This window comes from Bacillus marasmi (assembly GCF_902168435.1).
Classification (GTDB): domain Bacteria; phylum Bacillota; class Bacilli; order Bacillales; family Cytobacillaceae; genus Bacillus_BU; species Bacillus_BU marasmi.
The window spans coordinates 230,685-288,355 of the sequence record NZ_LR656168.1 but is presented as its reverse complement, the minus strand read 5'-3'; the positions used below and the strand labels follow the sequence as shown (position 1 = coordinate 288,355).

At 40.3% G+C, this 57,671-nt stretch carries 52 protein-coding genes and 1 riboswitch (2 of these 53 cut by a window edge); of the genes, 45 read left to right on the top strand and 7 right to left on the bottom strand.

Going from position 1 to position 57,671, the window contains the following annotated elements; all coding sequences use genetic code 11:
* From cobJ to FXW34_RS08780, 21 genes are all read left to right on the top strand, one after another.
* Positions 1–1,351 carry the 3' portion of a precorrin-3B C(17)-methyltransferase gene (cobJ, locus tag FXW34_RS08880; RefSeq protein WP_147533616.1) on the top strand. Its footprint begins 275 nt before the window's first position, so only the last 1,351 of its 1,626 coding nucleotides appear in the window; the start codon falls outside the window, past its left edge; it ends in the stop codon at positions 1,349–1,351.
* Positions 1,352–1,464: 113 nt separating this feature from the next.
* Positions 1,465–2,394: a sirohydrochlorin chelatase gene (locus FXW34_RS08875; protein WP_147533615.1), complete on the top strand. Its 930-nt coding sequence runs from the start codon at positions 1,465–1,467 to the stop codon at positions 2,392–2,394.
* Positions 2,391–3,179 carry a precorrin-6A reductase gene (cobK, locus tag FXW34_RS08870; RefSeq protein ID WP_147533614.1) on the top strand — a complete coding sequence of 263 codons (789 nt, stop codon included), beginning with the start codon at positions 2,391–2,393 and terminating at the stop codon, positions 3,177–3,179. Before FXW34_RS08875 ends, cobK begins: the two co-directional genes overlap by 4 nt.
* Positions 3,180–3,196: 17 nt before the next feature.
* Positions 3,197–3,844 carry a precorrin-8X methylmutase gene (locus tag FXW34_RS08865; protein WP_147533613.1) on the top strand — a complete coding sequence of 216 codons (648 nt, stop codon included), beginning with the start codon at positions 3,197–3,199 and terminating at the stop codon, positions 3,842–3,844.
* A 46-nt stretch (positions 3,845–3,890) separates the two neighbouring features.
* Complete coding sequence (locus FXW34_RS08860; protein WP_147533612.1) at positions 3,891–4,994, top strand: cobalt-precorrin-5B (C(1))-methyltransferase; 1,104 nt, start codon at positions 3,891–3,893, stop codon at positions 4,992–4,994.
* Positions 4,991–6,199, top strand: a complete 1,209-nt coding sequence (cbiE, locus tag FXW34_RS08855; RefSeq protein WP_147533611.1) for a precorrin-6y C5,15-methyltransferase (decarboxylating) subunit CbiE — start codon at positions 4,991–4,993, stop codon at positions 6,197–6,199. The genes FXW34_RS08860 and cbiE overlap by 4 nt, the downstream gene beginning before the upstream one ends.
* Position 6,200: 1 nt before the next feature.
* Positions 6,201–6,902, top strand: coding sequence for a precorrin-2 C(20)-methyltransferase (gene cobI / locus FXW34_RS08850; RefSeq protein WP_147533610.1), 702 nt, complete (start codon positions 6,201–6,203; stop codon positions 6,900–6,902).
* Positions 6,903–7,676: a precorrin-4 C(11)-methyltransferase gene (gene cobM / locus FXW34_RS08845; RefSeq protein WP_147533609.1), complete on the top strand. Its 774-nt coding sequence runs from the start codon at positions 6,903–6,905 to the stop codon at positions 7,674–7,676. It abuts the gene before it with no gap.
* Complete coding sequence (locus FXW34_RS08840) at positions 7,676–8,803, top strand: cobalt-precorrin 5A hydrolase (RefSeq protein ID WP_187118892.1); 1,128 nt, start codon at positions 7,676–7,678, stop codon at positions 8,801–8,803. The genes cobM and FXW34_RS08840 overlap by 1 nt, the downstream gene beginning before the upstream one ends.
* Positions 8,804–9,649: 846 nt before the next feature.
* Positions 9,650–9,836, top strand: a riboswitch (cobalamin riboswitch).
* A gap of 1,135 nt (positions 9,837–10,971) precedes the next feature.
* The gene (locus tag FXW34_RS08835) at positions 10,972–12,351 is read left to right on the top strand and encodes a cobyrinic acid a,c-diamide synthase CobB (RefSeq protein ID WP_147533608.1); all 1,380 of its coding nucleotides are present in this window, start codon (positions 10,972–10,974) and stop codon (positions 12,349–12,351) included.
* The gene (locus FXW34_RS08830; protein WP_147533607.1) at positions 12,344–13,861 is read left to right on the top strand and encodes a cobyric acid synthase; all 1,518 of its coding nucleotides are present in this window, start codon (positions 12,344–12,346) and stop codon (positions 13,859–13,861) included. The genes FXW34_RS08835 and FXW34_RS08830 overlap by 8 nt, the downstream gene beginning before the upstream one ends.
* Complete coding sequence (gene cobT / locus FXW34_RS08825) at positions 13,858–14,901, top strand: nicotinate-nucleotide--dimethylbenzimidazole phosphoribosyltransferase (RefSeq protein WP_147533606.1); 1,044 nt, start codon at positions 13,858–13,860, stop codon at positions 14,899–14,901. Before FXW34_RS08830 ends, cobT begins: the two co-directional genes overlap by 4 nt.
* Positions 14,902–14,916: 15 nt before the next feature.
* Positions 14,917–15,681: a uroporphyrinogen-III C-methyltransferase gene (gene cobA / locus FXW34_RS08820; RefSeq protein WP_147533645.1), complete on the top strand. Its 765-nt coding sequence runs from the start codon at positions 14,917–14,919 to the stop codon at positions 15,679–15,681.
* 456 nt (positions 15,682–16,137) lie between these two features.
* Positions 16,138–16,680, top strand: a complete 543-nt coding sequence (gene cobO, locus FXW34_RS08815; protein ID WP_147533605.1) for a cob(I)yrinic acid a,c-diamide adenosyltransferase — start codon at positions 16,138–16,140, stop codon at positions 16,678–16,680.
* Positions 16,680–17,792 carry a threonine-phosphate decarboxylase CobD gene (gene cobD / locus FXW34_RS08810; protein ID WP_147533604.1) on the top strand — a complete coding sequence of 371 codons (1,113 nt, stop codon included), beginning with the start codon at positions 16,680–16,682 and terminating at the stop codon, positions 17,790–17,792. The genes cobO and cobD overlap by 1 nt, the downstream gene beginning before the upstream one ends.
* Positions 17,783–18,322 (top strand): bifunctional adenosylcobinamide kinase/adenosylcobinamide-phosphate guanylyltransferase, encoded by a 540-nt coding sequence (cobU, locus tag FXW34_RS08805; protein ID WP_147533603.1) that lies wholly within the window; start codon positions 17,783–17,785, stop codon positions 18,320–18,322. The genes cobD and cobU overlap by 10 nt, the downstream gene beginning before the upstream one ends.
* Positions 18,319–19,059, top strand: a complete 741-nt coding sequence (cobS, locus tag FXW34_RS08800; protein ID WP_147533602.1) for an adenosylcobinamide-GDP ribazoletransferase — start codon at positions 18,319–18,321, stop codon at positions 19,057–19,059. The genes cobU and cobS overlap by 4 nt, the downstream gene beginning before the upstream one ends.
* Positions 19,059–19,670: a histidine phosphatase family protein gene (locus tag FXW34_RS08795; protein ID WP_147533601.1), complete on the top strand. Its 612-nt coding sequence runs from the start codon at positions 19,059–19,061 to the stop codon at positions 19,668–19,670. Before cobS ends, FXW34_RS08795 begins: the two co-directional genes overlap by 1 nt.
* 21 nt (positions 19,671–19,691) lie before the next feature.
* Positions 19,692–20,399 carry an adenosylcobinamide amidohydrolase gene (locus tag FXW34_RS08790; RefSeq protein ID WP_246140939.1) on the top strand — a complete coding sequence of 236 codons (708 nt, stop codon included), beginning with the start codon at positions 19,692–19,694 and terminating at the stop codon, positions 20,397–20,399.
* A 2-nt stretch (positions 20,400–20,401) separates the two neighbouring features.
* Positions 20,402–21,364 carry an adenosylcobinamide-phosphate synthase CbiB gene (gene cbiB, locus FXW34_RS08785; RefSeq protein WP_187118891.1) on the top strand — a complete coding sequence of 321 codons (963 nt, stop codon included), beginning with the start codon at positions 20,402–20,404 and terminating at the stop codon, positions 21,362–21,364.
* A 25-nt stretch (positions 21,365–21,389) separates the two neighbouring features.
* On the top strand, positions 21,390–22,244 hold the full coding sequence (locus tag FXW34_RS08780) for a GHMP family kinase ATP-binding protein (RefSeq protein ID WP_147533599.1): 855 nt from the start codon (positions 21,390–21,392) through the stop codon (positions 22,242–22,244).
* A 519-nt stretch (positions 22,245–22,763) separates the two neighbouring features.
* Here FXW34_RS08780 and FXW34_RS08775 read toward each other — a convergent pair.
* Together FXW34_RS08775 and FXW34_RS08770 are read right to left on the bottom strand one after the other, a co-directional pair.
* On the bottom strand, positions 22,764–22,964 hold the full coding sequence (locus FXW34_RS08775) for a hypothetical protein (protein WP_147533598.1): 201 nt from the start codon (positions 22,962–22,964) through the stop codon (positions 22,764–22,766).
* Complete coding sequence (locus FXW34_RS08770; RefSeq protein WP_187118890.1) at positions 22,957–23,319, bottom strand: cytochrome-c oxidase; 363 nt, start codon at positions 23,317–23,319, stop codon at positions 22,957–22,959. The genes FXW34_RS08775 and FXW34_RS08770 overlap by 8 nt, the downstream gene beginning before the upstream one ends.
* 181 nt (positions 23,320–23,500) lie before the next feature.
* Between FXW34_RS08770 and FXW34_RS22880 the strand changes: the two genes are divergently transcribed.
* The 3 genes from FXW34_RS22880 to FXW34_RS08760 all read left to right on the top strand — a co-directional run bounded on the left by FXW34_RS22880 (position 23,501) and on the right by FXW34_RS08760 (position 27,760).
* Positions 23,501–23,662, top strand: coding sequence for a hypothetical protein (locus FXW34_RS22880; RefSeq protein WP_187118889.1), 162 nt, complete (start codon positions 23,501–23,503; stop codon positions 23,660–23,662).
* 128 nt (positions 23,663–23,790) lie between these two features.
* Positions 23,791–24,723 carry a dipeptidase gene (locus FXW34_RS08765; protein WP_147533596.1) on the top strand — a complete coding sequence of 311 codons (933 nt, stop codon included), beginning with the start codon at positions 23,791–23,793 and terminating at the stop codon, positions 24,721–24,723.
* Positions 24,724–25,060: 337 nt separating this feature from the next.
* Positions 25,061–27,760, top strand: coding sequence for a tetratricopeptide repeat protein (locus FXW34_RS08760; protein WP_147533595.1), 2,700 nt, complete (start codon positions 25,061–25,063; stop codon positions 27,758–27,760).
* Between the two features lie 41 nt (positions 27,761–27,801).
* On the opposite strand, the gene FXW34_RS08755 is transcribed toward FXW34_RS08760, so the two are convergent.
* The gene (locus FXW34_RS08755) at positions 27,802–28,869 is read right to left on the bottom strand and encodes a DUF5667 domain-containing protein (protein ID WP_147533594.1); all 1,068 of its coding nucleotides are present in this window, start codon (positions 28,867–28,869) and stop codon (positions 27,802–27,804) included.
* A 397-nt stretch (positions 28,870–29,266) separates the two neighbouring features.
* Here FXW34_RS08755 and FXW34_RS08750 point away from each other — a divergent pair, with 397 nt between their 5' ends.
* From FXW34_RS08750 to FXW34_RS08720, 7 genes are all read left to right on the top strand, one after another.
* A complete protein-coding gene (locus FXW34_RS08750) occupies positions 29,267–29,923 on the top strand; it encodes an amino acid ABC transporter permease (protein ID WP_147533593.1) in 657 nt (218 codons plus the stop codon).
* Positions 29,920–30,642 (top strand): amino acid ABC transporter ATP-binding protein, encoded by a 723-nt coding sequence (locus FXW34_RS08745; protein WP_147533592.1) that lies wholly within the window; start codon positions 29,920–29,922, stop codon positions 30,640–30,642. The genes FXW34_RS08750 and FXW34_RS08745 overlap by 4 nt, the downstream gene beginning before the upstream one ends.
* Positions 30,643–30,952: 310 nt before the next feature.
* Positions 30,953–32,245, top strand: coding sequence for a hypothetical protein (locus FXW34_RS08740; RefSeq protein ID WP_147533591.1), 1,293 nt, complete (start codon positions 30,953–30,955; stop codon positions 32,243–32,245).
* Positions 32,246–32,517: 272 nt separating this feature from the next.
* Positions 32,518–34,377, top strand: a complete 1,860-nt coding sequence (locus tag FXW34_RS22875; RefSeq protein WP_187118888.1) for a hypothetical protein — start codon at positions 32,518–32,520, stop codon at positions 34,375–34,377.
* Between the two features lie 68 nt (positions 34,378–34,445).
* The gene (locus FXW34_RS08730) at positions 34,446–36,140 is read left to right on the top strand and encodes a hypothetical protein (protein WP_147533590.1); all 1,695 of its coding nucleotides are present in this window, start codon (positions 34,446–34,448) and stop codon (positions 36,138–36,140) included.
* Positions 36,141–36,915: 775 nt separating this feature from the next.
* Positions 36,916–37,836, top strand: coding sequence for a 2-dehydropantoate 2-reductase (panE, locus tag FXW34_RS08725; RefSeq protein ID WP_147533589.1), 921 nt, complete (start codon positions 36,916–36,918; stop codon positions 37,834–37,836).
* Positions 37,837–38,200: 364 nt separating this feature from the next.
* Positions 38,201–39,355, top strand: a complete 1,155-nt coding sequence (locus FXW34_RS08720) for a CaiB/BaiF CoA transferase family protein (RefSeq protein ID WP_147533588.1) — start codon at positions 38,201–38,203, stop codon at positions 39,353–39,355.
* 499 nt (positions 39,356–39,854) lie between these two features.
* Here FXW34_RS08720 and FXW34_RS08715 read toward each other — a convergent pair whose 3' ends face one another.
* Entirely contained in the window at positions 39,855–40,412 is a 558-nt protein-coding gene (locus FXW34_RS08715) for a hypothetical protein (RefSeq protein WP_147533587.1), read from the bottom strand.
* A 455-nt stretch (positions 40,413–40,867) separates the two neighbouring features.
* On the opposite strand from FXW34_RS08715, the gene FXW34_RS08710 reads away from it, so the two are divergent.
* The 6 genes from FXW34_RS08710 (at position 40,868) to FXW34_RS08685 (ending at position 46,171) form a co-directional block, all read left to right on the top strand.
* Complete coding sequence (locus FXW34_RS08710; protein ID WP_425457411.1) at positions 40,868–41,629, top strand: threonine/serine exporter family protein; 762 nt, start codon at positions 40,868–40,870, stop codon at positions 41,627–41,629.
* A 29-nt stretch (positions 41,630–41,658) separates the two neighbouring features.
* The gene (locus FXW34_RS08705) at positions 41,659–42,102 is read left to right on the top strand and encodes a threonine/serine exporter family protein (protein WP_147533586.1); all 444 of its coding nucleotides are present in this window, start codon (positions 41,659–41,661) and stop codon (positions 42,100–42,102) included.
* A 238-nt stretch (positions 42,103–42,340) separates the two neighbouring features.
* Complete coding sequence (locus FXW34_RS08700) at positions 42,341–43,294, top strand: ABC transporter permease (RefSeq protein WP_147533585.1); 954 nt, start codon at positions 42,341–42,343, stop codon at positions 43,292–43,294.
* A complete protein-coding gene (locus FXW34_RS08695; RefSeq protein WP_147533584.1) occupies positions 43,284–44,234 on the top strand; it encodes an iron chelate uptake ABC transporter family permease subunit in 951 nt (316 codons plus the stop codon). Before FXW34_RS08700 ends, FXW34_RS08695 begins: the two co-directional genes overlap by 11 nt.
* Positions 44,228–44,986: an iron ABC transporter ATP-binding protein gene (locus FXW34_RS08690; protein WP_147533583.1), complete on the top strand. Its 759-nt coding sequence runs from the start codon at positions 44,228–44,230 to the stop codon at positions 44,984–44,986. Before FXW34_RS08695 ends, FXW34_RS08690 begins: the two co-directional genes overlap by 7 nt.
* Before the next feature lie 225 nt (positions 44,987–45,211).
* Positions 45,212–46,171, top strand: coding sequence for a siderophore ABC transporter substrate-binding protein (locus FXW34_RS08685; RefSeq protein ID WP_147533582.1), 960 nt, complete (start codon positions 45,212–45,214; stop codon positions 46,169–46,171).
* A gap of 73 nt (positions 46,172–46,244) precedes the next feature.
* Here the strand turns inward: FXW34_RS08685 and FXW34_RS08680 are convergent, their stop codons facing one another.
* From FXW34_RS08680 to pxpB, 3 genes are read right to left on the bottom strand one after another with little or no spacing between them, the layout of a single operon-like run.
* Positions 46,245–47,018 (bottom strand): 5-oxoprolinase subunit PxpA, encoded by a 774-nt coding sequence (locus tag FXW34_RS08680; RefSeq protein ID WP_147533581.1) that lies wholly within the window; start codon positions 47,016–47,018, stop codon positions 46,245–46,247.
* A gap of 14 nt (positions 47,019–47,032) precedes the next feature.
* Positions 47,033–48,034 carry a 5-oxoprolinase subunit C family protein gene (locus FXW34_RS08675; RefSeq protein WP_147533580.1) on the bottom strand — a complete coding sequence of 334 codons (1,002 nt, stop codon included), beginning with the start codon at positions 48,032–48,034 and terminating at the stop codon, positions 47,033–47,035.
* On the bottom strand, positions 48,018–48,743 hold the full coding sequence (pxpB, locus tag FXW34_RS08670; RefSeq protein WP_147533579.1) for a 5-oxoprolinase subunit PxpB: 726 nt from the start codon (positions 48,741–48,743) through the stop codon (positions 48,018–48,020). The genes FXW34_RS08675 and pxpB overlap by 17 nt, the downstream gene beginning before the upstream one ends.
* Before the next feature lie 937 nt (positions 48,744–49,680).
* Here pxpB and FXW34_RS08665 point away from each other — a divergent pair.
* From FXW34_RS08665 to FXW34_RS08630, 8 genes are all read left to right on the top strand, one after another.
* Positions 49,681–50,538, top strand: a complete 858-nt coding sequence (locus FXW34_RS08665; protein WP_147533578.1) for a hypothetical protein — start codon at positions 49,681–49,683, stop codon at positions 50,536–50,538.
* Positions 50,539–51,001: 463 nt separating this feature from the next.
* Positions 51,002–51,721, top strand: a complete 720-nt coding sequence (locus FXW34_RS08660) for an ABC transporter ATP-binding protein (protein ID WP_147533577.1) — start codon at positions 51,002–51,004, stop codon at positions 51,719–51,721.
* Positions 51,702–52,439, top strand: coding sequence for an ABC transporter permease (locus tag FXW34_RS08655; RefSeq protein ID WP_147533576.1), 738 nt, complete (start codon positions 51,702–51,704; stop codon positions 52,437–52,439). Before FXW34_RS08660 ends, FXW34_RS08655 begins: the two co-directional genes overlap by 20 nt.
* A 17-nt stretch (positions 52,440–52,456) precedes the next feature.
* Entirely contained in the window at positions 52,457–53,929 is a 1,473-nt protein-coding gene (locus FXW34_RS08650) for a sensor histidine kinase (RefSeq protein ID WP_147533575.1), read from the top strand.
* Positions 53,926–54,618: a response regulator transcription factor gene (locus tag FXW34_RS08645; RefSeq protein ID WP_147533574.1), complete on the top strand. Its 693-nt coding sequence runs from the start codon at positions 53,926–53,928 to the stop codon at positions 54,616–54,618. Before FXW34_RS08650 ends, FXW34_RS08645 begins: the two co-directional genes overlap by 4 nt.
* Before the next feature lie 21 nt (positions 54,619–54,639).
* Complete coding sequence (locus tag FXW34_RS08640; protein WP_147533573.1) at positions 54,640–54,990, top strand: DUF1516 family protein; 351 nt, start codon at positions 54,640–54,642, stop codon at positions 54,988–54,990.
* A gap of 174 nt (positions 54,991–55,164) precedes the next feature.
* Positions 55,165–56,943 (top strand): ABC transporter ATP-binding protein, encoded by a 1,779-nt coding sequence (locus FXW34_RS08635; protein ID WP_147533572.1) that lies wholly within the window; start codon positions 55,165–55,167, stop codon positions 56,941–56,943.
* A protein-coding gene (locus FXW34_RS08630) for an ABC transporter ATP-binding protein (protein ID WP_425457410.1) crosses the window boundary here: on the top strand, positions 56,933–57,671 show its 5' end (the start). Its footprint extends 1,220 nt past the window's final position; the window shows 739 of its 1,959 coding nt (coding positions 1–739); its start codon is at positions 56,933–56,935; the stop codon falls past the right edge of the window. The genes FXW34_RS08635 and FXW34_RS08630 overlap by 11 nt, the downstream gene beginning before the upstream one ends.

The following is a 57,671-nucleotide window of genomic DNA, read 5'->3' as shown; positions in this document are numbered from 1 at the left end:
CTTAATTTATGAAGTATTAATCGAAAAGGGCTGGAAAAAGGAATCAGGTGTTGAAGTGGAAATCGTACCAGGGATATCCGCGATTAATTCCTGTGCCTCGCTATTAGGTGCACCTGTGATGCACGACGCTTGTACGATCAGCTTGAGCGACCATCTAACACCATGGCAATTAATTGAAAGCCGTATTGATGCAGCGGCTAAAACCGATTTCGTTATTGCTTTTTATAATCCGAAAAGCGGACGACGGACTAAGCAAATTGAAGAAGCTCAAAGAATTCTCTTAAAATATCGGTCTCCGGAAACACCGGTCGGTTTAGTAAAAAGCGCATATCGTGATCGTGAGCAAGTTGTTGTAACGAACTTAAAAGAAATGCTGAATCACGAGATTGGTATGCTTACAACCGTAATTGTAGGTAACTCATCAACGGTATTACATGATGGCTTAATGATTACACCGCGAGGCTATCAGCGGAAGTATACGCTCAATCAAGCTGAACAACCACTAAAGCTCCATCAGCGCTTAACGAAGGAAGCTGAGCCGTGGTCACTAGAAGCGGCTAGCGCTGTAGAAACTCCTTTGCGCCGACCAACTCCCGCAGAAGGAGAGCCTTCGCTAAGAGACTTAGCAGAACAAGCACTGCAAATGGTAAGTGGTGATAATGATCAAACTGTAACTTTAGCGGGCGTTTACCAACCTGCAGAGGCAATTTTTGAACTAGCTGTTAGTCCTGGAGTGGCTAATAAGAAATTTACAGCCCCCCAGCTAATTACTTTAGCTGAGGTGGTTGGAGAAAATGGGGTAATGGAATATACCCAAGATCACCAAATGAAGCTCGGTATACCGACGGAAAATCCTGATGAAATTATCGAAAAATTAACTCAAGCAGGCCTTTTGTTAGCGCCGGTTGGCGATGTTTTAACAATAAAAGCTTGTGATTTCTGTGATGGAGATAAAAAGGATAGCATTCCTTATGCCGAGGAGCTACAACGCAAGCTCGGAGGAATCCAATTGCCGAAGGAGCTCAAGCTAGGCATTAACGGCTGTGGGATGGCATGCTATGGGGCTGTCAAAGAAGATATCGGAATTGTTTATCGCCAAGGTGCTTTTGATTTATTTTTAGGCGGAAAAACAGTCGGTCGCACTGGGCATCCAGGTCAGATTGTTGCAGAAGGAATAGAGCCTGACCAAATTGTTGGGGTAATCGAGAATATTATTCGAGACTATCAGGAGTATGGCTATCCAAATGAAAGATTTTTTAAATTTTTCAAACGCGTTAAGCAAGTACAAGGCTTTACACACGTGGATATTACCCCAAAACTTCAAATAACAGCAGCCCCATGTGGTGACTAATTTTTATAAAGGCTGTGTTAATGCACAATGTAGATTTTTGTCAGGTTGATTGGAGCGTAAATCAACAAAATAGACCAGCTTAGAGGTCAATCAAAATTTGAGGAGTGGACGGTATGCAGGCAGTCTTATTTGTTGGACATGGTAGTAGAGACCCAGAAGGTAATGATCAAGTCCGTCAATTTATAAAAAATATGAAAACTCAGCTCGACGAATCATTGCTCATTGAAACCTGTTTCCTTGAATTTGAAACTCCAACTGTAACTCAAGGAATCGAAGCATGTATTCAAAAGGGTGCAAGTCACATTGCAATCATCCCGATCATGCTTCTGCAGGCAGGACATTCTAAAATTCATATCCCGGCAGCAATTGACGAAGCGCGTGAAAAATATCCACATATTGGATTTACATATGGTAGACCAATTGGTATTCACGAAGAAAATATTTCAATTTTAACAAGCAGATTATTAGAGATAGACGAGGATGTCACAAATCCAAGCGATGGTGCAGCAGTGCTTTTACTAGGAAGGGGAGGCAGTGACCCTGATGCTAATAGTGATTTGTACAAGATGGCTAGACTGCTTTGGGAAAGCACGAATTATTCGATTGTGGAACCTGCGTTTATGGGTGTGACGAATCCGCTTGTCGATGAGGGCGTGGAACGGTGCCTAAAGCTTGGTGCAAAAAAAATCGTCATTTTACCATATTTCCTATTTACGGGTATATTAATCAAACGGCTTGAGAAGCTGCTTATTGATTTTTCGGCAAAATATCCAGAGATTGAATTTAAGCTAGCTAACTATTTTGGATTTCATCCGAAGTTAGAAAGTATTCTGAACGACCGTGTCAACGAAGCTTTGAACGATGAAGTAAAAATGAATTGCGATACCTGTGTTTATCGAATCGGGGCGATGGAGCATATTGAGCACCATCACCATCATGATCACGAGCACGGACATCACCACCATCACCATCACGAGCATGATGCTCACGATGATCATCATCATAACCATGAAACGTCAAAAAAGGCTGGCATTACGTTATGATTTTAGTATTAGCTGGGACGAGTGATGCTCGCGAGCTTGCCATACAAATCAAAGCTGCAGGATATGCCTTATTAACAACTGTGGTTACTGAAAATGCAGCAATCGAGCTACGTAACGCGGGGCTGGATGTCCAGGTTGGCAGATTAACTGCTGAAGAGATGTCAAGATTACTAGAGACCAAAAAGATTCGTGCTGTTGTTGATGCAAGTCATCCCTTTGCCGAAGAAGCTTCTCGTAATGCGATCAAAGCTGCTGAGCAGTCTCGTGTGCCATACATTCGATATGAGCGAGAATCTCAAAGTTATGATTATGAAAAATTAACGATTGTGGAGAGCTATGAAGCAGCAGCAGAGCTAGCTGCCCAGAAACAAGGTGTCGTCATGCTAACAACGGGCAGTAAAACCTTACAAATTTTCACTGAGAAACTACTAGGGCTTGAAGGCGTGCGCTTGCTTGCAAGAATGCTTCCTCGTATAGACAATCTAGAAAAATGTGAAAAGCTAGGTTTTCCGCAAAAAAATATTATCGCGATACAAGGTCCGTTTTCAAAGGAATTCGATAAGGCGTTGTACCGGCAATATGGTGTAACGCTGATGATTACGAAGGAAAGTGGTCAAGTCGGCTCAGTTGATGAAAAAATCGCTGCAGCCAAGGAGCTAGGAATAGAGACCATCATGATTGGAAGACCAGCTATTCAATATGGCAATGTTCAGCGTGATTTTAATAGTGTAATAAAAACATTAACTGGAGCAGTTCCATTGACTGTAACCGACATAGAAAAATAAATAAGGAGTGGTAACAAATGGATTTTCGTACAGAGTTTAAACCGGTAACGGTACAACCACAGCAAATAGAAACAGTAAGTTTTCAAATCATTGATGAAGAAGTCGGAGCACATAACTTTACACCCCAGCAATATAAAGTTGCTCAACGTGTCATTCATGCGTCAGCTGATTTTGAATTAGGTAAAAGCTTACTATTCCATCGCGATGCGATTGAATCTGGAATTAAGGCGATTAAGAGTGGCAAAAAGGTTGTCGCCGACGTGCAAATGATTCAAAGCGGCGTCAATAAAGCTAGAATCGAAAAATACGGTGGTGAAGTGAAGGTTTATATTTCCGATGCTGATGTGGTTGAAGAAGCTAAATGCTTAAACACAACGAGAGCAATTATTTCAATGCGCAAAGCAATTCGTGAAGCAGAGGGTGGAATTTTTGCAATTGGTAATGCACCAACAGCGCTGCTAGAGCTTATTCGTTTAGTTAAAGAAGGAGAGACAAAGCCAGGCTTGGTAATTGGGTTACCTGTTGGTTTCGTATCCGCAGCTGAATCTAAGGAAGAGTTGGCAAAGCTTGATATCCCGTTTATTACAAATATCGGCAGAAAGGGCGGCAGCACCGTGACAGTTGCAGCACTTAATGCTTTAACTCTACTAGCAGAGCAGCAATAAAAACTTGCATACGAGCATGAAAATAAGTGAGGACTGAACGTAAGATATGAGCGAAGTTCAAGAAACACCTCAGCAGGAAAAATTAAGACAAGGCTACACGACTGGAGCCTGTGCGACGGCGGCAACGAAGGCGGCGTTATGTGCATTGCTTACCGGAAAAACGCAAACAGAGGCGACAATATACTTGCCAGTCGGTCGCCTGGTGACGTTTCAAATCGTTGACTGTGAAATTTCAGAATTACAAGCGAGCGCGACCGTAATTAAGGATGGTGGCGATGACCCTGATGCAACTCATGGGGCGGAAATCATTGCGACGGTTTCATGGTCAGAGGGTGAAGGTATTACCCTTGACGGCGGAATTGGCGTCGGCCGGGTTACGAAAGCAGGCTTACCGATTCAAGTAGGAGAAGCAGCTATCAATCCTGTGCCGCGCAAAATGATTACAGAAACGGCTCAAGCAGTGTTGACTGAGTACAGTGTGGAGAAGGGTATTTCCATCGTGATTTCAGCTCCTAGCGGTGAGGAAATTGCTAAAAAGACGTTAAATAGCCGCTTAGGGATAATTGGTGGAATATCAATTTTAGGGACACGTGGAATTGTCGTTCCATTTTCGACGTCAGCCTATAAAGCTAGTATTGTACAAGCAATTAACGTTGCTAGAGCAAGTAACTGTGACCACGTTGTGATAACAACAGGAGGACGTAGTGAAAAATATGCGATGAAGCAATTTCCGCAGCTTCCAGAAGAAGCATTTATTGAAATGGGCGATTTTGTAGGCTTCACATTAAAAACTTGTAAGCGACTTGGAGTCAGGCGTGTCTCGATGGTCGGAATGATGGGGAAGTTTTCGAAGGTTGCGCAAGGTGTAATGATGGTTCACTCCAAAAGTGCGCCAGTTGATTTTTCTTTTTTAGCAAAAATAGCAACTGAAGCTGGAGCACCGCCCGTGCTCGTGGAAGAAATCCATCGTGCTAATACGGCGTCACAGGTCGGCGATATGATGGTTTCTGCTGGAATCCAAGCGTTTTTCAATAAGCTATCAGAGCATTGCTGCACAGCTGCGCTCAACGAGGTTGGCGGTGGCATTGAAGTCAGCACCGCACTTTATACACTAAAAGGAGAATTATTAGGGGAGGTGAGTTTGACATGACCAAAACGATTAAATTAATCGGTATCGGCGATGATGGAAGGGCGAGCTTGCTACCAATCTATGAAAAATGGATAAATGAAAGCGAAGTATTAGTTGGCGGAAAACGTCATTTAAGTTTTTTTCAAGAGTACAAAGGAGAAACGTGGACAATTGAGGGTGGGTTGACGTCCCTCGTTGAGCGTTTGCAATCAGAGACTCGTAAGGTCGTCGTGTTGGCATCAGGTGATCCGTTATTTTACGGGATTGGTAGCTTCTTATCAAGCAAGCTCCAGCTTGAAATATATCCGGCGCTTAGCTCGGTTCAACTGGCATTTGCGCGGATGGGTGAGCGCTGGCACGATGCGTATTTAACAAGTGTACATGGTCGTAGCATGACTGGACTTGCCCAGCGAATTGATGGCAGAGAAAAGATTGCGATTTTAACAGATAGCGAAAACTCACCTAATAAGCTAGCAAGCTATTTATTATCGTTTGGAATGACTGAATATAAGGCGTTTGTTGCTGAAAATTTAGGCGGTGAAACTGAGAATTGCCGCTGGTTCGATTTAGTTGAAATGCAAGATGAAAGCTTCTCTCCGCTTAACGTGGTGATTTTAAAGAAGGTAGATCACAATCCTGTATGGCCAATTGGAATCGAGGATGAGCACTTTATTCAGCGCAAGCCGCTAAAAGGATTAATTACAAAAAAAGAAGTTCGGACTTTAAGCCTTAGTGCTTTACGCTTAAAAGAGAACAGTGTTGTTTGGGATATTGGTACATGTACTGGTTCGGTCGCGATTGAAGCAGGAAAGATTGCCCGCGAAGGTAGTGTGTTTGCAATTGAAAAAAATGAAGCTGATTTGGCGAATTGCCGTGAAAATCTGGCTAAATTTCGGGTGGATGCCACGACTGTTCAAGGGAAAGCACCGGAAGGGTTAGCCAATTTTCCAGACCCGGATGCCGTTTTTATCGGCGGGACCGGTGGTGGAATGGCAGGAATTTTGGATATTTGCTGCAGCCGACTGAAACAAAATGGCCGAATTGTCTTGAATGTAGTGACAATCGAAAATTTAGCCGAAGCACAGACGGCCTTTAAGGAACGGGGCTTTAAAACGGAAATTACATTAGCGCAAATCTCGCGTAGTCAGCCAATCTTAAATTTAACTCGATTCGAAGGGTTAAATCCGGTATATATTATTGCAGCTGAGCGAGTGGAAGGGGAATAGCATGGTAGGAACGTTATATGGCTTAGGAGTAGGACCTGGGGATCCGGAATTAATCACCGTCAAAGCTTTCCGAAAATTAAAGGAATCGGCGGTGATTGCGTATCCGAAAAAACAACGAGGCAGTAAGAGCTATGCCCAAAAAATTATCGATGCTTATTTTAAACCACAGGAAAAAGAACTAATTGGTCTTGTTTTTCCAATGACGAAAAATCAAGAAGTTCTAGACCAGAAGTGGAATGAAACGGTTGAGCATGTATGGGAGAAATTGCGTGAAGGTAAGGATGTTGCGTTTGTTACAGAAGGAGATCCGTTATTATATAGCACCTTCATTCATATGATGCGATTGATGCAGGAGCGCTATCCAGAGGTGCCAATTGAGGTTGTACCAGGGATTTCTTCAATCAATGGGGCAGCTTCACGTTTAGGCTTACCGCTTGCTGATGGCGACGAAAAGGTGGCCATCGTCCCGGCTCGTGATGATTATGAGGCGATGAAAAAAGTGTTGGAAGACAATGACTGCGTTATTTTTATCAAAGTCGCGAAGGTTATTGAATCGATGCTGGCGTTATTGCGCGATATGAATTTACTGGATAAGGCATCTGTTGTCACAAAGGTTACTTCAGATGAAGAAATGATTTGGAAGGCGTCAGAGCTTGAAGGTGTCGAGCTGCAATATTTATCGTTAATGGTGGTGAGAAAATAAATGAAACTTTACATAATTGGTGCTGGCCCGGGAGATCCCGATTTAATTACGGTAAAAGGCTTGAAGTTGTTGCAGGAGGCGGATGTCGTGCTCTATGCAGACTCGCTGGTTAGTGAGGATTTGGTGAATAAATCCAAGCCAGGAGCAGAGGTTTTGAAAACGGCTGGAATGCATTTGGATGAAATGGTCGAAGTCATGGTTGAGCGGTTGCGTGCTGGCAAGAAGGTTGTTCGCGTTCATACCGGCGACCCTGCAATGTATGGAGCGATTATGGAGCAAATTTCCTTGTTGAAAAAAGCTGGCGTTGCTGTGGAAATTATTCCTGGAGTGAGCTCGGTATTTGCGTCTGCGGCAGCAGCACAAGCAGAGTTAACAATTCCTGATTTGACGCAAACGGTCATTTTAACACGTGCAGAGGGGCGCACTCCAGTTCCGGAATTGGAAAAATTACGAGATTTAGCTTCTCATCAATGTACGATTGGTCTATTTTTAAGTGCGACTTTAACGAAAAAGGTTGTTCGTGAGCTGCTTGATGCAGGCTGGAGCAAGGACACGCCTGTTGTTGTTGTATATAAAGCAACATGGCCGGATCAACAAATCATTCGTACCACTGTGGAAAAATTAGATGAAGCAATGCGGACGAATGGTGTCAGGAAACAGGCGATGATTTTAGCCGGCTGGGCGCTTGATGAAAATATTCATAATAAAGAGTATCGTTCAAAGCTGTACGATAAGCATTTTACGCACGGCTTTCGTCGAAAGGTTGATGCGTAGTGATTACGTTAGCTGAGGGACAGATCCCCGAGGTTCGAGTTGACGGTGATTATGCGATAGTGGCCATCACGAAGCATGGAGTTGAAATCGCGCGAACGCTCGGACAATCATTCCAAAATGCTGATGTCTACTACATGTCAAAGCTTGCCAAGGGCGATGAAAAACGACAGGGCATTCAGCTGTTTGAAGGCAGCGTCCGCCTGTTGTTTCCCGCGTTGTTTCCTAAGTATAAAGGATTGATTGTGATTATCTCGCTCGGTGCGGTGGTGAGAATGATTGCTCCACTTCTGAAGGATAAAAAGATTGACCCTGCAGTTGTCGTCATTGATGATAAGGGCGAGCATGTGATTAGCGTGTTATCAGGTCATCTTGGCGGTGCAAATGAATTAACGCATGAAGTTGCCGGGATGTTAGCTGCTCGTCCAATTATTACGACGGCCTCTGATGTGGGGCAAACAATTCCTGTCGATTTGTTCGGAAAGCGATTCGGCTGGGTTTGGGACTCGGCTGAAAAGCTAACTCCGGTTAGTGCAGCGGTAGTGAATGAGGAAGCTGTGGCGATTGTCCAGGAGTCTGGGGAAAAAGGGTGGTGGGAATATAACCGGCCAATTCCTGGGCACTTTAGCGTCTTTGATTCGGTAGATGCGGCGCTCAGAGCAGGCGGTTTTTCGGCTGCGTTAGTCATTACCCATCGTTTGTTGAAAGAAGACGAGTCTGATGTGATTCTCGAGAATGGTGTGTTGTATCGACCAAAGGTTCTGGCGCTCGGAATCGGCTGTAATCGGGGAACATCTGCCGAGGAAGTTGAAGCGGTTATCGATGAAACGTTGCTTGATTTAGGATTTTCAAAGAAAAGCGTGAAGGCTATATGCACGATTGATTTGAAAAAGGATGAAATTGGGCTGCTTGAAGTTGTTGAGAAAAATGGCTGGGAGTTTGTTTATTACTCGCCAGAAGTGTTGAATTCGGTTGATATTCAGGACCCTTCTGAAACGGTGTTTAAGTATACAGGTGCATACGGTGTAAGCGAGCCAGCAGCGATGTTGTATAGTGGTTGTAACGAACTTGCGCTAGTAAAGAAAAAATCAGGCAATGTCACGATTTCGGTGGGGATTATTGATTATTGATTGATGCCCGTAAAGTTTGAAAAATAGCAAGAGCGGTAACCATAGAGCTCGAATGGTGCCCGCAGAGCTTGAAAAATCGCAAGAGCGGTAACCATAGAGCTCGAATGGTGCCCGTGGAGCAAGAAAAATTGCGAGATCGGTAACCATAGAGCCCGAATGGTGCCCGCAGAGCTTGAAAAAGAGGAAGAGCGGTAACCATAGAGCCCGAATGGTGCCCGCAGAGCAAGAAAAATTGCGAGATCGGTAACCATAGAGCTCGAATGGTGCCCGCAGAGCTTGAAAAATCGCAAGAGCGGTAACTATAGAACCCGAATGGTGCCCGCAGAGCAAGAAAAATTGCGAGATCGGTAACCATAGAGCTCGAATGGTGCCCGCAGAGCTAGAAAAAACGCAAGAGCGGTAACTATAGAACCCGAATGGTGCCCGCAGAGCAAGAAAAATTGCGAGATCGGTAACCATAGAGCTCGAATGGTGCCCGTAGAGCAAGAAAAATTGCGAGAGCGGTAACCATAGAGCTCGAATGGTGCCCGTGGAGCAAGAAAAATTGCGAGAGCGGTAACCATAGAGCTCGAATGGTGCCCGTAGAGCAAGAAAAATCGCAAGATCGGTAACCATAGAGCCCGAATGGTGCCCGTAGAGCAAGAAAAATTGCGAGAGCGGTAACCATAGAGCTCGAATGGTACCCGTGGAGCAAGAAAAATTGCGAGATCGGTAACCATAGAGCCCGAATGGCAGTGGGGGACTGTCCCCCACTGCTTTAGTGCGATAAATTTTTAGTTGAAAAATAACAAATATTGAGATAATATGAGTCTGAGTTCGTTTCTAATAATCTATTACTATAATAATTAAATAGTTGTTTAGAAAGGTGCATAACTGTAGTTTAGGTTGTGTGAAAAGGGAAGACGGTGTAAATCCGTCACGGTACCCGCCACTGTAATGGGGAGTTCTATTGAATTTGTCACTGATGAAAATTGGGAAGACACATGGAATGGAGAACCAGAGTCAGGAGACCTGCCTTTATCTAAACACTTCTGTAACCTACGGGCTTATGGGTGGAAGTGTGAAGAAATACATATTTTTGTTTTCCGTTATATGTAAATTCGCACCCCTGCTTTAGTAGGGGTGTTTTTTGTGGTCTTTCGGTTTAAGGTTTTTAGATAGCTTTAAAGTGCTAGAGAGGCTCTATGGAACAAAAGTAGCCCAAGAAACGGAAGAAGTGTCTCATAGAGAGGCTCTATGGAACAAAAGTAGCCCAAGAAACGGAAGAAGTGTCTCATAGAGGGGCTCTATGGAACAAAAGTAACCCAAGAAACGGAAGAAGTGTCTCATAGAGAGGCTCTATGGAACAAAAGTAGCCCAAGAAACGGAAGAAGTGTCTCATAGAGAGGCTCTATGGAACAAAAGTAGCCCAAGAAACGGAAGAAGTGTCTCATAGAGAGGCTCTATGGAACAAAAGTAGCCCAAGAAACGGAAGAAGTGTCTNACAAAAGTAGCCCAAGAAACGGAAGAAGTGTCTCATAGAGAGGCTCTATGGAACAAAAGTAGCCCAAGAAACGGAAGAAGTGTCTCATAGAGAGGCTCTATGGAACAAAAGTAGCCCAAGAAACGGAAGAAGTGTCTCATAGAGGGGCTCTATGGAACAAAAGTAACCCAAGAAACGGAAGAAGTGTCTCATAGAGGGGCTCTATGGAACAAAAGTAGCCCAAGAAACGGAAGAAGTGTCTCATAGAGGGGCTCTATGGAACAAAAGTAGCCCAAGAAACGGAAGAAGTGTCTCATAGAGGGGCTCTATGGAACAAAAGTAGCCCAAGAAACGGAAGAAGTGTCTCATAGAGGGGCTCTATGGAACAAAAGTAGCCCAAGAAACGGAAGAAGTGTCTCATAGAGGGGCTCTATGGAACAAAAGTAGCCCAAGAAACGGAAGAAGTGTCTCATAGAGAGGCTCTATGGAACAAAAGTAGCCCAAGAAACGGAAGAAGTGTCTCATAGAGAGGCTCTATGGAACAAAAGTAGCCCAAGAAACGGAAGAAGTGTCTCATAGAGAGGCTATATGAAAAAAAAAGCACCCAATAAACGCAAGAACTGTCTCATAGAAAGAATGCCAACATCCATCTCTAAAAATCAACCATATTAGGAACCCATTCAACCCAAGAAAGGGGGCAACAAATATGTCAACAACAACATCTCGAAGGCTTGTTATTGCTGGAACTGGTAGTGGTGTCGGCAAAACGACGCTCACCATCGGTCTTATGGCCGCCTTCAAACAAAAAGGTTACACTGTCCAAGGCTTCAAATGCGGTCCAGATTACATTGACCCTACTTATCACACGGCTGTAACCGGAAGACCATCCAGAAACCTTGACAGCTGGATGTTAAACCACGACCTCGTCAAAGAAATCGTCCAAAAAAACAGTCAAAATGCCGACATTTCTATCATTGAAGGCGTTATGGGCTTTTATGACGGTAAGGACCCGCGCACAAATGCCGGTTCTACTGCTGAAATCAGCATCATAACAAAAAGTCCGGTCGTTCTCATTGTGAATTGTGCGAGCATGGCTCGGAGTGCAGCAGCCATCGTTAAAGGCTTTCAGTTGCTTGACCCAGAAACGAATATTGTCGGTGTTATCGCCAACCGTGTCGGCAGTGAGGGGCATTACAAAATTGTCAAAACAGCGATTGAGCAGGAATGTAGCATTCCGGTCGTCGGTTATTTAAAGCGTGATGTAGACCTCACAATTCCCGAGCGCCACCTCGGACTTGTACCATCAATTGAGCGCGGTGAGCTCGACAGCTTTTTTGAAAAATTAACACAAACAATTCTTGAAACCATTGATGTCGATCAGCTTTATGACTTGGCTCAAGCACCAGACCTTGAAATCGCCTCGAGCCAATTTGCGAAGCGCTCTGAAAAACAAAACGTAAGAATCGCGGTGGCAAAGGATGCCGCGTTTAATTTTTATTATCAAGAAAATTTCGAGCTGCTTGAAGCCTATGGCGCTGAGCTCGTGCCATTTTCGCCATTAGCTGGCGAAGCTCTTCCAGAAAATGTTCATGGACTTTATCTTGGCGGTGGATTTCCGGAGGAGTTTGCCCACGAATTAGCAAATCAAACAGACGTTAAGGAATCGATTAAAGCAGCAATTACAAATGGATTGCCAACTTTAGCGGAATGCGGAGGCTTTATGTTTTTAACAGAAGCAATCGAAACCACCGATGGACAACAGTTTGAAATGGTGGGTCTCATCCCTGGTAAAGTTAAAATGCAAACTAAATTAGCAGCCCTGGGATATCGTGAAATAACCGGCACACCTAGAAATTTCCTCCTACCGGAAAATGTACAAGCAAAGGGCCATGAGTTTCACTATTCAACATTTGAACCTTCTGCTGAAATTACACCCGCTTATGTCACGAAAGGAATGCGAGGAAGGAAGCCAGAAGGCTATTTAAAGGGAAGCTTGATTGCTGGATATACCCATTTCCATTTTGGCTCATGTCCAGACATGGTAGAATATTGGGTAAACAAGTGTAAGGAGAACAAACATGACTAAAGCTCTTCCCATTATGTTTCAAGGTACCCATTCGGATGCTGGAAAAAGTGTGATTGTGACGGCATTCTGCCGGATTTTTGCGCAGGATGGCTGGAAAACAGTGCCGTTTAAATCGCAAAATATGGCGCTAAACTCCTATATCACCGTTGATGGAAAGGAAATTGGCCGGGCTCAAGGTGTACAGGCAGAGGCTGCAAAAACGATGGCAACAACGGATATGAACCCGATTTTACTTAAGCCGAATCGCGGCAATCAAGCTCAAGTTGTAGTGCATGGCAAGCCTTATAAAAATATGGAGGCGGGTGCGTACCGTCAGGATTTTTATCAGCAAGGGCTACAAATGATCAATGATGCGCTCGAGCGTCTATCGGAAGATAACGAACGGATTGTGATTGAAGGGGCAGGTAGTCCGGCAGAGATCAATTTGAATGACCGCGAAATGGTCAATATGCGAGTAGCGCGAATGGCAAATGCACCGGTAGTTTTAGTTGGAGATATTGAAAAAGGTGGCGTATTTGCGAGTTTAGTAGGCACCTTGCAGCTACTAGAACCGGAGGATCGTGACCGCGTTATTGGTGTGGTGATTAATAAATTTCGTGGAGACGTGAAGCTTTTGGAATCGGGCTTACAATGGTTTGAAGAGTATACAGGTAAACCAGTGCTTGGGGTGGTTCCTTACTTACAAAACTTAAATATTGATGCTGAAGATTCGGTGATTTTAGACCAGTACACATCACAGCAAAATCACGAAAAAGAAATTGATATCGCTGTGATTCAGTATCCAAGAATCTCAAACTTCACGGACGTTGATCCATTTTTTGTTGAGGAAGATTGCTATGTTCGCTTCATTACGTCAGCGGATCAATTGAAAGAACCAGATTTAATTATTTTACCAGGAAGTAAGAATACAATAGATGATTTCCAATTTTTACAGGAAAGTGGTTTAGCTAGTAAAATAATTGATTTACATAATCAGAAAAACACAAGGATTTTCGGGATTTGCGGCGGCTTTCAAATGCTTGGTGAGTCCATTAGTGATCCATTTGCAATTGAATCGACAAAGGCATTGTCAGACGGTCTGGGGCTTCTGCCGGTGCAAACGACCATCACTAAAGAAAAAACAACAGTGCAATCTCAAGGGCAAATTAACTTTTGTGATAAAATATTCAAAGTAGAAGGTTACGAAATTCACATGGGTAGCTCAATGATCTCCGAGGACGGAGAAGAGCTGATTACGACAGAGACAGGTACAGATGGTTGTAAAAATAAGGATGAAGATGTTGTTGGAACATATTTCCACGGGATTTTCCATAATGATGAGCTGCGGGAAACATTAATCAATGAAGTTCGTAAAAGTAAGGGCTTAGCGCCAATATATGAACGTGTTTCCTTCAATCAATTAAGGGAAGAGGCGTTTGATCGACTGGCAGACCACGTTCGAGCGCATGTTAATATCGGTTTTATTGAAGAAAAAATGATAGAGTTTCAAAAAAGGAGTGTAATAAAATGATTGAGCAATTAACTGCAATTCAACCAGTGAATAAGGAAAAAGGTAAACAGGTAGCTCAGTACATTGATACGTTAACTAAGCCAATCGGCAGTCTTGGCAGATTAGAGGAGCTTGCGATTCAGCTTGGCGAAATTACAGGAGAAGATTTTCCGACTGTAACACCTCCTGCGGTTATCACTTTTGCTGCTGACCATGGAATTGTGAAGGAAGGCGTATCGGCTTATCCACAGGAAGTGACAGCGCAAATGGTGTTGAACTTCCTACATGGTGGCGCGGGAATTAATGTATTTAGCCGTCAAATTGGCGCGAAATTTGAAATCGTTGATGTTGGGGTTGCGTCTGATATGGAGCATCCAGGCCTGACTTCGAAAAAGGTTCGCTACGGAACTGGTAACTTCCTTGTTGAGGATGCAATGACTCGCGATGAAGTAGAACAAGCTTTAGCAGTTGGCTACGAGCGTGCTCAGAAAATGTTTGATGAAGGCGCAAAATGCTTAATCGTCGGTGAGATGGGAATTGGAAACACTACTCCGAGTAGCGCAATCACAGCGGTACTAAGTGGAAAGGATATTACTGAGCTAGTTGGAAGTGGTACGGGAATTGATTCTGAGCAAATTAAACATAAACAAGCGGTGATCAAGCGCTCAATCGAAGCGCGCCAGGCTGACCCAAGCGATCTTATCGATTTGTTAGCAAAACTTGGAGGCTTGGAAATAGCTGCGATGACTGGCGCTATGCTTGCAGCGGCGGCTAATCGGTTACCAATTTTATTAGATGGTTTTATTTGTACCGTTTCAGGGTTATTAGCAGCGGGAATCAATGAGAATGCACGTGATTATATGATTGTAGGGCACCGTTCGGTTGAGATAGGCCACGATGTTGCCATCAGCCTACTTGGAAAAAAACCATTGCTTGATCTTGGCTTCCGTTTAGGTGAGGGTACAGGTGCAGCGGTTGCCTTCCCGATTTTACAATCAGCAACACTCATGTTGAAAGAAATGGCAACATTTGCATCAGCTGGTGTGTCAGGTAAAGAATAGGTGTCAGGGGGAGCAATTGTGGAGGGATTGGTATATTTAGTTGGTGCGGGTCCGGGGGATCCGAAATTAATTACAGTTTATGGAATGGAGTGCATTCAAAAAGCGGATGTTGTCCTTTACGATAGGCTTGTTAATGAGAAATTATTATCTTATGCTAAGCCGGAGGCCGAGCTCATCTTTGTTGGCAAGCTGCCTGGCAAGCATGAGGTCATTCAAGACAGAATCAATGAGCTATTGGTGGAGCATGCAAAGCTAGGCAAGATTGTTACGCGCCTTAAGGGTGGAGATCCATGCGTGTTTGGTCGAGGCGGTGAAGAAGCTGAGATTTTGGCTGAACAAGGTCTTCGTTTTGAAATCGTGCCTGGAATTACGTCAGGGATTGCGGCACCAGCATATGCTGGGATACCGGTCACTCACCGCGATTTTGCATCAAGCTTTGCGATTGTAACGGGTCACGGTCGTGCTGAAAAGAATGCGGACGGCATTAATTGGGGAGCATTGGCAACTGGAATTGATACGATTGCCTTTTATATGGGCGTTGGCAATTTACATTATATTTGCGAGCAGCTGATCGCTCATGGAAAAAGTAAAGAAACTCCAGCAGCACTCATCCAATGGGGCACAACAGAAAAGCAGCGGACCGTTACAGGGACGTTGGAAACAATCGAAGCAGTGGCTACGCAAGCAAACATCACTCATCCAGCGATTGTCTTAGTCGGAGATGTGATTTCAATGCGTGAAAAAATACAATGGTTTGCTGAAGCGGAAGGCAATGCGTAATTACTCAATAGCGTTTGGGGCTTAATTAGTTAGTGTCAGGAAAAATAGTACTTAATAGCGTGCATTGATGCCGTGGTTTTGTGGTGAATGCGGAAAATAAGTAGTCAATAGCGTGTATTGATGCCTTGGATTTGCAATGAAGGCGAAAAATAAGTAGTCAATAGCGTGTATTTATGCCTTGGTTTTGTGGTGAATGCGGAAAATAAGTAGTCAATAGCGTGTATTTATGCCTTGGTTTTGTGGTGAATGCGGAAAATAAGTAGTCAATAGCGTGCATTGATGCCTTGGATTTGCAATGAAGGCGGAAAATAAGTAGTCAATAGCATGCATTGATGCCTTGGATTTGCAATGAATGCGAAAAATAAGTAGTCAAAAGCATGTATTCACGACTTAAATTTGCAATGAACACGAAAAATAGGTACTCAATCAGCAACAGAAGGGAAGGTGGAGCGAACAATGAACGAGAAACAACAAGGTTTAGTATTAGTCTACACTGGAGACGGTAAAGGAAAAACAACTGCAGCACTAGGAATCGCGGTCCGAGCTACAGGTCGCGGCAAAAAGGTATTAATGATTCAATTTATAAAATCGCCAGACCGCAGCACGGGCGAGAAGATTATGTTTGAAAAAATCGGAATCGAGATGCATCAGCTTGGAATTGGCTTCACCTGGACAAAAACACCTGAGGAGCATCGCGAGGCACTGCGCCAAGCATGGGCATTTACAAAGGAAAAAGTAAATTCCGGAGCATACGATGTTGTAATTTTAGACGAGCTTAACAATGCTTTGGCAATCGACAGCTTTCCAATTAATGATGTATTGCCGCTTGAGGAAGTTCTCGAGCTCATTAAAAACCGCAACCGCGATATGCACTTAATCATCACTGGGCGTTCAGCCAAGCCAGAAATTATTGAAGCGGCTGATTTAGTAACAGAAATGAAGGAAGTTAAGCATTATTATCAGGACGGAATTCCTGCCGTGAAAGGGATTGAATACTAATGGCGTGGATTGAAAAATACGGCCATGGTGGAGATTTGTTAACAGCTCAAACGCAATTTGGTTTGGGCTCTACTCCGCTGCTTGATTTTAGCGCGAATATTAATCCGCTCGGACCGCCTCCAAAAGTGATGCAAACGATAAAAGAGCAGCTTGAAACCATCGTCCACTATCCGGATCCTGCTCAAAGAAAGCTAAAAGAGAAGCTAGCCCGTCGCTTAGAGCTTCAAACCGAGCAAATCATCATTGGTAATGGCGCTGCAGAATGTATGGCTCTAATTATTTTAGCGCTCGAGCCGAAGACCGTTGGGGTTGTTTATCCATGCTTCTCAGAATATGAGAAGCTTTCAAATGCTTTTGGGGCAAAAATTAAAGCTTGTTACGGTCGGGCTGAACAGCAGTTCAAACCGAAACTACAAGATTTATTTGCCTTGTTTAATGAGGTTGATTTGGTGTTTATCGGTCATCCGAACAATCCAACAGGAGTCATCTACAGCCTTGCCGAACTTGAGGAAATTGCAGCTCAAGCTGAGTCCACAAACACTTACCTCGTTATCGATGAAGCATTTATTGATTTTATCCCGAAAAATAAACAAGTTACACTGCTACCAAATTTAGAGCAGTACAAGAACATCATCTTCGTTCGTTCGATGACGAAGTTCTATGCAATTCCAGGTTTGCGTCTTGGCTTTGCAGTGGCTCAGCCTGAAATCATTGCAAAATTACAAAACAAACAAGTAACCTGGAGTGTCAATCAGCTCGCGCTCACCGCTGGGGAGATTTGTTTGGACGAGATACAATATGAAGAAGAAACGATTGCTTTAATTGAGGAGCAACGGGAATATTTGAAGCAAGCAATACAAGAACGATTTGGTTGGTTTGTTTTTTCTGGACAAGCCAATTTTCTATTAATAAGACTACCGCAATCAATGAACGTCGCTAAGCTACAATGGGAAATGGGCAAACGAGGAGTTATGATTCGCTCCTGTGCGATGTATCCGGGCTTAACGGACCAGGATTTTCGAATTGCGGTTCGAACAAAGCAGGAAAACGATCAACTCCTATCAGCTTTGCAAAAAGTGGTTGATGAAGGAGGCGCGAATTTATGCCGATAACATATATAACGGGTGGTGTTCGCTCCGGTAAAAGCGAATTTGCTGAAAAGCTAGCGACAGATTTCAAGCAGCCAGTCCTTTACGTCGCATTTGGTGTCAATACAGATAGCGAGATGCAGGAGCGGATTGAAAGGCATCAAGTTCGCCGCCCTCATACTTGGGGGACAGTTGAAAAGCCATACGAGCTCCTCGCACCAACTAATCAATATCAAGGCTACGAGATTGTCTTAGTTGATTGTTTTTCAACTTGGCTGACAAATCGGCTTATTCTAATTCCAGAAGTTGAGCTTCGTAACGAAAAGTATCGAATCGAGATTCTAGAAGAGGTTCAAGCCTGGTTAACAAGAATTGCAGAAATGCCGCAACGCATCATAATTGTATCCAGCGAGGTTGGTTTAGGTGGAGTTGCGATGTCTACACTGGGGCGTCTATTCCATGATTTGCTTGGAGAGTGCAATCAGTTAATCGCTCAAGCTGCGGATGAAGCTTATGCGGTCCTTTCTGGGTTACCATTGAGGTTGAAACCATGAAGGCATTTTTAGCAGCACTCATGTTTATGACGCGAATTCCGTTACCTCAAGTGAATATATCTAAAAACCAATGGCATAAAAGTGCTCGCTACTTTTCTCTTGTTGGCCTTGTTATTGGAGGAGTACTTTATCTTGCTTCATTAACATTGCAGCAGTTTTTCCCAGCCACCATCACCTCATTTTTCGTGGTATTGCTTTGGATTTGGATTACTGGCGGTTTACACATTGATGGTTGGATGGATTTAACTGATGGATTTGGCTCAAATAAGAGTCGCGAGCAAATTCTTGAAATCATGAAGGACAGTCGCGTTGGAGCAATGGGTGTTATTGCCGCGATTTGCTTAATTGGCGGCAAATGGATTGCTGTATACGAACTGCTTCAACATGAAAATGCCATCATTTTGTTATTAAGTCCGATAATTGCTCGGTTTTTATTAATTAATGCGATTCGCTTTTTTCCTTATCGTAATCAAGGGGGAATTGGCGAAGGGCTGCGCGCAAATTTGTCGTGGTTGGCAATTTTTTTGAATTTTTTATTTATTTTAGCGCTGTCTTATTATTTAATAGGAATGAACGGCTTTATATTGTTATTTTTCACAGCCATTTTTAGTGGGCTGCTTGTCGTTACGATTTTTAAAAAATTAGGAATGTTAACGGGAGACTGTTATGGGGCGCTCGTTGAGTGGAGTGAGTCTGTCTCTTTGTTTATCGCCTTAGCAATCTGGGGGCTGATGTAATGCAAATCATCTTTGTCAGACATGGAGAAACAGATGAAAATGTAGCTCGGAAATATCTGGGGCATACCGATGTCACCTTAAATGAAACCGGTAAACAGCAAGTTTCTCGATTTTCACAAGTAATGAAAGAATCATGTAAGATTGACATTAGCGCAATCTACACAAGTGATTTAATCAGATGTCAAGAAACCGCAAATATCATTGCAACAAGCCTTAATCTGGAGCATGCTCCAACTCTTGCTCCGCCGTTGCGGGAACTGAACTTTGGCAATTGGGAATGCTTCACCTACGAGCAGATTATGGCTGATGACCCTATCATGGCAACGAAATGGTATGACAATCCATTTGAAATAGCGCCGACTAATGGAGAAACGCTGATTCAGCTTGGTGCGCGCTTCGATACGTGGTTTGAACAATTGCTTCACCAAACTGATATTGATGAAAAAATAATGATAGTTTGTCATGGCGGACCAATTCGGTGGTTTACTAGTAAATGGCTGCTTGGTGACGAAAAGCAGTATTGGCATGTTGAGGGAATTAAGCACGGATGTGGTCTAATTGTCGGTTATAATAAAAATGAAAAACAGTTTACGGAAGTAAAATACATATAGAATTAATGCGAGGAATGAATTATGCAGCCTTTCAAACAACAAAATGTCTATCAATCTACGGTTTGGCCAGAGCTCATCATTGAAAAAAAGGAAGACCATTTATTACTACAATTGACAGAGAAGCTACAAACGTTAAGTAGTGCTGTATATGGCGGTGGTCTCCACGAAGCCAGCCATTTTGTGAATTGGAAGGTTCCGCTTGATTATTCTTCAATTGATCCGACTTTGTTAATGGAGCAGAAACTTACGGAATGGGGCTATCCGCTTAACGAAAGCCTTGGTCTGCAAACTGCAGCCTATATTCACACAGCGTCAATCCAAGAAATGGTTGGCGATGAGTTTAAAATGGTATGTGTAGCCACTGCGGGAGTTGGAAATAGCGCCCGGGCGGGTCGGGTACGCGAAACCTTCCCTGCTTACCAATGTTCAACGATTAATGTGTTTTTATTTATTGATAGCAGCATGACCCCATCCGCTGTCATCAATTCAATCATCACTGCAACAGAAGCGAAATCTGCTGCACTGCAGGACTTACAGGTTCTTGATGAGAATGGGGAAATTGCGACAGGGACAACAACGGATTCTGTTGTGATCGCGTGCAGTCAAAATGACTCGCAATATCGTACTCATCAATTTGCGGGAGTTGCAACATCAATCGGAAATGCGATTGGATGTCTTGTATATGACGCAGTATATGAAGTGGTAAAAAATCAGGAGGCTCCCTATTAACGATGTTTATTCATGCAATTTATATTTTTATAGCTTATTTAGTAGATTTAGTAGTAGGCGATCCGCGATTTTTACCGCATCCTGTTGTGATAATCGGAAAGTTTATCAGTCGTCTGGAAAAAATAATTCGAAAGATTTTTACGAGAGAGGAGCAGCTTAAAAAAGCTGGACTGCTGTTCCCGCTCGTGATTGTCGGAGGTACATACTTAATCGTATCCCTCCTCATTTACGGTGCAGGCCTTATTCATGAATGGCTAGCGATTGCGCTTGAGATCTGGTTAATTTCTACGACGATTGCCGTTAAGGGTCTTGGTGAAGCTGGGATGGAAGTATACCGTCATTTGAAAAATAATGATCTTGCAGAGGCGCGAAAAAGTCTTGGCATGATTGTAGGTCGCGATACCGATCACCTTGATGAAAGTGAAATTTCACGCGGCACAATTGAAACGGTTGCTGAGAATATTGTTGATGCAATCATTTCGCCGTTGTTTTTTGCGGTTATAGGTGGAGCGCCATTGGCGATGGCTTATCGAGCCGTGAATACATTGGATTCAATGGTCGGCTATAAAAATGAGAAATACATAAATCTTGGCTGGGCTTCAGCTCGATTGGACGATGTAGCAAATTTTATCCCGGCGCGGTTAACGGCGATAGTCCTTTTGTTTGCAGTCTGGATGAAGGCGTTTAATGTAAAAAATACATTCATCATGATTTTGCGTGATGCCCGTAAACATCCAAGTCCCAATTCTGGATTTACCGAAGCAGGCGTTGCAGGGGCTTTGGGAATTCAGCTTGGTGGGTTAAACTATTATGGCGGCATTGCTTCAAACCGAGCTAAAATGGGCGAGGCTACACGTAAAATTAATGCAGATGATATCATTAATACGATACGAATTATGATGCTCACTACATTTTTATTTGGTGCATTTGTACTTACGATCACGTTTGCGATGAATTTTGTATGATTTTTTAAGGAAGACTGGTGGAATTATGATCATTGGAAAGGGTAGCTGCAACGGGACATTTGGAGAATTGGTTCAAGGCGTTCTTGGTGAACGTCCTTTTTTGGTTACCCTGCCAATAAATGACCTTAAAAGCGAGGCAACGTTTGTCCCCAATCCGGATACTTTAGAGATTGTAGGACCTACTGGGAAAATAAAAGCCGTTACTGCCTGTAAAAGGCTGTTAGAGTTTTTGGATATAAATTGTGGCGGCACCCTCTTAATACAATCGAATATTTTAGAGGGAAAAGGCATGGCCAGCAGCTCAGCTGATATTGTGGCGGCGCTTCGAGCTGTTGCTGATAGTTTTGATTTAAAGCTCACCGAAGAAATGATTTCCAAGATTGCAACCGGAATCGAACCGACTGATGGGGTGATGTATCGTGGAGTAGTTTCTTACGACTACATCTCAGGGGAATTGATAGAGAAACTAGGGGAGATGCCCGATTTTTCTCTGATTGGCATGGATTTAGGGGATATTGTTGATACAATCAAATTTAATCAAATCCCAAAGCAGTACTCGAATGAAGATCGAGCTGAATTTCTTGAGGCTTATGAAATTCTTAAGCGTGGAATGTTAAATCAGGATTTATCATTAATTAATAAAGCATGTACCATAAGTGCACGGATTAATCAGAAATTTTTACCTAAACCTTATTTCTCAGAGTATGAAGAACTGGCAAAAGAATACGAGTGTGGAATCGTGACCGGGCACAGTGGCACTGTCTTAGGGTTAATGTCAAAGCTTGATAATCAATATTTGGATGAACTGATGCTTAAAATTTCAAAGTCAATTCCACATCCATGGTTTATATTTAAAAATAAAATGAAAGTGAAAACGTAAAAAGAAGAGGCTGGGACAAAAGTATTTCGTCTAAACTAAAATCGAACGATCATGCTAAATTCTTAATTAGAATTTCACATGATCGTTCGGTTTTTTCCTTTTACGAATGTGTGTATATTCACCCGAATGTTGATTTTCCATAATTGGTCTAATTATAGAAGGATTTTGCGTTGGATTTTAAAATTGGCTAGGTTTTAAATGAAAAATGTGAGATTTTTTTAAAAAACGTGACTGTTTCGGGTTGAATCTACATCTTTTTTGATAAAAATCATCGTTTTTTGTTAATAAATAAGTATTTTTCACGATTTCATTTAATTAGTGGGAGATTATTTGCACAACTTTTCTGTGATATGCACAGGAAATTGTGAATATGCTTCATTTGAAAAAATATATGATACAACTTTTTGGATATATGCACGACTTTTAAAATATATGCACAACTTTTGATAGGCTCCTAAAAAATATGCACAGGAAAATCAGGATATGCACACAAATATACATTTATGAACACATTTAGCCTTATATGCACAACCCGAAATTTAGGTGCCTGTCACCGCCCGAATTTTCTTTACCACAATAAAAAAGAGGCATGGACAAAACCAAGTTTTGATACAAAAAAGCCTGTGGAATTTTTACGATGGGTAAAATTTCACAGGCTTTGCCTTTTTCATGTATAGAAGCTAGTTTTGTCCCAGCCTCTTCTTTTTGTTCTTCATACATTCCTAAATAAATTCACCGCAAACAATATTCCACCTAATACAACCGCAAGTGAAGCGATGATAATCACGATGGTAAGGCTTTCATTTTCTGTTAAAACTGTATAGGCTAGCCCACCTTGCATGAGCGGAACCCCAATGTTGTGCAGCCAAAAGTGAGTTTTAGCAAGTCCCGTTTCGCCAGCCTGCGGATAAAAATGATAAATTGCTCCAAATAGGGCCATGGAAACCCAACCAAGTAAGTTGATGTGCGCGTGGACTGGTGTTAAAGCAAAATCATGAATAATTCCCATTACAATCCCAAGGATAATGCCAATTACAAAATAGACCACCGCAATTTTAAACCATTTTGCTCCCATCATCATTTCCTCCTTTTCAATCTTGTTAAAAGTACCACCAATACATTTTATTAGCAGTTCATAATATGTATTACATTTTCACTGTAAAAATAGTAAAAACTCCATATGTTATTTATGAAATTAATTAGTATGATTTTCCCGTTTCCTCCCAAACTAAAATCGATAAGAAAGGGTGGATGTTATGGGAAAATGGAATGAACAAGCCGCGCCGAACAACAACTTAAAGCCGGCAACTATTAGTACATCAAATTTGGTTGATGCTGAGACAAGTAATTATCAATTTACAAAAGACCCGTTTGCGCCTGGAAAGAAGGATCAAATTATAAAAGACCCGCAAAAATAAAAAACCCTCCTTAAGTTTGTTCTTACTAGAACACTCTTGAGGAAGGGTTTTTTAGCTTAAGTAATAGAAATGGTGCATAACATATATATTAGTGGTTAAAAACGTGAACCAAAGAAAGGAGAGCCCCAATGGAAGTCATTGATTTGCACTGTGATGCGCTCCTTAAACTGTGGGAGGGGAAAGGGCGTCTGAGCTTTGCTGACTCACCTAAGCTCGACACGAATAAAGAAAGGCTCAAAGAAGGTCATGTGAAAGTGCAATGCTTTGCGATTTTTATAGAACCCGAAATCAAGCAAGAGCAGAAATTTCAAATCGTGCTCGAGCAAATTGACTATTTTTACCGAGAGGTGCTTGATAAAAATCAAGATATGAAACAGATTAAAGACTGGTCAGATTTTTATAAATTAAAGCCTGGGCAAATCGGAGCAATGCTAACGCTTGAAGGGGTTGATGCAATCGGAAATGATTTAACGAAACTCAGCATCCTTTATCAGCTTGGGGTGAAAGCTGTCGGGCTTACCTGGAATACAGCCAACCTAGCCGCTGATGGAGCGCTCGAGCCCCGCGGTGGTGGATTAACGCTGTTCGGGAAAGAAGTCGTCCACCTAAACAATCAGCATCAGGTTTTAACTGATGTATCACATCTGAGTGAGCGGGGGTTTTGGGATGTGATGGAGCTGGCGCATTACCCAATTGCTAGCCATTCAAACTCAAAAGCACTGTGTAATCATCCTCGAAATCTAACGGATGAACAAGCAGTGGCGATGTTTAAGCGGGGTGGCACGGTACATGTCGTTTACTATCCGCCCTTTGTTAAAGAGGATGGGAATGCATCAATTGCTGACCTCATCAAACATATTGATCGTTTCTGTGCATTAGGAGGAGCGAAACATATTGGCTTAGGTTCAGACTTCGATGGGATTAATATGTTTGTCGGTAATCTAGAAAATGCAGCAAAAACCCAAAACTTAATTAACGAGCTTTTAAAACACTACAAAGAAGAACAAGTAATCGGCTTTGCTTATCAAAACTTTCTTAACAGATTACCTGGAAGGACATAAATGGAAGCTGGGGCTGCGCCTTTGGCCCCTTGCTATAAAATACTGATTTTTGGAAAAATTTTTACCTGAAACGGGAAAAATCAACAAAATCGGTACGATTCCTTTCCACTTCTAGCGCGGAAAACGCTATAATAAACTTATTAACTTAAAATTTTCCAATAATAAGGCAATCGAAAGCTAAGCTTCTATAAATAAATACCCACAAGTTTTTCAGCGTTTTCGAATGGTATAGTATTCTATCAAACTAGTTTCTAATATCTTGTGTCGCTGGAGCTTCTCGTCAGAAAAATTTTTCACAGAAGTCTCATCAAATCTAATACATAACCGGAGGAAAAACATGTCTGAGGAACAGTTTCTAAATAAGACGTATTACAAAACCTTCTTACAGCCTAATGATGTCCGTCATCCCATTGAGGTGCTAGGAGAAGCATACTTAAGAGAACAACAAAATTTACCTGAATTATCATCGATTCGCTTTGCGCAAGGTGAGGTTTATTTTGAGGCAAAGGATTATGAATCAGCTATTTTTAAATGGGAAAATATCAATGATGAGCTGGGTCCATGGGCAAAGAAAAATATGGCCGATGCTTATTTTGAGCTTGAGGAGTATTATACCGCGGAGTCAATTTACAAAGGGATTGTTTCTGATTCTAGTACTCTTAACTCAGAAATATTAATCATGTTATTCTCCCTCTATATTCAGGAAATGAAGCTTGATTTAGCAGTGCAAATGATTAAACAAGCAGTTTTGCAAAACCCTGATTATTCTAATGTGACTGAGCTTGCGAAAATGTTTTTTGAAGAACAAAAAGATTGGAATAATGCGATTGAACTTGCTGTAACGGAAGCAACTCGAACTGAAAATATGGATTGGGTAGATACTTTAATTCGTTATGTTGAAAATGGCGATGCCAAGGAGTTTCCACCGGCATATTTTTATCAAGTTTTGTTAGTAGTTATTAGCAATGATGGTGAGCGCTTTGAAAGATTAGCAAGTGCTCTTTGGGAAAATTATCATGATCGAGACTCCTATTTTGACTGGCTGAAGCAATTTAATAACTTATTTGAGGCGATTGGCGTATCGTCAGGCAAGTCATGGAGTAGACTGTCAAACTTATATGAAGAAACGTATTTGTATTTACTTGACGGAAAATATCTATTGCATGAAATAGTTGACGTAATGCCTGGTTTGTTAACGAACTGGGTCAAGATTGCCGAACGGGAGCAGCGATTTTTTGCTGCAGCAGCAGTTCTTGCGTGGAGTGAAATGGATTCTACCAGTGACTTAAAGGAAGTAGTAAGTGAGGCAGATAAAATTATCTCCAATATGAACTCAAGCAAGGTTGACTTTAAAGAATGTCAATCACTTGCAGATTCTATTGATGTTTGGACAAAAGCACAAGGATTAAGCGTGAGTCCAAAGCTAAAGTGGATTATTGACCGTTTAGCACATTTACAGACGTATAATTTATTAGTGGCCGGTGAATCTGTCAAAGGTAGGGCTGCCTTTTATAATCATTTACTTGGTGATTTTCCGGTGGATACGATTGAGTCGAATTTATTGATTGCTGATGGCGAAACAGAAGAATGTCTGGTATGGACTGATACGGATGAAAATGAAATCATTCCAGAAGGTGCGGATGTATCACTTCAAACTGATAGCTTCATAAATTGGAGTGAAGTGAAGCTTAAAAATGCGTTTTTACGAGAGAGCGGACTGGCGTTCATTCATGCTGAGGATTTATATGAGAGAAATGCAGAAAGCTTAAATATGGCTGATAGCTTAGTATTTGCGATTCCTGACAATGAACCATTTTTGGAAAAGGATCGCAATCTTTTCATGAAGCTTCAGCAAAAATACCCACAATTAGCGATAAAATTTTTACTAGTTCAAGAAAATGACGACCAACAAAACAATGCAGAAAGCTTAATGACGATAATTAACAGCTTCTTTCCAAAAGCGGAAATTAAAATTGCCTGCCTGGACAATATGAGTTGGAATGATCTGCAAGATGTGGCTGATTTCTTAAGGGGAAGTGTAAATCAGCATACGCTCGAGCAAAATCGTGCTGCGAAAATATTATTCTTTTTACAAAAAATGTTGAATCAATTAATCGAAAAACGGGCGATACAGGAAAATAATTTGGTCCACTCTGTTAATTGGAATCAGCAAATGGTTGGGAAGCTAACAGGGGCAATTAATCAATTGCATGATGTAAAATCAGAATCGATTCAAAACATCAAAAAGGCCTACCAAAATGAAATGGAAGAAATTCGCAAAGAAGTTACCGATGCAATACCAGCTCTTCTAAAAGAGTGTTCAGCATTGGTCAAAGAAAATAGCGATTTCGGTAAGCTTCATGTCGAATTGAACAATGAAATGAATAAACGAATTGATGATTACATTATGGCAACCGCCTTGCCGAAATTCCAGGATGCCTTGCAACGCTGGATTGAAGCTGCAAACGGTGATTTTAATAAGTCTCAAAATTTCTTAAAGGAGTTAGCAGATGGCTTCAATTCAATGTTTGAGGAAGAGCGTGTTATGCTTGAGGGCGATTTTAAAATACTCAATGATTGGCGTAGAGATGCGATTAGGATGACGAGCGTTGTGCAAATCGAGAAAGTGAACATTTTAAATCGCTTAACGCCATCACAAGTTCTATTAAAGGGTGCGGGTAAGCTACTAGGAGCACTGCCGCAAAACAAGAAGTTGTTATGCACAAAGTACAAAAATTTTATTGAAAATGAAGATTACAGTGAGATTGCTGAATCAATTGCGAATAAGCTATTAATGCAGCTAGAGCTGTTTGAAAAGGGCTTGGAGCGCGATGTAACGATGTTCTTTACTGATCCAGAAGTTACGTTACAGCAGTTGGTTTCTGAAATCAATACAACGATTATAGATAGTCAGAGTAAGCTTAATAAAATTAGAGAATGTCCGGAACGCTTCAATGATCCATTAGCCATGTTCCAAATTAGGCTGCGCCAATATGAATATGTATCGAAAAGTGTGAAGGAAAGAATTTTTCACTAAATGAAAAAGCCCCAGTTGCTGAAACTGGGGCTTTGTCATGATTACTTTTCTTCTTTTTTATTGCCTTTATTTTGTTGGTTTTTTTGATGTGCAGCTGCGCTGTTACCTTTTTCAACTGCTTTCTTCTCAGGCTTGTTTTCTTGTTTCTTTTCATAGCCTTTTCCTTGTGGTGTAGGAGTGTTTGTAATATTTACAGACTCAGTAGCTTTTGGCGCTGAGATAGTTGTGTTAATTTCTTCATCAGTAGATCCATTCGTTACAGGAGTTGATTCGCTGTTTTCTGTCGTTGGAATAGGTGTTGGAGTAACAACCTCTTCAGTGTTATCGGTATTTTCTTCAGTTCCCTCTATAGTGTTATCCTCAATTGGTTCAGTTTTACCGTATTTCTTTTCAAGTTTAGCCAGTTTTTTGGCGATTTTTGCATAGGTTTTATCGATGTTTTTCTGTAATGAAGCACGTGCTTGGTCGTTGCCGACATGCTGCATTGCAGCTGTTAAAGCAATGATATTATGTCTTAGTGTGTTCTCTACTTCAGTGAACTCACCTGGTGTCTCATCAGTTTCATCCTCGACAATCGGTGTTTCCTCATCAGTAGTACTATCTTCTTGGTTTGATTCCTCTGTTACATTTTCATTGCCTTCAGTTGTTGACTCCGACTCATCTGAAGCAGTTTCTTCTGTATTTGTTTCTTCATCGATGATAGCTTGTGAGCCTTCCATGTATTCAATTGCAGCTTGGATTACTTCTACTGCTTCGGCTTCTTTTCCTTCGCCATATAATGCGGCTGCTTCAGCAAGGCGTTCAGAAGCATAAGTTGCCATTAATTCAGCTTCCTTAGCGTTATCAAACGTAAATGCTAACTTAATTTTTTCAAAAGCAATTTTTGCAAAATACAAGAAATCTCCAGGAATTAAGCTAGGTGTTTCTGCTTGAGTATCCTCTAGTTGTGTTTGAAGTTTTTGTAAGTCTACTGTTTCATAGGAATTGGTAGTTTCGGTAACACCTTCTTCAGCGAAAGTGATTGATGAAAAAGTAAATGAGCTTGCTAACACAAGTGCTAATGATGCTTTAGTAATTTTTTTAAGATGATTAATAGAAAAAAAGTTCATTTTTTTGTCCACCTCTATTTTTTTTTGCGATCGCATCTTTCAGTAACAAATTACGAATAGAGGAGGATGATATATGGGGGTGTGAATAGAATTTTTTTCAGTATTTTTGACTGATGTTTATATTATGCATAGAAATCAATAATGAAATAACAGGCATACAAGTTTTATTTGTAATAAACATGAGATATACTTTGAATAACTATAAAAGTATATTTTAGGATAATAGTTTAATAAAGTTTTTTTATGCAAAACGTTGAATAAATAAACATTTGCGATTATAATAAATTATGCTCATATATAAACAAAAATACGAGAGACAATAATAATAAATAAATAAATTGCGTAACTCTAACTAATAGAGTGTTACGCAATTTTTTCGCTAAAAGGAGGGTGAAGAATGGATTTCAGATTTGATATCATTGCAGAATACGCACCTTTTTTTGTAAAAGGGACACTTCTGACAATTGGTTTTTCATTAGCAGGAATCTTAATAGGGTCAGTGTTAGGTTTATTGATAGGACTTGGGAAAATGATGAGGAACAAAATTCTCGCATTTCCATTTGATGTTTATATTACTTTTTTCCGGGGAACGCCATTATTCGTACAAATTTTATTAATTCATTTCGGAGTCGTACCGATCTTTACTGGAGAAACTAATGCGGTGGTAGCAGCAATTGTTGCATTATCGCTAAATTCAGCAGCATACATTTCTGAAATTTTTCGCGCAGGAATTCAATCAATTGATAATGGGCAAATGGAAGCTGCTCGTTCACTTGGGATGAATCATGTTCAAGCAATGCGCTTTGTTATTTTACCGCAAGCAATAAAACGAATGATTCCGCCGCTGGGAAATGAATTTGTTACTCTTATTAAAGAATCTTCATTGGCAGCTGTCATTGCGGCTCCGGAGCTTATGTATTGGGGTAGGGCAATGGCAGGACAATATTACCGGGTTTGGGAGCCGTATTTAATGGCTGCACTCATTTACCTTGTACTGACAATGTCGTTAACAGCGTTACTTAACCTCCTTGAAAGAAGGTTGAAAACACAATGATAAAGGTTGAAAAATTAAAAAAGTCTTTTGGTCAGCACGAGGTTTTAAAGGATATAAATGCTCATATTAAAGAAAAAGAAGTGGTTGTTGTAATCGGTCCATCGGGATCAGGGAAATCAACCTTTTTAAGATGTATCAATCTGCTGGAAACAATTAGTGGAGGACATATTTATATAGAAGGAGTCGACATCGCCGATAAGAAAACGGATATCAATAAAATCCGTACTGAGGTTGGCATGGTTTTTCAACAGTTTAATCTATTCCCGCACAAAAGTGTTATCGATAATATAACACTTTCACCGATGAAGGTTCGAAAAATGTCTAAGGAGAAGGCTGAAGCCATCGGAATGGAGCTTCTCCGAAAGGTTGGTTTGGAGGATAAAGCAAAAGCTTTCCCTGACTCCTTATCAGGCGGGCAGAAGCAACGTGTTGCAATTGCTCGTGCCTTAGCAATGGAACCAAAAATTATGCTATTTGATGAACCGACCTCTGCGCTCGATCCGGAAATGGTTGGTGAAGTGCTTGAGGTTATGAAGCAGTTGGCCAAAGAAGGTATGACAATGGTGGTCGTAACACATGAAATGGGCTTTGCCCGTGAGGTTGGAGATCGAGTCCTGTTCATGGATGGCGGCTATATTGTTGAAGAAAATACACCAGTTGAGCTCTTCGAGAATCCACAGCAAGAACGAACAAAATTGTTTTTAAGTAAGGTGTTATAAAATTATATAAATATAATAAAAATCACCAAAAGGAGCAGGAGTTTTCTGCTTCTTTTTTATTTAGGAAGGATTCGCAGAGTTTCGATAAACAACATACGCATAGTGGGTAGGTTATCGTAAAAAGGGAAATATATGTTACATTAACAATATTTTACAATAAAATCCAGCAAATGTGTCTGTTTTATTAAATTTTTTTGAGATATTAAAAATTTAATCTTTTTATTTTTCAGAATTGCTTGATTCGACAAAAGAATACATCTATTATCTACTCGAGTGATAAACATCACAAACCTTGGGGAGGGTTTACAAAGTGAGACATGAAGTAAAAAGTAAAAAATTTGTTAGTCGGGGAAAAGTTTTAGCAGTAAAGGTTTCAGCAATTGTTACTGCAGCTACGATTATGTTTGCTCCAATTCAAACATCTGCGGCATTACTACAAGGTTTAACGAAAGGTTTAACTGATACGACTTCACAATTAACAGGTGTAGTCGGTGGTGTACTGACAGATCCAGTTGGAACAGTTACAGGTGTTGTAAGCGATCCAGTCGGAACTGTATCAGGAGTAACACAACCTATTCTTGAACCAGTTGGTGGGGTAGTATCTGGTGTAGTAAAAACTGTCGATGGCGTTGTGCCTGGCGGGCTACAAAATCCTGGAGGATTACCAGTTTCTGTTGAACCACAAGACAAGGGTGCAGTTGTGAAAACACCAGTAGGTAATGTTGGAGTTCTTAATCCAGGTGTATCTGTAAATACACCAGTAGCAAATGTTGAAGTGTTAAATCCTGGAGTAAAGGTTGAAGTGTTGCCAAATGGTACTGGTGGACAAGGTGGTACTTCTGGCTTGGTTAATACTACTCTGTTAACCAATCAAATATTAACTGGAACTCCATCATCATTAGATTCATTTTCTAAAAAGATTACTTTAAATTATTCTGGTGAAGGTGTACTAGATCTTGGTGTTTTAGAAGATATTAAAGTTGTATTTAAAATGCCAGACGAATTTGCGAGCCTATTAAAGGATCCAAACTTCAAAAAATCTTTAACTGCATCATACGATGTTCCTACAATTAGTGTTCTAGGTCTTGACCTATTAAAAAGCAAAGGATCATTTAGTGCAGATCAAATTCATATCGATGCAGCAACAAACAGTGTTTATATGAATTATTCAGATTTACTTCGACTAACTCTATTACCACAATCGATTTATAATTTTACACTTGAAATCGCTCTAGACAAGCTTCCATGTGCTGTTGATAACGAATATACGTTTAATGCATACACTTCTAATGCATTCATTGATGTATCTGTTTTAGAATCACAAGCAGCAGCACTTAGCGTTCCAGTTAAGTTTTCTAAAGGGGAATGTCCAAAAGACGATGATAGTGTAACACCACCAGGTGGAAACAACGGTGGAAATAATGACGGTAATACTGATAAGCCTGGCGCTACAGGAAATAATCCTGGAACTAATAATGGTGGATTAGGTAATTTATTACCAATCACAAATACTAACATTGCCAATATCGGATTACTAGGTTTATTAACTGTAATAGCCGGAATTTTAATTAAAATGCTAGGATTTAAGAAAGCTGTACATTAAGCAATAAGTAATTAAAGGGCAGGGGAATATTCCCCTGCTCTTTTTTGCGTGTAACATATGATGCTATCGGTTTTATTATTTTATATTATCATGATGGAAAAATTGTAAAAATAGGTAAATATTGTAAAAATGTGACAATATCAGTAATTTTTTCAAAAAATCTAAAAAATTTACAAAATACACCAATTCAAACCTTGAAACGACAGAATATTATGCCTATTATGGCTTTGGAGTGACGAAAATCACATAAATTTCCAGGGAGGGGTTTATTGGTGAGTAAGAAAAATGTTGATTACAAGAAAAGGATGAACAAGCGAAAGGCTGCCTTAGCATTGCGTGTAGCTGCTGTTTTAGCCACAACAACCTTGGCGATAACACCACAAAATGCGGGTGCTGCCGCAGTAGAAACTAGGTCTTTGTTGTTAGGTACAGGGATTGTACAACCTTCACAATCTCCGTTGGTGAATGCAGGGGTTAACTTAAATGTACCTATACCACCATTATTTCCAGAGCTTCCAATTCCGGGGTTACCTACTAATGCAACGGTATTGGATCATCAATCATTAACAGGTGGAATGGATCCAGTAACACATAAAATTACGATGGATTATAGTGGTTCAAAGTTAATTGGAGCATCAGCTTTTCAAAATGCAAAGTTAATTATTCAAATGCCAGAAGAGTTTGCTGAATTATTAGCAGACCCTGATTTTATTAATTCTATTACTGCAAACTACACATATAGTAGTCTACTATCTTTAGGTATCGTAACTGAGGGAACTTTTGAACCTGGAGAACTTAAGGTGGATTTAGATAAAGGATTAATCTATTTTGAAATTGGTCATATTTTAGCATTAGCAGAGGTTGATGCTGAATTTACATTACATTTAGAAATTCCTATGAATTCACTTCCAGAAGCAGAGGATGGCCTTTATACCTTTATTGCAGATACAAATGATCAAGTTGTTGAAGTAGAAATTTTACCTAACCAAAACAATCAATTAGATATTCCAGTTCCAAACGATGATAGCGACGCAGACGCAGACGCAGATGCAGATGCAGATGCGGATGCGGATGCTGACGCCGATGCTGACGCTGACGCGGATGCTGACGCGGATGCCGACGCGGATGCTGACGCCGATGCTGACGCCGATGCGGATGCCGACGCCGATGCGGATGCTGACGCCGATGCGGATGCTGACGCCGATGCGGATGCTGACGCTGATGCAGATGCGGATGCTGACGCTGATGCGGATGCGGATGCGGATGCGGATGCTGACGCTGATGCGGATGCCGACGCGGATGCAGATGCGGATGCTGACGCGGATGCAGATGCGGATGCTGACGCCGATGCAGATGCCGATGCAGATGCGGATGCCGACGCTGATGCAGATGCGGATGCTGACGCCGACGCCGATGCGGATGCCGACGCGGATGCAGATGCCGATGCGGATGCAGATGCGGATGCGGATGCCGACGCCGATGCAGACGCCGATGCGGATGCGGATGCGGATGCTGATGCTGACGCGGATGCTGACGCGGATGCTGACGCCGACGCCGATGCGGATGCCGATGCAGATGCTGACGCCGATGCGGATGCGGATGCTGACGCCGATGCCGACGCGGATGCTGACGCCGATGCGGATGCGGATGCGGATGCGGACGCTGATGCCGACGCCGATGCTGATGCCGACGCCGACGCCGACGCAGATGCTGACGCAGATGCTGACGCAGATGCCGATGCTGACGCAGATGCTGACGCGGATGCGGACGCCGATGCAGACGCCGACGCCGATGCGGATGCGGATGCTGACGCGGATGCGGACGCTGATGCCGATGCCGACGCCGATGCAGACGCCGATGCCGACGCGGATGCTGACGCGGATGCAGATGCCGACGCGGATGCTGACGCGGATGCTGACGCGGATGCTGACGCCGACGCGGATGCCGATGCTGACAAAGATCAAGATAATGATACAAAACCAGACACCAAAACTGACAAAAAGGATGTCAAATCTTCAGGGAATAAACTTCCAGTCACAGCCACCAACACCACGAATCTTGGATTACTAGGTTTGGCAACTGCGTTAATGGGACTTGCTACAAGATTGTTCAACCGTAAGAAAGCAAACTAAGACAAAAGCAAATACCCACAGTAAGTTTGTGGGTATTTGCCATTTTCTAAAATAAAAGAGGTAATATGATGAAAACAATAGTGAAGCTTAGAAGTAACAATGCGCTTGAACAGTATAAACAACAAATGAAAGTTTTTAAAGAAAAAATAACTCCTCATTTTCAAACCCTACAAACTCAATTATCTACACAACAAAAAACAGCCATTTTTCTCTCAATTGGAAGTCGTGAAATGCGAGCTGTTGTATTTAGCGGAACAGGTAATCAGTTAGAGACATCCTGGAAAAATGCATCAGATAAAGCTGGTAAATACATAAAAAAGCATAACTATAAACCTGATTGGATTAAGGCAGATATCATTACGCAACAAGAGGAAATCTCAATTGTAGACTTTATTACAAAAATCACAAAAACGCGCTCAAACTATTTTCGATACGGATTTTCACTAGATTCTGATTTTAACCTGGCATTTATAGAACAAGAGGTAAATGCTAATGCATTTATCAAATTTGACAAAGAGCATAACCGTGCGTATTTAAGCGAAGATAACATGAATTATTATTGTAATCATTATCGGAATTTGAAAGGGAAAATAAATTTTAATGCTGTAAAAGGGATTGTTTTATTCACGACTACTAGTTACTTTTTTGATGGGGAATTCTTGGAACTTGAAGCTTCGTTACTTAGTAATGGAAGAAGAAAAGCTCCTAGCTTGGATCGTGAAGACGTTCTGGATATAGTTCGAAAATCATCTCAATTCCTTGCAAATCAAGTCCAAAACAATGGCAAGTATATCTATGGTTACTTCCCTTGCTTCAATAAAAAGATTAATTTTTACAATATATTACGGCATGCAAGCTCCACATATGCTTTAAACGAAGCATACGAGATGTCGCAATCGCCAGAATTGATTCAACCGATTCGAAAAGCACTTGAGTATCTTGAACTGGAGGCAATTGCTAAATACAATCAAGATGGAAAAATTCTTGCTTATGTTCAGGAAAAATCCAGCGATTCCGAAATAAAACTAGGGGCAAATGCTGCAGCTATTCTTGCATACTCAAAATATACAAAAGTTTTCAAGGATGAGAAGTATTTACCATTAATGAGGCAATTAGCCGCAGGCATTGAAAAAATGCAAAACCCGGAAACTGGACAATTCATTCATATTTTAAATCCGGATTTATCCGTGAAGGAAGCATTTAGAATTATTTATTATGATGGGGAAGCGGCTTTTGCTTTGATGAGACTATACGAACTAGACCGTAACCCAAAATGGCTCGAAATCGTTGAAAAGGCCTTTAACTATTTTATAGAAAATAACTATTGGAAGCATCACGACCATTGGCTCAGTTACTGTACAAACGAATTAACGCAATATAAACCGCTCGATAAATATTTTCGCTTTGGATTAGATAATGTGAAGGACAAATTAACCTTTATGATGGAACGGGAAACAACCTATCCAACCTTTTTGGAATTAACAACCGCAGCATACAAAATGATTAATAGAATAAAAGAATTAAACAAGCATGAATTGCTATCAGATTTTGATGAAGAACGGCTTTTAGCTGTTATTCATCATCGAGCACATTATCAATTAAATGGGTTTTTCTTCCCTGAAGTTGCGATGTATTTTGCCAACCCAGGTAAAATTTTAAATGGATTCTTTATTCGCCATCATTCTTTCCGATGCAGAATTGATGATGTGGAGCATAATATCTCAGGTTATTGCAGTTATGTGAAAGATGTATTGAAATCCTAATAATAATGTAGGGGATGGGGACACTGAATGTTGAGCGCAATATGTGCCCTTCTTGCTGAGTACCCATCGGAAATGGGCACGTAGAGTCTCTATACGTGCCCATTTTGCCGAGTTCCCATCGTATTTGGTCACGTAGAAACGGTATACGTGCCCATTTGGCTGAGTTCCTATCAAATTTGGTCACGTAGAAAAAGTATACGTGCCCATTTGGCTGAGTTCCTATCGTATTTGGTCACGTAGAAAAAGTATACGTGCCCAATTTGCTGGGTTCCTATCGTATTTGGTCACGTAGAAAAAGTATACGTGCCCATTTTGCCGAGTTCCCATCGGAATTGGTCACGTAGAAAAAGTATACGTGCCCATTTTGCCGAGTTCCCATCGGAATTGGTCACGTAGAAAAAGTATACGTGCCCATTTTGCCGAGTTCCCATCGGAATTGGTCACGTAGAAAAAGTATACGTGCCCATTATGCTGAGTCCCCATCGGAATTGGTCACATAGAGTCTCTATACGTGCCCAATTGTCAGAGTTTCCATCGGAATTGGTCACGTAGAATCCCAATACGTGCCCATTTTGCTGAGCTTCCATCGAAATAGGTCACGTAGAAACGGTATACGTGCCCATATGTCTGAGTTTTCATCACATTTGGTCACGTAGAGTCAACTTCATTTATTTTCCCAACAATTTGCATATCTCTATAATATTAATGAAATTTACCCTTATAATAGGATTATTGAGAAACTGTTAAATTTACTAATTCTATTAGGAGGTATTGAATGAGAGTTTTAGTTGTCGGAGCAGGAGCCGTGGGTGGTTATTTTGGCGGCCGTTTAGTTGAAAAAGGCGAGGATGTTACTTTTTTAGTAAGAGAGAATCGTAAAAAGCAATTAGAGAAGAATGGGCTAGTCATCAAGAGTATAAACGGAGATGTTACGCTACAACCAAAGACAATCTCGGCAGGTGATCAAGCGGAAGCGTTTGATGTTATACTTCTTTCCACGAAAGCCTATCACCTCCAAGGGGCAATAGATAGCATCAAACCGTTTGTTAGTGAAAAAACCATGATTGTCCCCCTATTAAATGGAATTATCCAAGTGGAAAAATTAATAGAAACATTTGGTGATGAAAAAGTACTAGGTGGTTTGTGTTTTATCGAATCAACCTTAAATGCTGAAGGTGATGTTGTTCAAACTAGCCCAGCTCACACACTCATGTTTGGAGAACGGAATGGTGAAATAACTGAACGTGTTCAAAAACTAGCATCAACTTTTGAAGGTACGAAAGCAAACTTCCGTCTCAGACAAAATATTATGCAGGAAATGTGGCATAAATATATGTTCATTACTGCCATGTCGGGCATGACCACATTAATGCGAGCTCCGATGGGCCCAATTCGTGAGGAGCCAACTGGAGCTGAGTTAATCAAAAAGTTATTCGATGAAATTGCTGCAGTTATGAACAAAATCGAAGCACCTCTAATGGAAAATGCTGTTGATGTAGAACTCGAAAAATTCTACAAGGTTGGATACGGAATGAAGTCTTCAATGCAACGTGATATGGAAAAAGGCTTATCAATTGAAGCCGATCATTTACAAGGTTACTTAATCTCCAAAGCAAAGGAATATGGAATTTCAGTTCCAGTGCTTGAAACGATTTATGCAAATTTGAAAATATATGAAAGCCAATTAAATAAATAATAGTATGCGTAGAGATAAAGTCGCTCCATTGTATTGGGCGGCTTTTTCTAATGTAAGGATTTACGGAATGGAGCCCGCTCCCTCGAAAAAAAGGCCCAAGTGGTAACCATAGAAAGCGAATGATTACCGCTCCCTCGAAAAAACGCCCAAGCGGTAACTAAAGATCATGAATGAAACCCGCAAACCCCATAGATGTCCCTAAAACCAAAGCACCCACGACCACCCCAATAAAATCCTGTCAAAAAAACTGTCGAATGTTTGGGTATTAAATTTTCTAAAAAATCAGTAAATTCATTGTAAAATAAAGACAAGTAACTAAAAACGGAACTAGACCGAAACATATTTGAAAGGTAGGCTAGCACGAATGCTATCGAATATTAGAATTTTAGATTTCAGCAATTATATTCCAGGACCTTTTGCGACACTAAGATTAGCAGAACTTGGCGCAGAGGTTATTAAAATTGAATCCTTAACTGGAGATTTAGCCAGAATCACTGAAGTAATTGGTGATAAGGAAGGCCCTGTATTCAGAGCAATGAATCGCAACAAAAAAAGCCTAGCAGTTAACCTAAAAACAGCAGAAGGCAAGGAAATTGTTCAGCAAATGATAAAAAAATCAGACGTAATCGTTGAAAGCTTCAGACCTGGTGTAATGGACAAGCTTGGTCTAGGTTACGAAGCAGTAAAAGAACTTAAACAAGAAATAGTCTATTGCTCGATTACTGGCTATGGACAAGAGGGGGATCTGAGCAAATTAGGAAGTCACGATCTAAACTTTTTATCGTTAAGCGGAGTCCTGTCACAAATGAAAAATAGTCACGGTGAGCCAATCCATCCGACCATCACTTTTGCGGATTACATCGGAGCATTTGCTGCTAGTGAACGAATTCTTACTGGTATCATCTCAAAGCAACAAACAGGAAAGGGAAGCTATCATTCTATTTCAGTAACTGATGTGATGACCTCAATTATGGTCAATCACGCAGTAGTAGCAGAGGAAACAGGCTTTGGACAAGGGTTATCTGTATTAAATGGAACGATGATCTCTTATGCCATCTATCCAACCAAGGATAGGCGGTTTGTGGGCTTTGGTGCATTAGAATTTAAATTCTGGGAAAACTTTTGTCATGCAGTCAATCGTCCAGAATGGATTAGCGCTCATGGAACAGAGGCAAACGAAAGTAATCCGGTTTACCTCGAGGTCAAGGATTTATTTTTACAAAAAACATTGGAGGAATGGGCAGCGTTCGGTCGTGGGGTGGATTGCTGTTTGACTCCGATTCTCGAAATTAATGAACTTAAAGGTTATGGAAATCAAAATGTTTATACTGCTGCGTGGGGGGATGAGCAAGTGAAGATGCATGGTGATTTAAAGCAGAAGAACCAAACTCCGCCTCCGAAGCTTGGAGAGCACAGCATTGATATCGTCAGTAAGCTCCTCGATAAATCCGAAGAACAAGTTAAGGAATGGGAGAAAAAAGGAATCCTTAAGAGTGAAATATCGAAGCTATTGAAATAATTTTATCTAGACAACGCGTAATAAAACAATTAGTTTGGGACATAAGTATTTCAACTAAATAAAAAAAACGAACTATCGTGCGAAATTTTAACTTTGAATTTCCCGATAGTTCGATTTTTTTTCCTATTTACAATGGACACTACCTTGAACTAACTGTGGATAACATTGATGTGAAAAATTTTTTGCATGTGGATCTGGTAACCCAAATGTTGATTTCCTTGTGTATGAAAATAAAGGGAATAATTCCGCTTATTTTGAGAAATATGGTATTTTTGCTAAGAATAAAGGGAGTTTTTCCACTTATTTCATAAAAATCACTGGATTTTGCCTTTTGGGGAGTAGTTAAGCGGAAATTCTCCTCTTATTTCATCTCAATTGGCACCCCTTAGGTACAATAACGGGAAATTCTCCGCTTATTCTCATACCTACATGTAAAATCAACACTGAACTTTAATCATACGATTTTAGTTTTGTCCTAGCTTCTTTAAAATATAATAAGTTAAGAGGCAAAAATATGAACAACACCTATAAACATAGCAAACACGATTAAAATGGTATGGGTTGTTCGAAGGCTTTTCGCTTTTTTATTTTTGAATAATACAGCACCAATGAGACCAGCAATCAGCATTAATACCACAGAACCAAGTCCGATGATGCCGTCACCTTCTAGTTCGCCCTCACTAACATACATCGTAATACCGTGGAAAATACTTAAGCCAAGAGCGATGATTCCAATTGGAATATGAAATTTCCCAAAAAACTTCGTAAGTGAAATATAGCCTTTTTTTGCTTCTGGGAAATTAGTCGTAACTGTTTTCATCGATCTTCTAAGCGGGAAAATGATGCCTGCAATTCCCATAGCAATAATTGTTCCCCAACCTATAGTTTCTCCTAATTCCTCGTAAGGACCATCTTTTTCGTGTTCCTCGCCTTCTTCATACTGTTCATATTTCTCGTAGTCATCATCATCTGCAGAGACAACGTTGCTTCCAGTTAGTCCAAAATTCAAAGCAAACATAAAAAACAAAGCCAAGAGCGCCATTTGCAAAGTTTTCATTAAAAAAGCCTCCCTGTATACCTTAGTTGTCTGTAGATTACTCCTTGTACATGAAAAAAGTCTGAAAAAAGGGGCAGTAAACAAATTTAATTCCAAAAAAAAATAGCTAAGGAAAAATATGTTTTCCTTAGCTAAACAGTTAGGGGATAAAGTGAGTCTATATTTTTCGGAAATTGAGTGGCGGGGAAAATGTTTTACTAAAATAATCCACCCAATAACACAAGCATAGCTGTTGCCACCACTCCTGTAATACCTGAAAATACAAATTTGAATCTTTCCATTTTATATACCACCTTTTCGTTTTGTTATTATTATCATAATTTGCAAATCTGACAATTCTATGAATTTTCTATAATAATCTAGACAAAATCGATTTCTCCGAATCATCATTGTTCAATAACCTTACTTAGGTTAAACTACTATTATTGTGATATAGAAAAGTCAAGGTGAAAATAGTGGAAGAAAATGTCGAACAAACATATGAAATACTGGACCTATGCTTATTAGCTGGGAAAATAATGCTCCAAAATGGGGCAGAGACGTATCGGGTTGAAGACACAATGATGCGAATGGCAAAAGCATTAGGCATACCTGAAACACATAGCTATGTAACGCCAACGGGAATCTTCTTTTCAGCAGAGGGTGCTGAACCTACAAAAACGAGATTGATTCGGATTGCCGACAGAACAACTGATTTAAGGAAAGTTACTTTAGTTAATAATATATCTAGGCAAATTGCTGCCGGTGAAATCACGTTTAAATATGCGCATCAATCACTCAAGGAAATTGAAGTTGATGCCCATTCCTTTTCATTGTTTGTGCGAACGGTAGCTGCTGCTGTTGCCAGCGGTTGTTTTTTAATAATGTTCAAAGGTGGTTGGAGTGATTTTGTTCCAGCAATGGTTTCAGGAGGAGTTGGCTATTTTAGCTCGGTGTATTTACATAAATTGGTGCCGATCAAATTTTTCTCGGAATTTACAGCATCCTTTCTGTTAGGCCTAATTGCCTTTATTTTTGTAAAAATAGGGATAGGGTCTGAGCTCGATAAGATTATTATTGGCTCAGTCATGCCATTAGTTCCCGGGCTCTTACTAACTAACGCGGTACGTGATTTAATGGCAGGGCACCTAGTTTCAGGTTTATCCAAGGGTGCAGAGGCGATGCTGACTGCATTTGCAATTGGATCGGGTATTGCAATTGTCTTATCCTTTCTATAAAAATGATAAATAGGGGGAAGTTTACATTCATGATGATTATTGAACAACTCCTCACTAGTTTTATATCAACAGCAGGCTTTGGAATATTGTTTAATGTTCCAAAACAAACCTTGTTGAAATGTGGGTTGGTTGGAATGTTGGGATGGATCATGTACGTCATATTGGTGAAAGAAGGCGTAGATGTTGTTATGGCCACCTTGGCAGCGTCCTTTTTTGTCGCTGTCATCAGCCAGATTTTTGCCAAACGCTATAAAAGCCCAGTGATTATCTTTAGTGTAGCAGGTATTATTCCACTTGTTCCTGGTGGTTTGGCTTATGATACTATGCGCCATTTTGTTGAAAACGACTACAATACAGCGATTACCCTTGCGGCAAAGGCGACAATGCTGTCAGGAGCGATTGGGATGGGGCTCGTGTTTTCTGAAGTGGTGAACCAGACCATACGCAACACAAAATTTAGCATTCATCGATAATGCCATTTTGAAAAAACACTAAAGACCAAAATGTCTTTAGTGTCTTCTTTTTTTAAAAATCAAAAAACTCCATTGACAGCGCAAAACATCCTATGTATAGTAATAATGTAATGTAAATGAGAATGAATTTCATTCCCGAACAACTCATCAGAAATGATGCTTTTTTTAAAGGTTCAAATGAGAATCAATCTCATTAACAAACAAGACTCCTCTGATTTTCAGAAAGGTGAGGAACGATTTGAAATTAAGGTTTTTATTAATTGGATTAATCATACTAAGCTTTGCATCACTCTTTATTGGCGTAAGTAATATCTCACCGCTAGATTTGATTCATTTTAAGGAAGAGGAGACGCAAGTATTTTTAGTGAGTAGGGTTCCGCGCTTGGTCAGTATTATTATTGCGGGTATGAGCATAAGTATAAGTGGTTTGATTATGCAACAATTGAGCCGGAATAAATTTGTATCACCAACAACTGCTGGAACAGAGGATTCTGCAAAGCTTGGTATTCTCGTGGCGCTGTTAGTATTCACATCAGCTAGTCCGCTAGAAAAAATGTTTGTGGCATTTGTATTTGCGCTTCTAGGAACCTTTTTGTTTATGAAAATATTAGAAAAAATCAAATTTAAGGATGTTATCTTTATTCCGCTGGTCGGCTTAATGTTTGGTAACATCATCGATTCGATTACGACGTTTTTCGCTTATAAAAATGACTTGATTCAAAATATTTCATCCTGGCTGCAAGGTGATTTTTCAATGATTATTGCCGGTCAATATGAATTAATTTACATAAGTATTCCCCTAGTAATTATTGCATACCTTTATGCGAATAAGTTTACCGTTGCTGGGATGGGAGAAGAATTTGCGGTGAATCTGGGATTGAACTATAAGTTTATTGTCAATCTCGGGTTAATGATTGTCGCTCTTGTAACCGCTGTTGTGATCTTAACTGTTGGTATGATTCCGTTTCTTGGTTTGGTTGTCCCGAACATCGTTAGTCTTTATCAAGGAGATAATTTAAAAAAGAGCCTTACTCATACTGCGGTACTTGGTGCTGTGTTCTTGCTAGCCTGTGATGTTCTCGGACGTTTGATTATCTTCCCGTTTGAAATCCCAATTGGACTAACGGTAGGAGTCATTGGCAGCGGCATCTTTATTTACATGTTAATGAGGAGAAGGGCATATGCACAATAAATTAAAAACTACGATTCTTGTAATAATCTCGCTTGCCCTGATTGCCGTTTTTGTTTTTACAGATGTAGGAACTCAATGGGATTATGTTTTACCAAAACGCGGATTAAAAATATTGGCGATTGTCCTTACTGGTGCAGCGATTGGTATTTCAACTTTGGTGTTCCAAACAATTACGAACAATCGCATATTAACTCCGAGCATCATTGGACTTGATTCACTTTACATGCTCATTCAAACTTTGCTAGTTTTTGTATTTGGTTCAGGTAATCTTACGCTGATGAATAAAAATGTTAATTTTATCCTTTCGATTGCTTTAATGGTTATGTTCTCAGGTATTCTTTATAAGGTTTTATTTAAGCGTGAAGGAAACAATATTTATTTTCTGCTTTTAATTGGTTTGATATTTGGGACATTGTTTCAAAGTTTATCTTCATTTATGCAAGTCATGATTGACCCAAATGAATTTTTACTGATTCAAGATAAGATGTTTGCGAGCTTCAATAACATCAAGACAGAGCTCCTTTATTTATCAGTATTTTTGATAGTAGCAGTGTGTATTTATGGGTATCGCTTTTTTAAATATTTGGATGTTATGTCACTTGGCAAAGAACAGGCTGTTAATCTTGGTGTTGACTATGATTATGTTGTAAAACGATTATTGATTGTCATTGCAATATTAATTTCAATCTCCACTGCCCTTGTAGGACCGATTACATTTTTGGGATTGCTTGTGGTGAATGTCGCATATCAATTTTTCAATACTTACAAACATTCATATTTAATAATTGGTACGATTTTACTAAGTATTATTGCTTTAGTTGGAGGCCAGCTAATCGTTGAACGTGTATTTACTTTCTCAACGACGCTAAGTGTCATTATTAACTTTATAGGTGGAGTGTACTTTATCTATCTTCTATTAAAGGAGAATAAAAAATGGTAGATGTAAAAAAAGTTACAAAGCTGTTTGGAAATAAAAAAGTCGTTGATGATGTGACGGTGAAAATTGAAAAAGGGACGATTACAACCTTTATCGGTCCGAATGGAGCAGGGAAGAGTACCTTGCTATCGATGGTCAGTCGTTTAGTTTCGAAAGACACAGGTGAAATACTGATTGATAATGTAGAGCTAAGTAAAACAAAAAGCAGTGAACTGGCTAAAAAGCTATCAATCTTAAAGCAATCCAATGTCATTAACTTGCGTCTCACCATTAAAGAGCTAGTGTCTTTTGGGAGATTTCCATACTCACAAGGCAAGTTAACGAAGGAAGACTGGAAGTTTGTAGACGAAGCGATTCAGTATATGGGGCTACAGGACATTCAAGATAAATACCTTGATGAATTAAGTGGGGGTCAAAAGCAACGAGCGTTTATTGCGATGGTCCTTGCTCAAGACACAGAATATATTTTACTTGATGAACCATTAAATAATTTAGATATGAAGCATTCTGTGCAAATCATGAAAGTATTACGCCGCATGGTCGATGAATTAGGCAAGACGATTGTCATTGTGATTCACGATATTAATTTCGCGTCTTGTTATTCCGACTATATTGTAGCTCTTAAGGATGGAAAGGTGGTGAAGGAAGGAAAAGCCCAGGAGATTATCACGCCTGAAGCTTTAAGTGAAATTTATGATATGAACTTTGATATTAAAAATATCAACAACAATCGAATTGCCGTTTATTACTCGTAGAAAAGCGGAGGCGGCTCGTTCAGGGGCGACAAGCATAAGACGAGCTGGCTAGAAGGTCGTTCTTTGACCTTCTTGACGGAATGGCTTATGACCTCGAGCCCCTAGCCGCCGGAGCTGGACAATTTCAACGAAAAATGGCAATAAAAATGGCGCCAGCTGTGGGGGCATGGCGCCAAAAAAAGTAAATCAAAAAAACTTACTACTTAAAATTTTAGAGGTGGAAAAATGAAACGTCAACTATTATTATTAATTATCGCAATCATTGCACTTATCGCTACAGCATGCAGCTCTAATGAAACATCAAAAGAGACAAGCACTGACAATGCTAAAAAAACAGAAAAAGTAGAAGAAATCGTTGTGAAGCATCAATTTGGAGAAACAAAAGTAAAACAAAACCCAGAAAAAGTTGTTGTGTTCGACTTTGGTACATTAGATACATTAGATGCATTAGGTGTTGAGGTAGCAGGTTTGCCAAAGGATTATGTTCCTACGTATCTATCTAAATACAAGGATGATAAATATGCGAATCTTGGTGCAGCAAAAGAACCAGATTTTGAGAAAATTAACGAATTACAACCTGATTTAATTATTATTGCTGGTAGACAACAAGAACTGTATGATAAGTTCGCAGAAATTGCTCCTACAGTGTATATGGCCGTTGATACAACAAAATATATGGAATCATTTAAAGAGAATGTAACAACACTAGGTAAGATCTTTGATAAAGAGAATGAAGTCAAAGCGGAAGTAGAAAAAATTGAAAAGTCAGTGGCTGCATTAAATGAAAAAGGGTCTAAATTAAATAAAAAGGCGCTAATTATTTTAGCCAATGATGGAAAAGTAAGTGCGTACGGCAAAAATTCACGCTTTGGTATTATTCATGATGAATTTGGGATTTCCCCTGTTGATGAAAGCATTGAAGTATCAACTCACGGGCAAAGTATCTCATTTGAATACATTGCAGAAAAAAATCCTGATTACTTGTTTGTTGTAGACCGTGGGGCGGTGGTTGTTGGTGGAGAATCATCAGCGAAGCAAATTGTTGAAAATAGCTTAGTGAAAAAGACGAACGCTGTTAAAAATGGAAAAGTAATCTATCTAGATGCAAATTATTGGTATACCTCTGGTGGCGGACTAGTATCTGTTGCGGAAATGGTGAAGGAAGTAGAAGCAGCAATTAAATAGTTTATAAAAAAGCTGGCTTATCGGTTTGAAACCTAAGCCAGCTTTTTTGGTTTGTGATAATGACGCCTGATCATTACTTTTTTATGAAGTTACCAATTTTTGACATAGCAATTCCGGCTTCTTGTAGTGCTGTGGAGATTGATTTTGCATAATGTAAAGCGTGTTCTCCATCGCCATGGATGCAGATTGTATCAGCTTTAATCGGAATATCATTTCCTTGGATTGACGCAACCTGGCCGTCTTTTATCATCCGAACTACTTGATTAATGGCAGCCTGATGATCTTTAATAAGGGCATTCTCTTGACTGCGCGGTGTTAATGAGCCGTCGAGCTGATAGGTGCGATCAGAAAAAACTTCATTAGCCGTATGGAGTCCGATTCGCTGTCCTGCTTTAATGAGCTCACTTCCAGCTAACCCAAATAATATAAGCTCAGGGTCAACCTTATATATAGCCTCGGCAATCGCCTCTGCCAACTGCTTGTTTTTCGCAGCCATATTGTAAAGGGCACCGTGTGGTTTAACATGATCAAGCTTACTTCCTTCCGATTTAACAAATGCATGAAGGGCGCCAATTTGATAGACGACTAAATCGTAAGCTTCCTGCGGTGTGATGTCGATATTCTTCCTTCCAAATCCAACTAAATCCTGAAAGCCAGGATGGACGCCAATGCCAACGTTTTTAGCTAGTGCCATTTTGACTGTCTTTCGCATTGTTGAAGGGTCGCCAGCATGAAACCCACAGGCGATATTAGCGGAGGTAATAAAATCAAGAATCTCTTCGTCATTTCCGATTTTATAAGCACCAAAGCTTTCGCCCATATCACAATTTATATCTACCATATGCATGGAAAGGTACCTCCTTAACGATATTTCAAGTTTATTCCTTGTTTTAGTTCAGCGATTTGTCGTTCTCGCTGTAAGTAGAGAAGCTGAGCTTGAGCTTGGTATATTTCGATAAATCTGATGGTTGACCCAGGCTTGGCTTGAGCTACTAAAGGTAAATCAACTGCCGCAATTTGGGCGATTTTAGGATAGCCTCCTGTCGTTTGCCGGTCGGCTAATAGGATGATAGGATTTCCGTCTGCTGGAACTTGAATGGTGCCAAAGCTGACTGCTTCAGAAATCATTTCTTGTGGTTTTTTTAACATTAAGCTGGTACCGTTAAGTCGGTAACCCATCCTGTCGGACTGAGGAGTAATCAAAAAACTACTATTAAAAATTCTAGATTGACTAATTTTATCAAAAAGATGAAATTGTCTCCCCTTCATCACTCGAAGTGTAGGATGTTCTCGATAAGCTGGAATTAATGCTGAGTTAATGAGCCAGTTTGCCTCATGGAAAGTATTCTTGGACTTACGATATGTTAATCTTTCAATTATTCGTTGAGAAAGCTCACTAGGCGAGTCAATCGGGATTCTGTCACCAGCTTGTAGGCTGCGACCTTTATAGCCACCGAGTTTAGCTCGGAAATAGGTGGATTTGCTATTTAGTACAACTGGGATACAAAAGCTTCCTGCAATAGCAATGTACGCACGGCATCCAAGCTTAATCGCTCCGAACTCAAGAACACTACCTTCTTTAACAAAAACTGGTCGCCATAGCTTGACTCGCTTTCCATCAATTATTGGTGCGGCCTCTCCGCCACAAATAGAAATTAGGCAATCGTGATTAAATTTTATTTTCGGACCGATAAGGGTGATTTCAAGAGTGGAGGCATTCTCAGGGTTTCCTACTAATATATTGGCTATCCGATGAGCTACTTGATCCATAGCGCCACTTGCAATCACTCCATATTTTTGAAACCCATATCTTCCTAAATCTTGAATACTCGTAAACAAGCCAGGTTTAAGGATGGTCAACATGAGCGTCATCCTCCCAATTTCTAAAATCATCATAGCTGATTGCCTTAAATTTTATGATGTCCCCCATCTGTAAAAGACTAGGGATTTCCTTTGTTGGTCTAAATAGTTTAAGTGGTGTTTGTCCGATAACTTGCCAGCCGCCTGGAGACTCAATCGGGTATACACCGGTTTGTCCACCTGCTATTCCAACAGAGCCTGCTGGAATACTAAGGCGTGGTGTATTTCTTCTAGGTGCAAAGATTTTTTCGGATAGTCCACCTAAATAAGGGAAGCCTGGTGCGAAGCCAACCATATGCACGATGTAATCGTTGCTAGTATGGATATTAATGACTTCTTCGCTGGTTATGCCGTTATGGTTTGCGACAAACGCTAAATCAGGTCCGAATTCTCCACCATAAAAAACTGGGATTATCACAGTTCTAGGCGTAGTTACTTGATTTGTCTCAATAGTGTTAAGGAACTGATCAATTTGCTGTAGCGCATATTGGGCTGGTAGCAAATGAGTAGGAGCAAGCTTCCAAATTTTTAATGGATCAAAATATATAGTAATCGTCGTATAGGCTGGAACGTATTCTATCATCCATGGAAACGGATGGCTTTCAAGCTGTGAAGCGACCGACTGAATATGATGGAGCTTAGCTTCAAGGATTTCATTTCCCCAATCAATCAAAATCGCCTGTTCAGATATGATCTGCAAATGATACTCCATTTTGGCACCCACTTAATCATATTAATAAGTAATGAGTATTATAGCGGAAAATTCAAAGTTATTAAAATATTATAGTTGAAAAAGACGCTTTTTGGATAAAAATAGGACTTTTCCCTTACAGCATTTTTTAAAAGTGGGAGATATATAAATTAATGGCAAAGAGTGGGAATTACCTGTTCACAGCTTATTCATAATTACTACTATCGAAATGTGAAATAACTGTGAAAATCATTGTTTTAGGTATTTTAAAATAGTATATTGTGAGTGTAGAGGGAATAAGAACAATTTACATCATAAGCAAAGACATCCCATGAATTACAGCTAGATTCAACAAGTAACATACAACAGATACTTCTTTGATAACACATCACGAAACATCAAACTATCCTAGAAATTCTACTAAGAAAAGAATGCATCATGACACAACATGAATACACCATGATTTAGCATCACGAATTCAACCTAGATTCAGCAGGATTACAACAAGCAAACACCAAGATTATCAACAGAAGAGCAGCAAGAAACTACAACAAGAATCATCTATGAAAACATAATTAAAGATTCATGATTCCCACTCTACCTTTACAAAACCATTATGAAACAACACCTAAGTTCATACACCATTCATGCAGGGAAGTACAAAACTTCCCTGTTTTTTATTGTCTAATAAATTGTAAATGCGCCCGTCGCCCCTGACCAAGCCGCTTCCGCTTTTCGATTTGTCTAGCTGCAGCGGCTAGCCCCTCGAAGTCTTAAGCCAATCCGTCCAAAAGGTCAAAGTACGACCTTTCGGCCAGCTCGTCTTAAGCTTGTCGGGGCTGACCAAGCCGCTTCCGCTTTTCGATTTAAGAAATATTTAAGAATATGTTTATATAGCATTTAGAACTCCGATGTAGTCTGTATATGTAAGATAAATAATTGATCGGAGGAAGGAAGCATGAAAAAGAAAACTTTGGGTGTAATCGGATTAAGCGGTGCGATTTTACTTGGAAGTGTTTATTCAATCTCTGCCAACACATCAGGGTATGAGCTTTATAAATCAGCATTAAAACAAACACATCAAGCGGATAGTGCCACGATGGAAATGAGCTTTAATCTTCTTGATAATGAAGCATCATTGTTTTCCATGAATTCTCAATACAAGACAGATGTCTCTAAAGAAGTTAGCGCTATGACAACTGAAACGGCTAATGAGAACGAAAAAAGCACGATGAATATGTACAAGCAGGATGGAGCTTGGTTTGTTACTAAAGCCGGTGAAGATGTTATTTATAAAATGGAAGCTAAAAATCCACACAGTGAAGCAAGCCTTGAACTTCAGGATGATATGGAAAATTTAGTTGATGTATTGACCAAAAACCTACAGCAGCAAATCACTGTTGACGAAACAAAAGCGGGTGTTAAGATTGTTGAATTAGATTTAACAGGAAAAGAAATACCGCTAGCTGCCAATGCTCTAAGCTCTTTAATGATTAAACACTCTGTTATGCTTCAAGATCGTATGGAAACTGATGGTTCGCAGTTCCATTTAACACCAACTATTCCAGCTCTAGATCATGATATTACGGTTAAGCAAATTAATTTAACTGCCGAAGTTAACGCACAAAATATTATTGAAAAGCAAACAGTAAAAGCAATTGTAACTGGAAAAGATAAGCAAGGTAAAACACATGAATTAGCTTTAAATATGAAATTAGATGTGAAAGATTACAATAAAACAACTGTTTCACCAGTGGAAATTCCAGCAGACAAAGTCGAAATGCTTGAAGTAAAACATGGCGGCCACGGTATGTAAGCTATTAATAATAGGGTTCATCGCCATAAGTGACCTATTTTTGAAATGAGAATCAAAAGAGGGCGCTTAAAGACGGTATAAGTGCCCTAATTTCGAGAACGATAGAAAAAGAGGGCACTTAAAGGCTGCATAAGTGACCTATTTTCGAGAACGACAGAAAAAGAGGGCGCTTAAAAGCTGCATAAGTGACCTATTTTCGAGAACGACAGAAAAAGAGGACGCTTAAAGACGGTATAAGAGCCCTAATTTTGAGAACAGCCGAAAAAGAGGGCGCTTAAAGACGGTATAAGTGCCCTAATTTCGAGAACGACAGAAAAAGAGGGCACTTAAAGGCTGCATAAGTGACCTATTTTCCACTAAAGAAAATAATTAGGCTACTTACAGCGCTTATTGATAAAGGCTCTCATACGCAATACCCAATACCCAATTACCACTGATATAAAAAAGCAATGGAGGTGATGACTTGGAAAAAACAGTCGAGTTAACTGGAGTAACCAAGCAATACGCAAATGGAAGAGGAATTAAGAATATTAATCTTACCGTTCGACAAGGTGATGTAGTAGGAATACTTGGTCCGAACGGTGCGGGCAAAACGACATTGCTTAAATGTTTGACTGGCCTGATAAAACCCGACCAAGGGAAAATAGAGCTATTTGGTCACGATATTGAAGAGCAATATAAGCGGGCGATTCGCAATGTAGGAGCCTGCATTGGCCAGGGCATGATGTATGATAACATGACAGCCTTCCAAAATTTAAAAATGGCATTGCGTTTTTATCCTGACGTTCCAGAGACGTCCATTGACGAAGTGTTGGAATTGACCGGACTTACTCCATATAAATATGAAAAAATCTCTTCCTATTCTATGGGTATGAAGCAGCGGTTTGGGATTGCGACGGCATTAATCTCTAAACCGAAGTTGATTATTCTCGATGAGCCAACAAATGGTCTTGATATAGATGGTCTGCTATTATTTCGAAAAACAATCAGTCAGCTGGCAAGCGAATCTGATGTGACGTTTCTAATTTCAAGTCATCACATTTCTGAGATGGAGCGGTTATGCAACCGTTTCTGCTTTTTAATCAATGGTGAACTCTCTCATAGTGATTCAAATGAGCCATCATTAGAGGAGCTATATATTAAAAAGGTGGAGGAAGGATCCCATGAATCCAGTAGGAGCTAATATAAAGAATGAGCTGGAAAAGCTATTGGCGAAGCGAATTACGAAGGTATTCCTTGCAGTGGCAGGACTGCTGCCTTTTATCGTTAAGTTATTAGTAAATAAAATGTTTATTACTGACTGGATGGCCCTTCCTTCTTTAAATATTAATTTTATGATACTTGATTTGCTCATTAAGGTGCTCATGCCTTTGTTTATTTTTATCGCGGCAGCTGAGCTATTTACCGGAGAAGGCGAAAGAGGAACGCTGTTACCGATTCGTCCAATCAATCGAATTGAATTGTTTATTTCGAAAACTGCTGCAATCAGTTTACTGGTTTTGGTGCAATTACTGCTAGCATGGCTAACGGTTGCGATTAGCAGTATGATATTTGATCAAAGCTTCCGATTTGCAGACATCGGCTTAAGCTTATCGGCATTTCTTGTTTCGTGGGTACCATTATTTGTGTTAACGGCGTTAGCTGTATTACTCGCACTTCCGATGAAATCAAGTGTAGTCGCCATTTCAACATTAATCATTGTTTATATAGCGATGATTTTCGTGCCATATGCTTTCCCGGGGATTTTATATCTATTGCCTTCCGCTTATCTTGATTGGTATATGCAATGGATTGGTGATGTATCGATGAAATGGGTTATTCAGACGATTACTTACTTAATTTCGGCTGCTACTCTGTTTTTAGCAACCGGCTATCATATCTTTCAAAATAAAGAAGCATAATGGAAAGGTGACTATTTATGTCAATTAAGCTCCGTCTTATTTTATCAAATCTTGCAATGATTATTGTTCCGAGCATCCTGTTTTGTGTTGCAGCAGGAATTCTTTCGGTGCTATTTCTCGGGGATATTAAGGAAGTTACGACTTTATTACCGGAAAGTCATAGCAGGGATAATGTAATGCAGGAGGATACACAAATTTACTATGAATTGAAGCAAAAATCAGTAGTAGATCCTGAGGGCTTAATGACAGAAGCTTATCTAACATCGGTTGACGAGCGACTTCATGACTTTAATGCAGGGTTAATTATTCGAAAAAATAACGATATCCTGTTTTCATCCGCAAATGTCCAAGCTTTGAAAATAGCAGATTTACCAACGTTTGGAACAACCACTGCAATGCGCAATTTGGAAGAGGTTGGAGATAGATCTTATGCGATAAAGCAGCATGATTTTTATGAACAAGATGGTGGTGAAATATCAATCTTTGTGATGAAGGATGCCAGTCCGTGGAACCATTTTGTGAAAACATTTTTCCCGATTTTGATTATGCTGTGTCTGCTTATATTAGTTGCTACTAATGGCTTGTTAGCTTACTTTGTATCTAGGAGTATTATTAAACCGATTGACCGCCTAAAAGCTGCGGCGCAATCGATAAAAAATGGTGATTTAGATCATTCGATTACGCCTAAAAAGAATGATGAAATTGGTGAATTAACACAGGCGTTTGAGGAAATGAGGCAGCGTTTAAATGAATCATTTGCCATTCAAAAGCAGTACGAGGAAAATCGCAAGGAATTAATTGCTCATATTTCTCATGATTTAAAAACGCCAATTACTTCGATTAAAGGTTATGTTGAAGGTATTCGAGATGGCATTGCTGATACACCTGAAAAACAGGACCGTTATATCCAGACTATTTATGCAAAATCAGTTGACATGGACCGACTAATTGACGAGCTATTTCTATTTTCAAAATTAGACTTAGGGAAATTACCTTTCGAATTTGACAGGATTGATATAAAAAATTATTTGTCTGATTTTATTGAAGAATTGAGCTTTGATTTAGAGGAAAAGGGCGTACATGTTAACTTTAATTGTGATAATTACCAGGCTAGTCAAGTGAAAATAGACCGCGATAAATTTAAGCGTGTGTTAGCGAATATTGTAACCAATAGTGTGAAATATATGGATAAGGATGTAAAAGAGCTTAAAGTTTCTCTTTGTTCTAAACCATCACGGCTTGAAATCAGTATTGCTGATAATGGTCCAGGCATTTCCGGGGAATCTCTTCCGTATATATTTGACCAATTCTATCGTGCTGATCATTCGCGAAGTAAGCTAACCGGCGGTAGTGGACTTGGTTTATCGATTGCCAGAATGATTGTTGAGGAGCACGGTGGCTCGATTCGAGCTGAAAGCAAACAGGGGCTAGGTACAAAAATTACAATTTCATTACCAACTGAAACGGGAGCAAAGCAGGTGAGTTTATGAAAAAAATCTTAATCGTTGAGGATGAAAAAAGTATCGCAGAGCTCGAGCGTGATTACTTGGAGATAAATGGGTTTGAAGTAGAAGCAGCTTTTTCAGGCGATCATGGACTGCAATTGGCGCTCTCGGGTGATTTTGATTTAATCCTACTAGATGTCATGCTGCCGATTATTGATGGTTTTGAAATTTGTAAACGAGTTCGTAGCGTAAAGGATATCCCGATTATATTAGTGACAGCTAAAAAAGAAGAGATTGATAAGGTACGTGGGCTTGGGCTTGGTGCGGATGATTATTTGGTCAAACCGTTCAGTCCAAATGAATTGGTTGCTCGAGTGAAGGCGCATCTGTCTCGGTATGAGCGTCTAATGTCTAGGCAAAAGCCTGAATCTCATGAACTGTATATTCGTGGTTTGACGATTGATGCTTCTTCACGACGGGTATTCGTTAATAACAAAGAGGTCACTTTTACAACTAAAGAATTTGATGTGTTAAGCTTTTTGGCGATGCATCCGAATCAAGTTTTTAGTAAAGACCATTTGTTTGAAAGGATTTGGGGATTTGATAGTGCGGGAGATGTATCGACCGTAACAGTTCATATTCGTAAAATCCGTGAAAAAATTGAGCAGGATCCCTCCAATCCAGTTTATATTGAAACAGTTTGGGGCGCGGGGTACCGCTTCATTGATTATTAAGAATAAGAAAGAGGGAACTAGATGATTCACGCACATTTAACTTCAATGTTACTCGCATTAATATTGTTTATTGTAGTTGTTGTTTTACAATCTCAAGGTAAGAATACTAAGGTTTTACAAATGATCTTAAGAACTTCATATATACTTATTTTTGCAACTGGCATAATGATTTTCTTCGGATTAAACGAAATTACCTTTCTTTATATCCTAAAGCTAATCGTCGGTATTGTCGTAATTGGGGTATTTGAAATGTTGATTAGCTGGCAGGCAAAAGGAAAACCGACAGGTCCGATGTGGATTGCGTTTGTACTTTCATTTGTTGCAGTATTATTGCTTGGAATGATGCTTCCTTTAGGAATGGATTATCTATAATCACAAAACCAATAGGCGTTAGGCTTATTGGTTTTTTTATTTTTCCATACAGGCAATTCATTTTCAAAAAAATCTTAAAAGATATATCATGAAAAGGAGTATTGTTGTAATCATATAATTGGAAAATAGATATCTTTTTTTAAGGAACGATAAGGTACATTTGGAGGTTTTTTCGTGAAAAAGCTTTTATCATATTTATTTCCATACAAGGTAGCGGTAGCGGTTGCGCTTTTTTTTATGCTGTTCGAGCTTGTAGTCGAGCTGACTTTACCATTTTTTATGGTCAAAATCATTGATGAGGGCATAGTCACAAAAGACATTTCAGTTGTATTAACCTGGAGCGGAATTATGGTGGGGATTTCCATTCTATCCTTTGCATCAGGAATTATTAATTCGTTTTATGCGGCTCATGCCGGGCAAAGTTTTGGGTATGACCTACGGAAAAGCTTATTTGAACGTGTTCAATTTATGACTTTTGAAAATTTCCAACGTTTCCCGGCCTCATCGTTAATTACACGTTTGACGAACGACGTGACACAAATCCAAAATACAGTATTTATGAGTTTACGAATCATGATGCGAGCTCCACTCTTTGTCATCGGGGGGACGATAATGGCCTTTATCGTTAATGCGAAGCTAGCTCTCATTCTCGTTTCGGTTGTTCCGCTACTGGTATTATTTTTAAGATGGGCATTCACGAGAGCTGGTAAGCTTTTTCGTGCTTCACAGGGAAAACTCGATCATGTAAATGGTGTGATGCGGGAAAATCTTATCGGAATGCGCTTAATTAAAGTGTTGTTGAGAGGACCGCATGAGACGAAGCGATTTCAACAGGCTAATGATGAATTAATGAAGCGGACGGTGTCGGCGCTGCGGCTGATTGATTTTACAATGCCGTTTTTATTGATGGTGATGAACATTAGTATTCTTGGTGTTTTGTGGTTTGGAAGTAGTCTAGTTGAAGCGGGTAGTGCGAATGTTGGTGAGGTGGTCGCTGTCGTCAATTACGGTACACGTATCGCAGCGTCGCTATCAATGTTTTCGATGATTATTCTTGTTTTTTCCAAAGCAAAGGCATCAGGGCAGCGTATCCTAGAGGTACTAGACCCGGCACTTATGACAGAATCGTTAGCTCGAACTAGTGCTGAGACGGAGACTGAGAAGCCTGAGCTTGCTTCGATAAGCGGTCATGTGAAATTTGATATGGTTTCATTTCGGTACCCAGGCGATAATGCTCGCTCGGGCGCCAGCTCTAATCGTCTTGTACTAGAGGATATTTCGTTTGAGGCACAATCAGGTGCGACGATTGCAGTGTTAGGGGCTACGGGTTCTGGCAAAACTTCCTTATTCCAGCTGATTCCGCGACTTTATGATGTGAGCGCAGGGGTAATTTATTTGGATAATCGCGATATTCGTACATATAGTCCCCATTTCTTACGAAAGCAAATTGGATATGTTCCACAGGAATCTTTATTATTTACTGGTTCGATAAAAGAAAACCTGGCCTGGGGCAAGGAAGATGCCACGCTTGAGGACATGATTGTTGCGGCAAAGGCAGCTCAAATTCACGATACGATTATGAAATTACCTAAGCAATATGATGCGATTATCGGACAAAAGGGTGTTAATTTGTCTGGTGGACAAAAGCAACGGCTGTCCATCGCTAGGGCGTTGATTCGTAAACCGAAAATCCTTTTATTTGATGACAGCACGAGCGCCTTGGATTTGAAGACAGAAGCTGCATTGCTTGCGGAAATAAAGCAATATGCTTGCACGACGTTTATTATTACACAAAAAATAAGTACCGCAATGGGAGCGGATTTGATTTTGTTGCTGGAGGACGGGAAGTTAATTGCCAGCGGCAGTCATGCTTCGCTGTTAGAGGAATCTAAGCTTTACATGCAAATTTATCAATCCCAGTTCGGAGAGGAGAGGGTAAAGCATGTTCGATGAACTGAAAAAGCCCTTTCAATATTCGAAGGGGAGTAATGAAGAAAAGAATGAACGTGTTGTGTCGCAGAGTTACCAGGGGGCGGCGAACCAAGGACCGAAAATGCATCCACATGGCGGCGGTATGCACCATGGAATGACAAAAGGTGCAAAACCGGCAAACTGGTTTTCAACCGTTAAACGGATATGGGCCTATTTATCTAGAAAAAAAGCGCTATTTGTTTTAGTTTTATTAATGGTAGTAGTCTCGACTGGTCTCGGTTTGTTAGGTCCGGTACTAGTCGGTCGAGCGATTGACCATTTTATCGTGACTCGGGAAACCGATGGGTTCGTGACGTTATTGTTAAGCTTGGTTGTAGTCTATGTTTTATATGCAGCAACCAGCTTTCTGCAGAACTATTGGATGATCGGAATCGCTCAAAAGACGGTCTATTCCATGCGGGTCGATTTATTCAAACAGCTACATCGCTTACCGATTGGATATTTTGATAAGCGCCAGCACGGGGAAATTATGAGTAGGGTGACCAACGATATTGAAAATGTTAGTTCAACCTTAAATAGCTCTGTAATTCAAATTTCGACCAGTATTCTGATGTTAATAGGCTCTGTGTCGGTCATGCTTTGGTTAAGCCCGATATTAACAGCTATTACATTAGTGATTGTTCCGTTAATGTTTGCAGGGATGAAGTGGATTACCAATCGTACCGGGCGCGCATTTAAAGAGCAGCAAC

Bases quoted from the DNA above. Each gene is read 5' to 3' on its own strand.
- FXW34_RS08875 (WP_147533615.1), top strand. From the start codon at position 1,465: ATGCAGGCAGTCTTATTTGTTGGACATGGTAGTAGAGACCCAGAAGGT.
- cobK (WP_147533614.1), top strand. From the start codon at position 2,391: ATGATTTTAGTATTAGCTGGGACGAGTGATGCTCGCGAGCTTGCCATA.
- FXW34_RS08865 (WP_147533613.1), top strand. From the start codon at position 3,197: ATGGATTTTCGTACAGAGTTTAAACCGGTAACGGTACAACCACAGCAA.
- FXW34_RS08860 (WP_147533612.1), top strand. From the start codon at position 3,891: ATGAGCGAAGTTCAAGAAACACCTCAGCAGGAAAAATTAAGACAAGGC.
- cbiE (WP_147533611.1), top strand. From the start codon at position 4,991: ATGACCAAAACGATTAAATTAATCGGTATCGGCGATGATGGAAGGGCG.
- cobI (WP_147533610.1), top strand. From the start codon at position 6,201: ATGGTAGGAACGTTATATGGCTTAGGAGTAGGACCTGGGGATCCGGAA.
- cobM (WP_147533609.1), top strand. From the start codon at position 6,903: ATGAAACTTTACATAATTGGTGCTGGCCCGGGAGATCCCGATTTAATT.
- FXW34_RS08835 (WP_147533608.1), top strand. From the start codon at position 10,972: ATGTCAACAACAACATCTCGAAGGCTTGTTATTGCTGGAACTGGTAGT.
- FXW34_RS08830 (WP_147533607.1), top strand. From the start codon at position 12,344: ATGACTAAAGCTCTTCCCATTATGTTTCAAGGTACCCATTCGGATGCT.
- cobT (WP_147533606.1), top strand. From the start codon at position 13,858: ATGATTGAGCAATTAACTGCAATTCAACCAGTGAATAAGGAAAAAGGT.
- cobO (WP_147533605.1), top strand. From the start codon at position 16,138: ATGAACGAGAAACAACAAGGTTTAGTATTAGTCTACACTGGAGACGGT.
- cobD (WP_147533604.1), top strand. From the start codon at position 16,680: ATGGCGTGGATTGAAAAATACGGCCATGGTGGAGATTTGTTAACAGCT.
- cobU (WP_147533603.1), top strand. From the start codon at position 17,783: ATGCCGATAACATATATAACGGGTGGTGTTCGCTCCGGTAAAAGCGAA.
- cobS (WP_147533602.1), top strand. From the start codon at position 18,319: ATGAAGGCATTTTTAGCAGCACTCATGTTTATGACGCGAATTCCGTTA.
- FXW34_RS08795 (WP_147533601.1), top strand. From the start codon at position 19,059: ATGCAAATCATCTTTGTCAGACATGGAGAAACAGATGAAAATGTAGCT.
- FXW34_RS08790 (WP_246140939.1), top strand. From the start codon at position 19,692: ATGCAGCCTTTCAAACAACAAAATGTCTATCAATCTACGGTTTGGCCA.
- cbiB (WP_187118891.1), top strand. From the start codon at position 20,402: ATGTTTATTCATGCAATTTATATTTTTATAGCTTATTTAGTAGATTTA.
- FXW34_RS08780 (WP_147533599.1), top strand. From the start codon at position 21,390: ATGATCATTGGAAAGGGTAGCTGCAACGGGACATTTGGAGAATTGGTT.
- FXW34_RS08775 (WP_147533598.1), bottom strand. From the start codon at position 22,964: ATGTATGAAGAACAAAAAGAAGAGGCTGGGACAAAACTAGCTTCTATA.
- FXW34_RS08770 (WP_187118890.1), bottom strand. From the start codon at position 23,319: ATGGGAGCAAAATGGTTTAAAATTGCGGTGGTCTATTTTGTAATTGGC.
- FXW34_RS22880 (WP_187118889.1), top strand. From the start codon at position 23,501: ATGGGAAAATGGAATGAACAAGCCGCGCCGAACAACAACTTAAAGCCG.
- FXW34_RS08765 (WP_147533596.1), top strand. From the start codon at position 23,791: ATGGAAGTCATTGATTTGCACTGTGATGCGCTCCTTAAACTGTGGGAG.
- FXW34_RS08760 (WP_147533595.1), top strand. From the start codon at position 25,061: ATGTCTGAGGAACAGTTTCTAAATAAGACGTATTACAAAACCTTCTTA.
- FXW34_RS08755 (WP_147533594.1), bottom strand. From the start codon at position 28,869: ATGAACTTTTTTTCTATTAATCATCTTAAAAAAATTACTAAAGCATCA.
- FXW34_RS08750 (WP_147533593.1), top strand. From the start codon at position 29,267: ATGGATTTCAGATTTGATATCATTGCAGAATACGCACCTTTTTTTGTA.
- FXW34_RS08745 (WP_147533592.1), top strand. From the start codon at position 29,920: ATGATAAAGGTTGAAAAATTAAAAAAGTCTTTTGGTCAGCACGAGGTT.
- FXW34_RS08730 (WP_147533590.1), top strand. From the start codon at position 34,446: ATGAAAACAATAGTGAAGCTTAGAAGTAACAATGCGCTTGAACAGTAT.
- panE (WP_147533589.1), top strand. From the start codon at position 36,916: ATGAGAGTTTTAGTTGTCGGAGCAGGAGCCGTGGGTGGTTATTTTGGC.
- FXW34_RS08720 (WP_147533588.1), top strand. From the start codon at position 38,201: ATGCTATCGAATATTAGAATTTTAGATTTCAGCAATTATATTCCAGGA.
- FXW34_RS08715 (WP_147533587.1), bottom strand. From the start codon at position 40,412: ATGAAAACTTTGCAAATGGCGCTCTTGGCTTTGTTTTTTATGTTTGCT.
- FXW34_RS08705 (WP_147533586.1), top strand. From the start codon at position 41,659: ATGATGATTATTGAACAACTCCTCACTAGTTTTATATCAACAGCAGGC.
- FXW34_RS08695 (WP_147533584.1), top strand. From the start codon at position 43,284: ATGCACAATAAATTAAAAACTACGATTCTTGTAATAATCTCGCTTGCC.
- FXW34_RS08690 (WP_147533583.1), top strand. From the start codon at position 44,228: ATGGTAGATGTAAAAAAAGTTACAAAGCTGTTTGGAAATAAAAAAGTC.
- FXW34_RS08685 (WP_147533582.1), top strand. From the start codon at position 45,212: ATGAAACGTCAACTATTATTATTAATTATCGCAATCATTGCACTTATC.
- FXW34_RS08680 (WP_147533581.1), bottom strand. From the start codon at position 47,018: ATGCATATGGTAGATATAAATTGTGATATGGGCGAAAGCTTTGGTGCT.
- FXW34_RS08675 (WP_147533580.1), bottom strand. From the start codon at position 48,034: ATGTTGACCATCCTTAAACCTGGCTTGTTTACGAGTATTCAAGATTTA.
- pxpB (WP_147533579.1), bottom strand. From the start codon at position 48,743: ATGGAGTATCATTTGCAGATCATATCTGAACAGGCGATTTTGATTGAT.
- FXW34_RS08665 (WP_147533578.1), top strand. From the start codon at position 49,681: ATGAAAAAGAAAACTTTGGGTGTAATCGGATTAAGCGGTGCGATTTTA.
- FXW34_RS08655 (WP_147533576.1), top strand. From the start codon at position 51,702: ATGAATCCAGTAGGAGCTAATATAAAGAATGAGCTGGAAAAGCTATTG.
- FXW34_RS08650 (WP_147533575.1), top strand. From the start codon at position 52,457: ATGTCAATTAAGCTCCGTCTTATTTTATCAAATCTTGCAATGATTATT.
- FXW34_RS08645 (WP_147533574.1), top strand. From the start codon at position 53,926: ATGAAAAAAATCTTAATCGTTGAGGATGAAAAAAGTATCGCAGAGCTC.
- FXW34_RS08640 (WP_147533573.1), top strand. From the start codon at position 54,640: ATGATTCACGCACATTTAACTTCAATGTTACTCGCATTAATATTGTTT.